Annotated in this window: 52 protein-coding genes and 9 pseudogenes (1 of these 61 running past the window's edge); 21 read left to right on the top strand and 40 right to left on the bottom strand. The window is 56.2% G+C overall.

Annotated features, from left to right (window positions below; genetic code table 11):
• Positions 1 to 369: 369 nt before the first annotated feature.
• From P3S72_RS13525 to P3S72_RS13510, 4 genes and pseudogenes are all read left to right on the top strand, one after another.
• The gene (locus P3S72_RS13525) at positions 370 to 834 is read left to right on the top strand and encodes a DUF393 domain-containing protein (protein ID WP_276197720.1); all 465 of its coding nucleotides are present in this window, start codon (positions 370 to 372) and stop codon (positions 832 to 834) included.
• Positions 835 to 989: 155 nt separating this feature from the next.
• The gene (gene folE / locus P3S72_RS13520) at positions 990 to 1,550 is read left to right on the top strand and encodes a GTP cyclohydrolase I FolE (RefSeq protein WP_247397583.1); all 561 of its coding nucleotides are present in this window, start codon (positions 990 to 992) and stop codon (positions 1,548 to 1,550) included.
• A 36-nt stretch (positions 1,551 to 1,586) separates the two neighbouring features.
• Positions 1,587 to 2,297 (top strand): SDR family oxidoreductase, encoded by a 711-nt coding sequence (locus P3S72_RS13515; protein ID WP_276197719.1) that lies wholly within the window; start codon positions 1,587 to 1,589, stop codon positions 2,295 to 2,297.
• Positions 2,298 to 2,325: 28 nt separating this feature from the next.
• Positions 2,326 to 2,439 (top strand): annotated as a pseudogene (locus tag P3S72_RS13510) (metal ABC transporter ATPase); the annotation flags it as partial.
• 103 nt (positions 2,440 to 2,542) lie between these two features.
• Here the strand turns inward: P3S72_RS13510 and P3S72_RS13505 are convergent.
• Positions 2,543 to 2,735, bottom strand: a pseudogene (locus tag P3S72_RS13505) (hypothetical protein).
• A 264-nt stretch (positions 2,736 to 2,999) separates the two neighbouring features.
• On the opposite strand from P3S72_RS13505, the gene P3S72_RS13500 reads away from it, so the two are divergent.
• The 4 genes and pseudogenes from P3S72_RS13500 (at position 3,000) to P3S72_RS13485 (ending at position 6,296) form a co-directional block, all read left to right on the top strand.
• On the top strand, positions 3,000 to 4,703 hold the full coding sequence (locus P3S72_RS13500; RefSeq protein WP_276197718.1) for a methyl-accepting chemotaxis protein: 1,704 nt from the start codon (positions 3,000 to 3,002) through the stop codon (positions 4,701 to 4,703).
• Between the two features lies 1 nt (position 4,704).
• Positions 4,705 to 4,838: pseudogene (locus P3S72_RS13495) on the top strand (short-chain dehydrogenase); the annotation flags it as partial.
• A gap of 209 nt (positions 4,839 to 5,047) precedes the next feature.
• Positions 5,048 to 5,287, top strand: a complete 240-nt coding sequence (locus P3S72_RS13490; RefSeq protein WP_247397580.1) for a hypothetical protein — start codon at positions 5,048 to 5,050, stop codon at positions 5,285 to 5,287.
• Between the two features lie 226 nt (positions 5,288 to 5,513).
• Positions 5,514 to 6,296 carry a hypothetical protein gene (locus P3S72_RS13485; RefSeq protein WP_276197717.1) on the top strand — a complete coding sequence of 261 codons (783 nt, stop codon included), beginning with the start codon at positions 5,514 to 5,516 and terminating at the stop codon, positions 6,294 to 6,296.
• A gap of 285 nt (positions 6,297 to 6,581) precedes the next feature.
• Here P3S72_RS13485 and P3S72_RS13480 read toward each other — a convergent pair whose 3' ends face one another.
• On the bottom strand, positions 6,582 to 7,259 hold the full coding sequence (locus tag P3S72_RS13480) for a glutathione S-transferase N-terminal domain-containing protein (RefSeq protein ID WP_247397576.1): 678 nt from the start codon (positions 7,257 to 7,259) through the stop codon (positions 6,582 to 6,584).
• Positions 7,256 to 7,891 (bottom strand): TetR/AcrR family transcriptional regulator, encoded by a 636-nt coding sequence (locus P3S72_RS13475; RefSeq protein ID WP_276197716.1) that lies wholly within the window; start codon positions 7,889 to 7,891, stop codon positions 7,256 to 7,258. Before P3S72_RS13475 ends, P3S72_RS13480 begins: the two co-directional genes overlap by 4 nt.
• Before the next feature lie 181 nt (positions 7,892 to 8,072).
• On the opposite strand from P3S72_RS13475, the pseudogene P3S72_RS13470 reads away from it, so the two are divergent.
• Positions 8,073 to 8,276, top strand: a pseudogene (locus P3S72_RS13470) (molybdopterin-dependent oxidoreductase); the annotation flags it as partial.
• 70 nt (positions 8,277 to 8,346) lie between these two features.
• The gene (locus P3S72_RS13465; RefSeq protein ID WP_247397571.1) at positions 8,347 to 8,508 is read left to right on the top strand and encodes a hypothetical protein; all 162 of its coding nucleotides are present in this window, start codon (positions 8,347 to 8,349) and stop codon (positions 8,506 to 8,508) included.
• Positions 8,509 to 8,802: 294 nt separating this feature from the next.
• On the opposite strand, the gene P3S72_RS13460 is transcribed toward P3S72_RS13465, so the two are convergent.
• Together P3S72_RS13460 and P3S72_RS13455 are read right to left on the bottom strand one after the other, a co-directional pair.
• Positions 8,803 to 10,116, bottom strand: coding sequence for a PAS domain-containing methyl-accepting chemotaxis protein (locus P3S72_RS13460; RefSeq protein ID WP_276197715.1), 1,314 nt, complete (start codon positions 10,114 to 10,116; stop codon positions 8,803 to 8,805).
• A 236-nt stretch (positions 10,117 to 10,352) separates the two neighbouring features.
• A complete protein-coding gene (locus P3S72_RS13455) occupies positions 10,353 to 11,993 on the bottom strand; it encodes a methyl-accepting chemotaxis protein (protein WP_276197714.1) in 1,641 nt (546 codons plus the stop codon).
• A 336-nt stretch (positions 11,994 to 12,329) separates the two neighbouring features.
• Between P3S72_RS13455 and P3S72_RS13450 the strand changes: the two are divergent.
• The 3 genes and pseudogenes from P3S72_RS13450 to P3S72_RS29575 all read left to right on the top strand — a co-directional run.
• Positions 12,330 to 12,514 (top strand): annotated as a pseudogene (locus P3S72_RS13450) (DUF393 domain-containing protein); the annotation flags it as partial.
• Between the two features lie 281 nt (positions 12,515 to 12,795).
• A complete protein-coding gene (locus P3S72_RS13445) occupies positions 12,796 to 14,334 on the top strand; it encodes a cryptochrome/photolyase family protein (protein WP_276197713.1) in 1,539 nt (512 codons plus the stop codon).
• Positions 14,331 to 14,486, top strand: a pseudogene (locus P3S72_RS29575) (DUF2256 domain-containing protein). The gene P3S72_RS13445 and the pseudogene P3S72_RS29575 overlap by 4 nt, the downstream one beginning before the upstream one ends.
• A gap of 584 nt (positions 14,487 to 15,070) precedes the next feature.
• On the opposite strand, the pseudogene P3S72_RS13440 reads toward P3S72_RS29575, so the two are convergent.
• Positions 15,071 to 15,717 (bottom strand): annotated as a pseudogene (locus P3S72_RS13440) (nicotinamidase).
• A gap of 144 nt (positions 15,718 to 15,861) precedes the next feature.
• Here P3S72_RS13440 and P3S72_RS13435 point away from each other — a divergent pair.
• Positions 15,862 to 16,554 (top strand): NUDIX hydrolase, encoded by a 693-nt coding sequence (locus P3S72_RS13435; protein WP_276197712.1) that lies wholly within the window; start codon positions 15,862 to 15,864, stop codon positions 16,552 to 16,554.
• Positions 16,555 to 16,629: 75 nt separating this feature from the next.
• On the opposite strand, the gene P3S72_RS13430 is transcribed toward P3S72_RS13435, so the two are convergent.
• On the bottom strand, positions 16,630 to 17,403 hold the full coding sequence (locus P3S72_RS13430) for an L-iditol 2-dehydrogenase (RefSeq protein ID WP_276197711.1): 774 nt from the start codon (positions 17,401 to 17,403) through the stop codon (positions 16,630 to 16,632).
• A 291-nt stretch (positions 17,404 to 17,694) separates the two neighbouring features.
• Between P3S72_RS13430 and P3S72_RS13425 the strand changes: the two genes are divergently transcribed.
• From P3S72_RS13425 to P3S72_RS13415, 3 genes are all read left to right on the top strand, one after another.
• Positions 17,695 to 18,615, top strand: a complete 921-nt coding sequence (locus P3S72_RS13425; RefSeq protein WP_276197710.1) for an AraC family transcriptional regulator — start codon at positions 17,695 to 17,697, stop codon at positions 18,613 to 18,615.
• Between the two features lie 172 nt (positions 18,616 to 18,787).
• The gene (locus P3S72_RS13420) at positions 18,788 to 19,735 is read left to right on the top strand and encodes a nucleoside-specific channel-forming protein Tsx (protein WP_247408040.1); all 948 of its coding nucleotides are present in this window, start codon (positions 18,788 to 18,790) and stop codon (positions 19,733 to 19,735) included.
• A gap of 14 nt (positions 19,736 to 19,749) precedes the next feature.
• Positions 19,750 to 20,778, top strand: coding sequence for a purine nucleoside permease (locus P3S72_RS13415; protein ID WP_247408038.1), 1,029 nt, complete (start codon positions 19,750 to 19,752; stop codon positions 20,776 to 20,778).
• A 48-nt stretch (positions 20,779 to 20,826) separates the two neighbouring features.
• Here the strand turns inward: P3S72_RS13415 and P3S72_RS13410 are convergent, their stop codons facing one another.
• The 6 genes from P3S72_RS13410 to P3S72_RS13385 all read right to left on the bottom strand — a co-directional run bounded on the left by P3S72_RS13410 (position 20,827) and on the right by P3S72_RS13385 (position 24,127).
• Positions 20,827 to 21,786 (bottom strand): zinc-binding alcohol dehydrogenase family protein, encoded by a 960-nt coding sequence (locus tag P3S72_RS13410; protein WP_276197709.1) that lies wholly within the window; start codon positions 21,784 to 21,786, stop codon positions 20,827 to 20,829.
• 30 nt (positions 21,787 to 21,816) lie between these two features.
• Positions 21,817 to 21,990, bottom strand: a complete 174-nt coding sequence (locus P3S72_RS13405; RefSeq protein WP_276197708.1) for a DUF1427 family protein — start codon at positions 21,988 to 21,990, stop codon at positions 21,817 to 21,819.
• A 91-nt stretch (positions 21,991 to 22,081) separates the two neighbouring features.
• Complete coding sequence (locus P3S72_RS13400) at positions 22,082 to 22,846, bottom strand: helix-turn-helix transcriptional regulator (protein ID WP_276197707.1); 765 nt, start codon at positions 22,844 to 22,846, stop codon at positions 22,082 to 22,084.
• 75 nt (positions 22,847 to 22,921) lie between these two features.
• Positions 22,922 to 23,092, bottom strand: a complete 171-nt coding sequence (locus P3S72_RS13395; RefSeq protein ID WP_276197706.1) for a metallothionein — start codon at positions 23,090 to 23,092, stop codon at positions 22,922 to 22,924.
• Positions 23,093 to 23,181: 89 nt separating this feature from the next.
• Positions 23,182 to 23,634, bottom strand: a complete 453-nt coding sequence (locus P3S72_RS13390; RefSeq protein ID WP_276197705.1) for a DMT family transporter — start codon at positions 23,632 to 23,634, stop codon at positions 23,182 to 23,184.
• Positions 23,635 to 23,638: 4 nt separating this feature from the next.
• Positions 23,639 to 24,127, bottom strand: a complete 489-nt coding sequence (locus P3S72_RS13385; RefSeq protein ID WP_276197704.1) for a DMT family transporter — start codon at positions 24,125 to 24,127, stop codon at positions 23,639 to 23,641.
• A gap of 117 nt (positions 24,128 to 24,244) precedes the next feature.
• Between P3S72_RS13385 and P3S72_RS13380 the strand changes: the two genes are divergently transcribed.
• From P3S72_RS13380 to P3S72_RS13370, 3 genes are all read left to right on the top strand, one after another.
• Positions 24,245 to 25,177, top strand: a complete 933-nt coding sequence (locus tag P3S72_RS13380; protein WP_276197703.1) for a LysR family transcriptional regulator — start codon at positions 24,245 to 24,247, stop codon at positions 25,175 to 25,177.
• Between the two features lie 143 nt (positions 25,178 to 25,320).
• Positions 25,321 to 25,680 (top strand): type II toxin-antitoxin system Phd/YefM family antitoxin, encoded by a 360-nt coding sequence (locus tag P3S72_RS13375; protein WP_276197702.1) that lies wholly within the window; start codon positions 25,321 to 25,323, stop codon positions 25,678 to 25,680.
• Positions 25,677 to 26,054, top strand: a complete 378-nt coding sequence (locus tag P3S72_RS13370; protein ID WP_247401736.1) for a type II toxin-antitoxin system VapC family toxin — start codon at positions 25,677 to 25,679, stop codon at positions 26,052 to 26,054. The genes P3S72_RS13375 and P3S72_RS13370 overlap by 4 nt, the downstream gene beginning before the upstream one ends.
• A gap of 26 nt (positions 26,055 to 26,080) precedes the next feature.
• Here the strand turns inward: P3S72_RS13370 and P3S72_RS13365 are convergent, their stop codons facing one another.
• The 5 genes and pseudogenes from P3S72_RS13365 to P3S72_RS13345 all read right to left on the bottom strand — a co-directional run bounded on the left by P3S72_RS13365 (position 26,081) and on the right by P3S72_RS13345 (position 30,064).
• Positions 26,081 to 27,400, bottom strand: coding sequence for an Nramp family divalent metal transporter (locus P3S72_RS13365; RefSeq protein WP_276197701.1), 1,320 nt, complete (start codon positions 27,398 to 27,400; stop codon positions 26,081 to 26,083).
• Between the two features lie 41 nt (positions 27,401 to 27,441).
• Positions 27,442 to 28,995 carry a DUF726 domain-containing protein gene (locus tag P3S72_RS13360; RefSeq protein ID WP_276197700.1) on the bottom strand — a complete coding sequence of 518 codons (1,554 nt, stop codon included), beginning with the start codon at positions 28,993 to 28,995 and terminating at the stop codon, positions 27,442 to 27,444.
• 95 nt (positions 28,996 to 29,090) lie between these two features.
• A pseudogene (locus P3S72_RS29570) lies at positions 29,091 to 29,402 on the bottom strand (AraC family transcriptional regulator); the annotation flags it as partial.
• A gap of 57 nt (positions 29,403 to 29,459) precedes the next feature.
• On the bottom strand, positions 29,460 to 29,765 hold the full coding sequence (locus P3S72_RS13350) for an XRE family transcriptional regulator (RefSeq protein WP_247401743.1): 306 nt from the start codon (positions 29,763 to 29,765) through the stop codon (positions 29,460 to 29,462).
• A pseudogene (locus P3S72_RS13345) lies at positions 29,758 to 30,064 on the bottom strand (addiction module toxin RelE). Before P3S72_RS13345 ends, P3S72_RS13350 begins: the two are co-directional and overlap by 8 nt.
• Positions 30,065 to 30,310: 246 nt before the next feature.
• Between P3S72_RS13345 and P3S72_RS13340 the strand changes: the two are divergent.
• On the top strand, positions 30,311 to 32,119 hold the full coding sequence (locus P3S72_RS13340; RefSeq protein WP_276197698.1) for a monovalent cation:proton antiporter-2 (CPA2) family protein: 1,809 nt from the start codon (positions 30,311 to 30,313) through the stop codon (positions 32,117 to 32,119).
• Positions 32,120 to 32,415: 296 nt separating this feature from the next.
• Here P3S72_RS13340 and P3S72_RS13335 read toward each other — a convergent pair whose 3' ends face one another.
• The 22 genes from P3S72_RS13335 to P3S72_RS13230 form a co-directional block, all read right to left on the bottom strand.
• Complete coding sequence (locus P3S72_RS13335; RefSeq protein WP_276197697.1) at positions 32,416 to 32,937, bottom strand: hypothetical protein; 522 nt, start codon at positions 32,935 to 32,937, stop codon at positions 32,416 to 32,418.
• A 427-nt stretch (positions 32,938 to 33,364) separates the two neighbouring features.
• Positions 33,365 to 35,074 carry a phage terminase large subunit gene (terL, locus tag P3S72_RS13330; protein ID WP_276197696.1) on the bottom strand — a complete coding sequence of 570 codons (1,710 nt, stop codon included), beginning with the start codon at positions 35,072 to 35,074 and terminating at the stop codon, positions 33,365 to 33,367.
• A gap of 38 nt (positions 35,075 to 35,112) precedes the next feature.
• The gene (locus tag P3S72_RS13325) at positions 35,113 to 35,241 is read right to left on the bottom strand and encodes a hypothetical protein (RefSeq protein ID WP_276197695.1); all 129 of its coding nucleotides are present in this window, start codon (positions 35,239 to 35,241) and stop codon (positions 35,113 to 35,115) included.
• Complete coding sequence (locus P3S72_RS13320) at positions 35,242 to 35,694, bottom strand: hypothetical protein (protein ID WP_276197694.1); 453 nt, start codon at positions 35,692 to 35,694, stop codon at positions 35,242 to 35,244.
• Positions 35,695 to 35,706: 12 nt separating this feature from the next.
• Positions 35,707 to 35,964 carry a hypothetical protein gene (locus P3S72_RS13315; RefSeq protein ID WP_276197693.1) on the bottom strand — a complete coding sequence of 86 codons (258 nt, stop codon included), beginning with the start codon at positions 35,962 to 35,964 and terminating at the stop codon, positions 35,707 to 35,709.
• Positions 35,964 to 36,167 (bottom strand): type II holin, encoded by a 204-nt coding sequence (locus tag P3S72_RS13310; RefSeq protein WP_236238539.1) that lies wholly within the window; start codon positions 36,165 to 36,167, stop codon positions 35,964 to 35,966. The genes P3S72_RS13315 and P3S72_RS13310 overlap by 1 nt, the downstream gene beginning before the upstream one ends.
• Positions 36,168 to 36,178: 11 nt before the next feature.
• Entirely contained in the window at positions 36,179 to 37,948 is a 1,770-nt protein-coding gene (locus tag P3S72_RS13305) for a phage tail fiber protein (protein WP_276197692.1), read from the bottom strand.
• An 83-nt stretch (positions 37,949 to 38,031) separates the two neighbouring features.
• On the bottom strand, positions 38,032 to 42,081 hold the full coding sequence (locus P3S72_RS13300; RefSeq protein WP_276197691.1) for a transglycosylase SLT domain-containing protein: 4,050 nt from the start codon (positions 42,079 to 42,081) through the stop codon (positions 38,032 to 38,034).
• 20 nt (positions 42,082 to 42,101) lie between these two features.
• Positions 42,102 to 44,306 carry a hypothetical protein gene (locus P3S72_RS13295; protein ID WP_276197690.1) on the bottom strand — a complete coding sequence of 735 codons (2,205 nt, stop codon included), beginning with the start codon at positions 44,304 to 44,306 and terminating at the stop codon, positions 42,102 to 42,104.
• Positions 44,306 to 44,872, bottom strand: coding sequence for a hypothetical protein (locus P3S72_RS13290; protein ID WP_236238535.1), 567 nt, complete (start codon positions 44,870 to 44,872; stop codon positions 44,306 to 44,308). Before P3S72_RS13290 ends, P3S72_RS13295 begins: the two co-directional genes overlap by 1 nt.
• A 12-nt stretch (positions 44,873 to 44,884) precedes the next feature.
• A complete protein-coding gene (locus tag P3S72_RS13285; protein WP_276197689.1) occupies positions 44,885 to 45,322 on the bottom strand; it encodes a phage protein Gp13 family protein in 438 nt (145 codons plus the stop codon).
• A gap of 27 nt (positions 45,323 to 45,349) precedes the next feature.
• Entirely contained in the window at positions 45,350 to 47,734 is a 2,385-nt protein-coding gene (locus P3S72_RS13280) for a hypothetical protein (RefSeq protein WP_276197688.1), read from the bottom strand.
• Between the two features lie 24 nt (positions 47,735 to 47,758).
• Positions 47,759 to 48,337 (bottom strand): hypothetical protein, encoded by a 579-nt coding sequence (locus P3S72_RS13275; protein ID WP_276197687.1) that lies wholly within the window; start codon positions 48,335 to 48,337, stop codon positions 47,759 to 47,761.
• A 342-nt stretch (positions 48,338 to 48,679) separates the two neighbouring features.
• On the bottom strand, positions 48,680 to 49,705 hold the full coding sequence (locus tag P3S72_RS13270) for a hypothetical protein (protein ID WP_273911877.1): 1,026 nt from the start codon (positions 49,703 to 49,705) through the stop codon (positions 48,680 to 48,682).
• A 102-nt stretch (positions 49,706 to 49,807) separates the two neighbouring features.
• Complete coding sequence (locus P3S72_RS13265; RefSeq protein WP_276197686.1) at positions 49,808 to 50,728, bottom strand: hypothetical protein; 921 nt, start codon at positions 50,726 to 50,728, stop codon at positions 49,808 to 49,810.
• A 34-nt stretch (positions 50,729 to 50,762) separates the two neighbouring features.
• Positions 50,763 to 52,388, bottom strand: a complete 1,626-nt coding sequence (locus tag P3S72_RS13260; RefSeq protein WP_276197685.1) for a portal protein — start codon at positions 52,386 to 52,388, stop codon at positions 50,763 to 50,765.
• 10 nt (positions 52,389 to 52,398) lie between these two features.
• Positions 52,399 to 52,668: a hypothetical protein gene (locus tag P3S72_RS13255; RefSeq protein ID WP_276197684.1), complete on the bottom strand. Its 270-nt coding sequence runs from the start codon at positions 52,666 to 52,668 to the stop codon at positions 52,399 to 52,401.
• Positions 52,669 to 52,687: 19 nt separating this feature from the next.
• Entirely contained in the window at positions 52,688 to 52,960 is a 273-nt protein-coding gene (locus P3S72_RS13250) for a DUF5476 domain-containing protein (RefSeq protein WP_276197683.1), read from the bottom strand.
• Between the two features lie 11 nt (positions 52,961 to 52,971).
• Positions 52,972 to 53,220: a phage protein gene (locus P3S72_RS13245; protein WP_276197682.1), complete on the bottom strand. Its 249-nt coding sequence runs from the start codon at positions 53,218 to 53,220 to the stop codon at positions 52,972 to 52,974.
• Between the two features lie 146 nt (positions 53,221 to 53,366).
• Positions 53,367 to 54,245, bottom strand: coding sequence for a hypothetical protein (locus P3S72_RS13240; RefSeq protein ID WP_276197681.1), 879 nt, complete (start codon positions 54,243 to 54,245; stop codon positions 53,367 to 53,369).
• A 402-nt stretch (positions 54,246 to 54,647) separates the two neighbouring features.
• Positions 54,648 to 54,914: a hypothetical protein gene (locus P3S72_RS13235; protein ID WP_276197680.1), complete on the bottom strand. Its 267-nt coding sequence runs from the start codon at positions 54,912 to 54,914 to the stop codon at positions 54,648 to 54,650.
• Between the two features lie 21 nt (positions 54,915 to 54,935).
• Positions 54,936 to 55,652 carry the 3' portion of a DNA polymerase gene (locus P3S72_RS13230; RefSeq protein WP_276197679.1) on the bottom strand. The gene runs 1,431 nt beyond the window's last position, so the window shows 717 of its 2,148 coding nt (coding positions 1,432-2,148); its start codon lies beyond the right edge, outside the window; its stop codon occupies positions 54,936 to 54,938.

The raw sequence follows: 55,652 nt of genomic DNA, 5'->3' as shown, positions 1-55,652 counted from the left end.
ACTTTTTGCAAGGTGTTCTCAAAAAACGGACTGGGCTATTTGCAAGGTGTCTAGAGAATCCTGGGCGATTCAAGCTGCATCACACCTTTGGACTCGCTCACGTCTTAGTGATGAATTCAGTCCTGCGCCGCAAGCATTAACGTGCCTGACCAATTCTATAACGCCCCGCTTTTCCAAGAATAATGGGGGTGCCCACGATAACGGGAACGCCTTCGAGCACCTTGCCGTCACGAACCTGGATATGAACAGACAGGCGATGCGTTCACGAAACCGGGTGTCAGAGCGCATAGCACGGCAAAAGAACATTGCTCATTGTCAGTCCGTTTCTTTCAGCATATCTTGTACACAACCTATACAAGAGCATGCTCAATGTACAACAAAATGAAGTGGCCACTGACGCTGTACTTTGACGGTGAATGCCCTCTGTGTGCGCGCGAAATCAAGCTCCTGCGCGGACATGCCGTAAAGGATCGACTGTTTTTTGTGGACATCAGCAGCGGTGTATTCGACGCCAATGCACTCGGGTTCACGTTCGAGCAGATGCAGTCCTCGCTGCACGCCCGTTTCGCTGATGGACGCTGGGTAACGGGCCTGGATGCCACACTGTGGAGCTGGCGAGCCGCCGGCTTGGGCTTTTGGGCAACGCCACTGACGTGGAGTTTATTCCGCCCGCTGCTTGAATTCGGTTATCGCCTTTTCTGCCACTTACGCCCCCATTTGGCGTGGTTACCTCACCCAGATAGTGGCCGTCGCTGTCTCGATAACCGTTGCGAGGTGCCGGCGTCCAAACCCGCATCGGACGACCAGTCCACGTTGAAAACAAAGCAGACCTAGAAAGCTCCAATTTGTAATGGGCCCGGCGAAGAGCCTGGGTCATAGCTGATCTGGCGAACCCTGTGTCATCTGCGTCAGATCGTGCGCAGCAGATAGTCTCCTACTGCCAAGGATTGGCCGACACATAAAGCGCAGCAAGGCTTCGAGGAATCAAGATGAACCCATCATTAGCAGAGCATTACCGTGAAATTCTCGTCGGCGTAGGCGAAAACCCTGAGCGTGAAGGACTGCTGGATACACCCAAGCGCGCAGCCAAAGCAATGCAGTACCTGTGCAACGGCTACGCAATGAGTCTCGATGATGTGATCAATGGCGCATTGTTCGAATCACAAAACGATGAAATGGTCATAGTGCGCGACATCGAACTGTATTCATTGTGTGAGCATCACATGCTGCCTTTCATCGGTAAGGCTCATGTCGCGTACATCCCCACAGGAAGGGTACTGGGCCTGTCGAAGGTCGCCCGAGTGGTGGATATGTTCGCCCGTCGCTTACAGATCCAGGAAAATCTTACAAAGCAAATTGCCGACGCCATACAGAAAATTACCCATGCGGCTGGCGTGGCAGTCGTCATTGAAGCTAAGCACATGTGCATGATGATGCGAGGCGTGGAGAAGCAAAACTCGGTGATGACCTCTTCGGTGATGCTGGGAGCTTTTCGCGAGTCGTCCGCTTCGCGTCACGAATTTCTGCAACTGATAGGGCGAATGGGTTAATACCGAAAAATCGCGCCAGACTGTGGGTGAGGCTAAATGAACAGTTCCTTCAAGATGAACTCCCTTGGCGAGGGCTACCGTGCCTTGGTGATTGGCGCCAGTGGCGCGCTTGGCTCGGCTTTTTGTGAGTTACTCAATCAGGATCCACAGTGTGCGTATGTTCGTCAGTTGGGGCGCAACAGTGTTCCACACCTCGATCTGGAGGATGCCGACAGTATCGCCAGGGCGGCCTCCGAATTAGCTCAAGAAGCCCCGTACCAGTTAATTTTGCATGCTGCCGGTCTGCTACATCGCGACGAAATCAAACCTGAAAAAAGTTACTCCGCTATTGAGGCGGATACGCTCCAGGCGATATTCCAAGTCAACACAATCGGGCCTGCGCTGGTTTTGCGTCACTTTCTGCCCTTGCTTGATCCTCGTGGCGCGATGGCGATGCTCTCTGCCAAGGTGGGTAGTATCGGCGATAACCGCTTGGGCGGTTGGTATGCCTATCGCGCCTCCAAGGCAGCACTAAATATGCTGATTAAAACGGCGGCCATCGAACTGGCAAGAACGCGACCTCAGAGCCGCCTGCTGAGCCTTCACCCAGGTACAGTTGTTTCAGCACTGTCGCAACCCTTTCGTGGCGCCTCTGCCGCCAGGCCGGCAAACGTGGCCGCCTGTGAATTACTATCACTGATCGACCAATTAGAGCCTGCCGACAGCGGCAATTTCTTTGCCTATAACGGAGAACGCCTTCCTTGGTAGGCAGCGAGTTAACCTTGAATCGTAGGCGTTGACTGAAAGGGTATCGAATGGGGAAGTACGCGAGTTGGAGCAGCTGTCGCTAGAGGGCGATTTTTATCTGGCACGAGTCAGTCTCTATCACGACCTGTTCACTTTGCTGGACGTTGTAGCCTATCCACCTTCGCACCATCAATCATGGTATCGCAGATGCCCGGTGCCAGAGGTAAAGATTAGTCCCTGAAAGCTCCTGATGTTTACGACTAAACCTAGTGTACGTCGAAGTTCTTTTTGAACCCGCGAAGGTTCATCATGAAAAGGCAAACCTGCCCACAATATATTGCTCAGGCTAAAGCATTCAAATCCTGTCATCCGCCTTGCTGGTCGTTGAGACCCGATAAGCCAGGCAGCGAGCACCATCACCAACATCGCAGGCCATTGAATCCATTCTAGATAAGCCAAGCTTTTCACCCCATTCAAAATGGCGATTTACGCAGTTTCAATGACGGTTCGCGTTTCGGCCTGAAAATGAGTAAGATCGCACAATATTTGCTCAACCAAAAGGGAGCCATTTTATTTAATTATGTAAGATATGTTGGACGGACGCTTATACCGCTGGCACGGTATCTTTCTTTGGTAAACTCATAATTACCAAGCCGTTTTTTGTTGATGCTCTTAGAGAGGAGTCGGCAACAGTTAGATACGCTGCATATCCAGCGCGACGTCTTGACCAAGTCATACGCCGATTACAGTGCAGGCAATTTCTTGAACGTGCGCTTCAGACGCAAACGCGTGAGCCACGCTATTATTTCCTTTACAATATTGGAGAACTCGGTGACGTTAAGTATTTCTCGTTTGATGGCTTTCTGTGCAGCAGGCTTGGTCGCAACTGCCGTTGGTTTGACCCTATTAATGCACACCCAAATTAATGAACTCGATGGCATGGAGCTCAATAGCGAACGGTTAGGGATCGCTCTTGAATCGACCCAAAAATTGCGCTACGACAGCGCACAAATCCAACAGTTTTACACTGACGCTAGCCTAACCCAAGACCAAGAACCCATAGGCGATGCACAGAAATATTACAACGCATCGCTTCAGTTGCTCGATGAACTAACACCTATGGTTCCGAGCCTCTCCAGCAATATTCAGGCTTTGCGCACTCCACTTGAGCAGCTTAACAGCACCGGAAAGCTCATGGTGCAGGCCTATGCCCGTGATAAAGTTGATGGTGATAAAGTCATGGAAGACTTTGACCTGCGTTCAGCGAAAGTTATTTCCGACTTTGCTGCTTTTAGTGAGCCGCTGGATAAGCTATATCGTCAGCAGCTAATTGACAGCAAGGCTGAGCGCACAATGATTCGAACCACCAACCTCATCGCCTGGGGCACGGTCTTGGTCATTATGCTGGGGGCGTTGTGGTTAATTGCCAATCGAGTACTACCCCCCATGTACTCTTTGAGTAAGGCTCTGAGCGCGTTGAATGATGGCAGTGGCGACCTGAGCCGCACTATCAAATCGAATCGAGATGACGAAATTGGTCAGGTTATCGAACTGTTCAATGCATTCCTTGGAAGCCTACGCCTCAAAATCACCACAGTTGCAGATGTTTCAATGGGGCTGGAGCGCTCCGCCGAACAATTGCTGAGTGATGCTGACGCGTCTCAGCGCAGTGCTACGGATCTTCAAGTCGAGGTGGAACAAGTTGCGGCGGCGGCTAATCAGATGGCTACCAACGTGCAGGGCGTTGCTACAAACGCCCAAGCCAGCGCGGCTCAAACTCAAGATGCCGACAAGCAGGCACAAGCGGCGATTACCGTCGTCAATAAAACCATCATCGATATTCGCGCCCTTGCAGATGAGGTGGGTCGTGCTGCGATTGTGATTTGCGATCTAGAAGGCCATTCACGCGAGATAGGTGGGGTACTGGAGGTGATTCGTACTATTGCCGAACAAACCAATTTATTGGCTCTCAATGCAGCCATTGAAGCCGCTCGTGCAGGCGAGCAAGGTCGTGGTTTTGCCGTAGTGGCTGACGAAGTGCGTACGCTCGCTAGCCGAACACAAAAGTCTACGCAAGAGATAAATGGCATGATCGACCGCCTCCAAAACGCTTCGAAGCAAGCCGTAGAAGTAATGGACGATAGCCGTGTCTTCGCAGAGCGAGGCGTGCAGCAGGCGATTAGCGCTGGCGAGGCGCTGCAACGCATCAGCGGACTAGTGTCTTCTGTATCAGACATGAGCCTACAGATAGCTCAAGCTGCAAATGAGCAGGCCATGGTTACCGATGAAATTAATCGACGAATCAGCAGTGTCTCGGTCGTCGCGAACACCACTGTAGCGCTAGCCGAAAGCACTCTTAAGCGCGGACGCGAAAGCGGCGGAGACGCCGAGCGCTTATTGGAAATCGTGCATCAGTTCAAATTCTAACCTTAAAACGGCTGCCTTCGAACTGGCACGAACGCGGCCTCAGATCCGCTTGTTGAGTCTTCATCCCGGCACCGCTATTTCGTGCCTGCCGCCCCCCCCTTTCGCGGTGCCTCTGAAGCCAGACCGGCAAGCATTGGTAAGTATTGTCCTCAGATTCGACTATTTGCATCTGTCGGGAATAAACGCCGGTATCGTCGAGAAGTACTCTGAGAGCCTCCCTCTTGCTGGCTTCCCGATCAGCCACACAGTTATCGTACTCCACGCTTTTAGCCGGCCCCGCATCCAGGCATGGGTCGCGCTCGACCGGCGGGGGCGAATTGGATTTGGAGCTGGAGCAGCCAGCGATGAGTACGCTTGATAGCGCCAACAACCAGAGCTGGTTATGGACGCCCATCTGGCTGCGCCCCAAGCCCAAAGGCTTTGGGCCGGAGAATTCGCAGTCTTGGTGTTGTCTGCAAAGCTTTGCTGTGACGTACCGCACGCCATGGCCAGACTCCATCAAAGGGCGCTCGGATTTTTCAGCGACCATCGGTGTTTTTCCTTCAACTCGCGACCTCGTCCTGAAGACCGGTCTTGCCAACTAAATGCTAAGTGCCCGCGCAAGGCGCAATGGCTCATTCGTGGCGCCAATTCTGCCAGAGGGCTTCAGTGGTCGCGATGAATAGACACACCGCCAGATTCCGGGTTTTCGTAGAACTTAACTTAGCGAGCCTTCCGAGTATCAGTACCGGCTATTGCCATGTTCTAGATCTTTCTGGGAATGTATGCGCAGCCATATCCACCCAAACGCGACGCCCACAAGGAATATCTATGAATCAGGTTGCTGAAAGGTACTTTGGCGTATGGAAGCGGAGTCTGATCCAGTACCGCTCAGGGCGTTCGGACAGCGAAACAGCCGTGTACTGGCTACAAACACCGCGACTGTTTGCAGACCTAAGAATCCCCTCGATTTCACTTCCAAGTCTGGCGCTCGAAGACCTCAGCCACTCTCAACAACTGGCATTGTGTGAACAGCAAGGTTTCGCCGGGGTGACCCAAGTAGACGAAGACATTTGCCAATGGCATCGCAAATTGGACTACCAGCCGGTCAATGACGAGGAAGACATTGGACGCATGCACTTTGAAACCAGTGAGCGCCTAGTAGAGACGGCTCTGGATGAGAGTTACTACGAAATATGGGAACGTTTACCCGACTCACTCGGCTCTTGTCGAGGTCAATGGTTGAAAGCGGTGAACGAGCCGTCGCACCAGGGCTGCCTGCTATTGGCCGGAGACTATTTTATTTTCGCCGCCAGTCGTCCCACACCGATAACACCGGGGACTCATTTGCGCGAACAATTCGGCGAACCCGAAAACTCATTTAACCCAGCCTCCCTTTTAGCCTGCGAACTGTCTTTTGGTAGGCATAACGCGGGAGAAACTCCATGGAAAATAGAGTGTTCGACGCTCCCCGCCAAAACAGGCCAATTCCTACTGCCGTCGTCAGTGGATCCGTTTGCTCCGGCTATTTTTGCTAACGAAACCGTCATGTCTTCACTCGGCACATACAGTCCAGCTGGAGGTTGGCGCTGTGCGCCTGATCCACAATGGTGACCGCCTAATGCTGACATCACACTTGAGGTTGGCTTGCCAGACTGGTTTGTAGGTAGCACTTAGGAGCACCACTTGAGCGGCTGTTAAAGGCGCTGTGCATAGGAAAAAGCCGCCCGGTGCGGGCCCCTTATAGGGGCCCGCAGCCTTGAACCGAGCAAATTGCTCCACTTTTACCAATGCTCACTGGAGCAATGACGTGCGGAAGCCCGGATACGTAAAAGAACATTAAATCTCGACCCAATAGCGGGGAGTCCATTCATGCAAGTCGATCATGATCTGGCGCGCCTACTGACTAATCTGAGGAAACATTGCCTTACGCGCGTCAGCATCCATCTCGGTCTTGTAACTGTGGCGGGTCTTCAGTTCTTCGGTTCGCTGTGCTGCCGGTCGAGCATTGATGCCATCAAGGAGCCGTTTTACGTTTGGAAGTTTTACCCAAGCGTCATCACCTAGGATGAAAGGTACCGCGCGCGCCCAACCCCATACGGCCATATCCACCAGCGTGTACTCACTTCCGAGCATGTAAGGCTGTTTGGCCAGGTGCTCGTTGATGATCGTCCAGTGACGCCAGGCTTCGAAGGTGTAGCGGGTAACGGCGTAGTCTTTTGGCTCGGGTGCGAAGTGCTTAAAGTGAACAGCCTGTCCAGAGTAAGGGCCGATACCGGTCGCGACGAACATGAGCCAGGAATACATCTCACCTCGAGCCTTGAGATTGTCAGCAGGCAGGAACATACCTGTTTTTTCGGCTAGATAGAGCAGTATGGCGTTGCTGTCGAATACCACGTTGTCACCATCAACCAGAGCCGGTGTTTTGGCATTCGGATTGATCTTAAGAAACGCCGGATCGTGCTGTTCACCCTTGCGCGTATCAACAGGGATGAGTTCGTACTCAAGGCCTGACTCCTCCAAGAAAAGCGCAACCTTGGCGGGGTTAGGAGACGGGTGATAGTAGAGCTTGATCATATTGACTCCGTGCAGTGGTTTTCAGTGAACATCGCTAACGCCAAGGGAGGAAGCCCAAGGCTTTTGATTGCAATACTAATGGCGTCTGTTACCCACGCGGGATCGGGATTAACCCGTGCCAAAACTCGAATGCCCAGCAACACACTGAGCAAATGATGCGCACCCTGCTTCACATCAATCTCGACGGAATCGACAGATTGCATGCGGAAGGTTTGCAGGCGGCCTTCAAAAAAACTGCGAATGGACTCGAACTCTTCTGCGACGGCCTGTCGCAAATCCGTGTCTTCTGCATTTGCTTCGAGGGCAGAATTCACCAGCAGACACCCACGATGAAAAGGATCGTTCAGTGTGCGATTCAACACCTCTGCGAAGAACCCAGTTATGGCCATTCCAGCGTTTGGCAGAGCTTCAAGGCGCCGAATTCGATCACGCACACTGCACTCTAGATAGTGCACGAGGGCGCGACGGTAAAGACTACGTTTGTCGCCAAACGCGTTGTAAAGGCTTGGCTGATTGAGCCCGGTGCGATTGACGAGGTCTCGGGTCGAGGTGGCCTCGTAGCCTTGCGTCCAGAACGCTTCAGCGACGGCTGTTAAAACAGTCGACTCATCGAATGTACGGGGACGGGCCATGGTTTTCGCACGCATTAGAGAACTGTTGTTGACCATAGCACATGTTTTGTATCGCTCACCACAAAACAAATTTCACATCCCAGAACCTCACTGACCAGTGATGCGCACGGAAGAACTATCGAATGGAAGAGCAACAACTGGTCAATTTTTGATATCGACTCGCTCCCTTGCACATCCAGTCACGGCAGTGCATGCGCAAACGCTACTGACGCTGACCTACGACGGTGCCGTACTGCCCCGTGAATATGGCTTCCCAATGAAACTGCGCATGACCACCAAGCTTGGTTATAAGAACCCAAAGCACATTCAAGCGATTTTCGTCACCAATACCTATCCGGGTGATTACTGGGAAGACCTGGGCTACAACTGGTTCGGTGGTAGCTGACGCACATGGCAACCCCATTGCGCAGCCCGGGCTGCGCTTTTTCGCAACCTGAGTCTCAAGGAGCTTCACTATGAAAAAGTTAACGACTGCAATCCTAGGTATTTACCTGGCAGTGGGCGTCGCGGTTGTACATGCCGACGATACGATGAAGAAGAACACGAGGAAAAAAGATTCCATGTCCAATGACGGCATGAAAAAAGACGACATGAAAAAGAATGACATTTCTCAGTAAAGCAGGGCATTGCAGGAAAATTATACTGCGTCTGGAAAACCCGCCTCAGCGGGTTTTCTCGATGGCGCTTATAGGTGTATGGGATCAGGATGTAACTGCAATGCCTCACCCTATTTGGTAAGGTATTTGAAGTTACGAAGTTCAGGTTCGCTGCATTGCCCCCTCAATCCTTCTTGGATTTGAGTATTTGATGCGGGTGGACTCTTTGATATTGCCTGATATGAGACTGGCCTGGATGGAGGCCTTACTCATCTGACACCTAGGGCGATTCGCACTCCAGAGCCACATCATTTCCTAAGCAACCTGATTCGCAAATTTGCCGACCGCGTCGACTACCCTTTTAGCGCCATCCTGGATTTCCAGTATTACCTCTCCTGCCTGAGTAGCAAGTACAAGGCCCTGTTCAGCTTGGGACTTGCTGTTCGCCATTTCAGCTACGGTCTCTTCGACCAGCTTCTCGTTCTGCAAGACGACAGAGGCAATTTCTTCAGTAGCGCTGCTGGTGCGTCCAGCCAATTGTCGAACCTCATCCGCTACTACCGCGAAGCCTCGGCCCTGTTCGCCTGCACGGGCGGCTTCAATCGCGGCATTCAATGCCAACAGGTTGGTTTGTTGGGCAATACTACTGATCGTTTGAATGATCGAGCTGATCAACAATGACTGCTTACCAAGCGCTTCGACCCCGCCAGAGGCAGCCTGCATATCAACGGCAATTTTACGCATAGTATGCATAGTGTCATTGACTACCACGGCTCCTCGCTGAGCACTGACATCAGTCTGCTGGGAAATTTCAAACGCAGTTTGGGCAGCCTCACTGACCGCTTGTTCACGGATAACCTGGTCGGTGACAACGGTCGCAAATTTAACCACCTTGCAGAGTGTTCCTTCGGTGTCATAAACCGGGTTGTACGTCGCCTCCAGCCATACCGTCTGACCGCGACTGTCAATACGCTCAAATCGGCCGGCAACAAACTCACCCTTGTTCAACATTGCCCAAAAATCCTTGTATTTCTGGGACGAGGTTTCTTCTGGTGTGCAGAAAATACGGTGATGACTGCCTTTAACTTGGCCCAGGCTGTAGCCCATTGCTTTTAAAAACTGATCATTCGCCGTAAGTACATGCCCGGAGAGATCAAACTCAATCACCGCCGTCGAACGAAGTAATGCGTCAATGAACGAGACGCTTTCCGATGCTTTTTCCAATCGAGAGGTAATGTTCGTCGCATAGCAGGTGATATGACTCAACCTGCCAGTCATATCCGTTATGGGCTGCCAATGCGCATGAAGCCACACCAATGAACCGTCAGTATGCAGGTACCTGTATTCGTCAGAGATAGACTTACCTGCGGCTACGGCTGCCCGAAAGTTGTGAAAGCACGGTAGCTTGGACACATACTGCGGAACGAGATCGGCCATGGCGCGACCTATAAGCTGACTCTGGGTGTAGCCCAAAGCCTGCGCAAAACTTTCATTGCATGCGGTAATTTTAAAAGTTGAATCAATACTCAACGTTAGCATTTCACGGTTTAGGCCATCGCGTAATTGGCGCAGCTCCGACAGCTCTGCTGCCTGAGATTGAAGCTGGTTCTTGATTTTGGTATTGAACATGGGAAACCGCCTGTTGGGTCATAATAAGTCTATCGGCATGGTCAGCAGGATGTTGAGGCGACCAGACGAGTGAAACGTCATATAGAAAAATCTTCCTACATCGTCGCTGAGCTGCCATGACATACCGTATTTACTCGCGTCCGGGTTAGACGTTCAATCTTTCGGCGGGCAGATCACTGGTAGCGTAGCAGGCACCCATGCGCCATAGAGGGACTTCCTAGCTCACCCCGAATATCCTAAGCGGCGCTGAAGAACGCCACTTTCGCGGTAAGGCGATCCGCCAACTGCGAGAGCTCCATGCTAGCCGTTGCCACTTGAAGCGAGCCGGTGGCCGACTGCACCGTGGATCCGTGGATGCGGTTTATATTTTGAGCGACATCATCGGCAACGCTACTCTGCTGCACGGAGGCACTTGCGATCTGGGCGTTCATATGACTGATGGCGCCAACCTGCTCGCTGATCCTGGTTAATGCATTCTGCGCACTGCGGGTTTGTGTGACCGTTTGGCTCACCAGCTCGCAACTATTGCGCATTGTTTGCGATGCGGTTTCAGTACCCACTTGCAGCGTGCTGATCATCTCCCGAATTTCCTCGGTCGACTGCTGTGTACGATTGGCCAGCGAGCGCACCTCATCAGCTACCACCGCAAACCCGCGCCCATGCTCTCCTGCCCTAGCAGCCTCAATAGCAGCGTTTAGGGCCAACAAATTGGTTTGCGAGGCGATGGAGTTGATTACGTCGATCACTGACTCGATATTTTCACTGTGTTTGGATACCTGATTCACGGTGTCCGTGGTTTGCTCCAGGGTTATTGCAAGCCGTTCGATGGCAAGAGTGGTGCTTGCAACTAATTGATTGCCACTTTCCACTTCTATATCGGCCAACCGGGAAGCATTAGCCGCCTGCGCGGCATACCCGGATACTTCATTAACAGTCGCAGCCATTTGCGTGATTGCTGCGGCCACCTGCTCGGCTTCGCGGGTTTGCAGGCTGATCTGCTCATTGTTAGCCGATGAGGTGGCAGACAATTGGGCAGACGAGTGATTGACCTCACGGGCCGCTATCCGCACCTGCTGGATAGTCTCTGCCAGGTGGCTAAGCGCGTCTTTCAATACCCCCATCACGCTGTCCGGATAATCTGTAGAAATAGTCTGATTCAGGTCACCTGAAGCCAGCCGCTGGATAGCTAATGCAACCTCGGCGGGCTCCGCGCCCAGTGTGGACTTAACGAAACGAATAATCACAGCTGACAGCATGATGCTCAGCAGCAGGGCAATAACGGTTGCGATCAGCATCAGCGTACTGAACTGGCTAGCGGTTGCCTGAATCGCGCCAAGCTTCACCTTGATTGACGCCTCCTCGTAGTCGATCAACGCATTCACGCGTTTCAACCACTCACTGTAATCCAAAGACGTTTGACGCATCAGCAGTGCCTGGGCTCCTGAAACATCGCCAGTCCGGCGCAGGGACAGTACCGCCTGGGTAGATTTCAGGGTTTGTTGTTCGATGTCCTTAATAGCGCTGAGCAATCGAACCTCTTCGGCAGTCACGCTTACGCCCTTGAACAGCTGATCCATAGGCGCCGCCGAGTCGGAGTAAGCCTTTTCCAAGGTTGTAACCTCCGACAAGTGTTTTTCCAGATCCAGATCGGTCGTCACCAGCACTGCATCCCGGATAGCAATGGCGCGGTTGTGCACGCTCCCACGGAAATTGATGGCATAGCGCTGCACCTTTGCCGCGTTTTCGCTAACGTCGACCAAGGTCGAATCAATGAACGCAACGCGCTGAATACCGATGGCTGTTATCACTATAAGTAGCGCCAGGATGGCTGTGAAACTGAGGCCTATACGTGTGGCCAACGAAAGCGTTTTCTTCATGGCTAGCTCAATAATATGCCCTGTCCGGGACAGGCTTAATGCGATCGCTTCTAATCTGTAATCGCGTTAAATCCGCCGACGATAAATCGATGCTGGATGCGTCATCTGAACTGCAATGGGCATAGCGGGCTATCCATGGGATTTCAGGGTGACTTTTGCAGTCGTATCTGATGAGTGAGGCTGTCGAAAGCCAACGTTCTTGAGATCACCAAAGGGGCACCAATAAACCCATTTCATCGCTTAGCTGAGCTCCCATTGTCAGTTCAGCTCTTTGAGAATATCCTTTAAATAAACTTATACAAAATGTTTGTTTATGTACAATAAAAATAGTGGCCACTGACGCTCTATTTGATGGCGCGCGCCCACCATGCGCTCGAGAAATCAAGACACTACGCACACAGGCTATGCCGGATCGCCTCCTGCTTGTTGACATCCGCGATGATGCGTTCGACGCAAAATCCCTGGGATCTCCTCTTGAGCCTACGGAGTCGTCGCTGCACGCCAGGTTCGTCGATGGAACATGTGGGAACGTAGCCACGTTGATAGTCGCAGAGCGACGATGTCACTACGTAAGGTGAACTGACCGGTAGTAGCAAAATCGATTAGGCGGTACAGGTTTGCTGACAGCAAAAAAACACTCACGTCACCCACCAAACCGGCCAAAAAACACCTATACACTCACATCTCCCTGTATAGGTTTTCTCGCTCGATATCGAAAGTTCGATGGAAGGATCGGTACTGCGCATAATCGCTGCGGCGCCTTATTGCTTCTGCGCGCATTTATTCCACTGGATTCTGTTTGATGCATACGACTCGCCGGCTACTCCTCGTCCTAGGTGACCAGCTATCTTTCAATCTCGCCTCCTTGCATGGGCTGGATACCAAAAGCGATACAGTGCTGTTGGCCGAGGTGATGGAGGAAGCACGCCATGTCCCTCACCATCCGCAAAAAATCGCGCTGATCTTTAGCGCCATGCGGCATTTCGCAGAGGCTCTGCAGCAGCGAGGAATTCGAGTGCAGTACGTTGCGCTCGATGATCCAGAAAATACTGGGTCGGTGCCGAGCGAATTACGGCGGTGGCAGGCACTCATGCAACCAGATGAAGTACACATCACAGAGTGCGGCGACTGGCGCCTGGAGCAATCACTCAAGGACTGTGGCTTAGCGATCCAATGGCACCTCGATAGTCGCTTTCTCTGCACACGCACAGAGTTCTCTAACTGGGCCAAAGGCAAAAAGCAGCTGCGCCTGGAGTTTTTCTACCGCGAGATGCGTCGCAAGAGCGGGTTATTACTAAATGGCGACGGCACCCCGGTCGGAGGCGCCTGGAACTTTGACGCGGACAACCGCAAGGCATTGCCCAAGGGTATTAGACCCCCTTCGCCAGCCCGCTTCAGCCCGGATGCAATCACTCAGGATGTGCTTGCGTTGGTAGCCAAACACTTCTCCAGCCACTATGGCGCCCTCGACACGTTCTCCTACCCAGTAACCCACGCCGAAGCTCAGGCCCTATGGGTTTACTTCCTTGACTGGGGCTTGGCAGCCTTCGGCGACTATCAAGACGCCATGGCTAGCGACGAGCCTTTCCTGTTTCATGCCCGTATAAGCGCTGCACTAAATATTGGCCTACTGGATCTTCGTCAGCTTTGCAGCGATGTGGAGTCAGCCTATTTGGCGGGCAGTATTGCGCTCAATGCTGCGGAAGGCTTTATTCGCCAGTTGATCGGCTGGCGGGAATACGTCCGGGGCGTCTACTGGCTGAAGATGCCTGACTATGCCGAGGGCAATGCATTCGGTAATACCCGGTCGCTGCCTGAGTTCTACTGGACAGGCGAAACACGCATGAACTGCATGCGCCAAGCCATCGGCCAAAGCCTCGAGTATGCCTACGCACACCATATCCAGAGACTGATGGTCACCGGTAATTTCGCTCTGCTCGCGGGCATCGTACCCAGTCAAATTTGTGCGTGGTACTTGGCAATTTACATGGACGCGTTCGACTGGGTGGAGCTACCCAATACACTCGGCATGGTCATGCATGCCGATGGCGGGTATCTGGGCTCCAAGCCCTACTGCGCAAGTGGCCAGTACATCAAGCGCATGTCTGACTATTGTCATGGCTGCACGTACAAGGTGAGCGAAAGCATCACGGACGACGCCTGCCCTTTCAACTCACTCTACTGGCACTTCCTGATGCGTCACGGTGACCGTCTGCGCGGTAATAACCGCATGGGCATGACCTATAAAAACCTCGACCGCATGGATGAATCCAAACAGCAGGCGCTGTGGCGACGCGGCGAGTGGTTGCTCGCTAAATTAGATGAAGGGGGGGCATTTTGAAACAGCGTGAGTGCCCCATCAACACCTGCATGATCTGCGGTGTTCCCTTCACATAGAGAAAGAAATGGGCGCGCTGCAGGGAGAAAGTTCGTTACTGCTTAGAGCTCCGCCGGCGTAGCATTCTTTCTTCCGGGTCGAAAGTGGTGATTTGATTGGAAGCATTTCCGACCCACGCAAAGCTACGGTGTTTGATAACGGTAGGTTTTTATCAAACGTTGGATAGACCGGTGGAAATATTTAAACCTCTGCGTACCAAGATTAAAGCACCGTCACTGCGTTCAACGCCCAGTGTGGGATGACCTGAAACTCAAACTGCGGCCTTCAATTCCTACGCTACCAAACCAAGTTTTTACGAGGAAGGATCGAGCTCATGCCATCGCAATATTCGCTAGCTGATGTCCTAGAGAGGACGTACCAAAACCAGCTAGCCCTTGAGGCAGCCCTGATGGAATTGACCCGCCATGTGGAAGCCCCGATATCTGCACGTATCAACTCATCTGGATCTTCTTGAACCTTTTCAATAAATCCCCATCCTTTATCCGCCTCTGAGCTAGCGCCTCAGTCGTGTCCATTTCTGGCCGAAAACATGGACAAAATCCTGACTCTGTAACTCTTTGAATTTATTGGATTTAGGCGGTAAATCTTTAGACATGCTCACGGGTATACCTGTCGGTGTCGAGCAAACCCAGGATCACCGGGGCTTCGTAGTCGTAGGCACTTTCCATGGTGTGTCCCCTTAGCGCGTGGCCATCGCAGCCAGTTCTTCGCGGGTGCGGCTGATGCCGGCACCGGCCTTGAGCAACTCGTTGACAGCCTGTACACCGCCCTCCTGCGTAATACCCCGGCACGCCGGCAGGTGCAGCACCACTTCCAGGCCGGCCTTGAGCAGTTGCAACGCGGTGGTCTTGACGCAGTAGTCGAGGGCCAGGCCGCCGACGATCACGCGGCTTACGCCCTGGGCTTTGAGGTACTCGATGACGCCCGTGGACAGCTTGTCGTGCAGATCGTGGTAGCAGGCGCCGTAGGGGTGCAGGTCGGGTTCGACGCCTTTCCAGATGAAGTAATCGTAGTCATAGGGCGTGGGCAGTTCATCGAGCAGGCTGAAGCCCTCGGTGCCCGGCACGCAGTGGCTGACCCAGGTGACATCGGCGTGGGCCAGGCCGGTGGGTTGCAGCATCTCGCTGTGTTGCTTGACCACCCACGGCGCATGTGGAGTGTGGGCGTCCTTGCTGCCGACACGGTAGCCCGCGAGGCTAGCCATGTAGTTGAGTTCGGCACCGATGAGGTCCCCCCGGCCACTGGCAATTCGTTGGGGCACAGCGGCGTAAAGCTCTTCTGGGCGTCGACGTCGAATGAAGCGATGGCATGTTTCGAGAGGGTCATGGCGGGTCTCCTGCGGCCTGAAAAAAAGTACACGTCACGTACTTTCATTGCAAGAAAGATTTATTTATATAGGCTTTAGTCAGTACATGACATATTTGTTCGATCCGTTAGACTGTGCGCCACCGCTGTTTAGAAGGACTGCACATGCCACTTAGCGCCTACCTCCACACCGTCGACCTGTGCGTGCTGTTCTACTGCCGCGCGGCAGGAGAACTGAAGCTGCTGCTGAACAAGCGCGACACCGAACCCTTCGCCGGGCATTGGGCACTGCCGGGTGTGGTGGTGAATGGCGACGTGCAGGACCTGAGCCTCACGGATGCCGTGGAGCGCCTGCGCGCGAGCGACAAAGTCGGCCTCGACCTGGTGTGGAGCGAGCAAGTGGGTACGGTGGGCGACGCGTTCCGCGATCCGCGTTGCTGGTCGTCGTCCACTTTCTACCTGGCGATCATCGCGGATGAGGTGACGCTGGGCGAGCATCAAGCCTGGTTTTCGCTGGATGCGCTAGCCGACGGCCACATCAAGTTGCCGTTCGATCACAACACCATCGTGGCCGCCGTGCAGGCGCGGTTACTGTCCAAGTCGCTGTACAGCAGCTTGCCGCTGATGTTCCTGGGCGAGGAATTCAGCGCCCCGCAAGCGACGGCGATCTTCTCGCTGGTGCTCGCGCGGCCGGTGTTGAAGACCAGTGTTCGCCAGCGTTTGCTGAAGCTGACTGAGGTGGGGTATTTGCGGGAAACGGGGCGCAAGAAACCAGGCGAAGGCGGCAGGCCCCAGGCGACGATGGAGAACTTGAAGCCGGGGAAGATTTATTTCTTCGATCGCAGTTTTGCCGACTAGCGCGGTATTCAAGAACAACCACGATCCAATGTGGGACGGGGCTTGCTCGCTCCCACATGTTGATCGGTGTATGGCCTAACTCATCCAGTTACCGCCATCGACGTTGTAGGTCTGGGCGACGACATAGTCGGCGTCCTGCGACGCGAGGAAGATCGCCATACCGGTGAGGTCTTCAGCGGTGCCCATCCGCCCGAACGGCACCTCGTCGCCTACCCGCTTCTTTTTCTCGCCCGGCGCTAGGCCTTCGTGCTTGGCGAACAGCGCGTCCACCCCGTCCCAATGCTCGCCGTCGACCACACCCGGGGCGATGGCATTGACGTTGATGCCCTGCTTGATCAGGTTCAGCCCCGCCGATTGCGTGAGGCTGATCACCGCCGCCTTGCTCGCGCAGTACACCGCGACCAGCGGCTCGCCACGCCGCCCGGCCTGGCTGGCCATGTTGATGATCTTGCCGCCGTGGCCCTGGCGGATCATCTGCCGGGCTGCGGCCTGCAGGGTGAACAGCGTGCCGGCGACGTTGATCGAGAACAGCCGCTCGAAGCGCTCGCGGGTGATGTCGACAATCGGCGCCAGGTCGAACAGCGCGGCGTTGTTGATCAGGATATCCAGCCGGCCCGCATGGGCCACCACGGCGGCAATCGCGGCGTCGATGGAGGCCTGGTCGGTGACGTCCATCGCCACCGCGTAGGCCTGCGGGCCCAGTTCGGCCGCCGTGGCCTGGGCCCGTTGCAGGTCGATATCGGCGATGGCAACCGTCGCGCCTTCACCGATATAGGCCTGGGCAAAGGCGCGGCCGATGCCACGCGCCGATCCGGTGATCAGCGCGCTCTTACCTTCCAGTCGTTTCATGGGGTGCGTGTCCCTTGGGCATTTATTTGGGATAACCGACGCGTTTTATCTCGCGTTCGGTGGTGGGCTGAGCCTGGAACCGGCAGTTTCCACCTGTTGTTTTTATCGGTGAGGGCCGATTACAGCAGCTTGGCCAGGCCCTCACAAACCCATGGCGAATGCTCGGCTGATACTTTTTTGACCCTAGACCCCAGCGCAAAAAAGTATCAGTACCGGGCAAAACCTTGGGTAGCGCCGCTGTCGCCAACCCGCGTATTTTGGGGCACTCCCCCAAGTACAAGAGGCATCACCATGCCCGTCAGTCGCGCCGAGCTGTTCGAGCACCGCCCCGCCGAACTCGAAGTGATCCTGCCCGAACCGGAGCACTGCTTTCGCTGGTTAGAACATGACTATCCCTACGAGCTGGCTCGCTGGAATCACCACCCCGAATTCGAGATCCACCTGATTCGCCAAGGCAGCGGCAAGTTGGTGGCGGGCGACTACATCGGCGCATTCAGTGCAGGGCATGTCGCGCTGATCGGCCCGGACCTGCCCCACGACTGGATCGGCGACCTGGCCCCCGGTGAGTACCTGAGCGGCCGCGATGTGGTGCTGCAATTCGATGGCGCCGCCCTCCTCGCCCTGCGCGAGACCCTGCCGGAACTCGGCGATTTGCAGGCGTTGTTCGAACAGGCCCGGCGCGGCCTGGCGTTCAGCGGCGAGACCGCTGTGCAGGCGGCCCAACTGATGGAAGACATCGGCAGCGCCCACGGCCTGCAACGCCTGATCCTGTTCCTGCAACTGCTCGACACCCTCAACAACGCCCCGCCGCCGCAGGTCCAGGCCCTGGCCAGCCCGTGCTACGCGCCGACCCTGGACGCGCGCAGCGCCGAGCGCATCAACAAAGCGTTCGACTACCTGATGCGTGAACTGACCGGCGATTTGCGCCTGTCGGTGATCGCCCGGCAACTGGAGATGAGCGAGCCGGGCTTCTCACGCTTCTTCAAGCGCAACACCGGCCATGGCTTTATCGACCTGATGCGCAAGTTCCGTATACAGCGGGCGTGCCGGCTGTTGCTGCAAAGCGAGCTGTCAGTGGCGGCTATCTGCTTTGAAGTGGGCTACGCCAACCTGTCCAATTTCAACCGGCACTTTCGCATCGAGATGCACCAGACGCCCAGCGAGTATCGGCGCGAAACCGCCATGCACCTGTTCAATCGCAGCGAAAAATGACACCGCGTCAATGCTGACCAAAAGGTCGATTAATTCCACTTTTTTCAAAGCGATTCAAGCCATTGAGTAAAGTTGGTACAGCCTGTGCAAACGTTTGCGTAACGAACTTGATCGCCAGGTTCACTCCAACCCGAAGAATCGGGTCTAAACCGCGAACGAATAGGGATTTTCAATGCACTCCACCTCAAGGCGTTCCGCTTCCTTTGGTGTCTCCTTGCTACTGAGCGCCGTTACGGGAGTACTCAGCCCGTCCATTCTGGCGCAGGAACAACCCGTCGATGACTCAGCACAGGGCGAAACCCTGAGCCCTGAAGCCAGTCCGACGAAAAAAGGCGCATACCTGTCGGACTGGTTCAACCAGGACCTGACATTGATCGGCAGCAAAGACATCAGCTTCGGCCCCAAGCCGGCCGATGACGTTTACCTGGAGTACGAGTACTTCGGCCGCAAGGGCCCGTTCGAACTGTACGGTTACATCGACGTGCCGAAGATCCTCGGCATCGGTAACAGCAATGACAAAGGTGCGTGGGATCATGGCTCGCCGCTGTTCATGGAGCACGAACCGCGGATCTCCATCGATTACCTGGCCGGGCGCAGCCTGGCGATCGGCCCGTTCAAGGAATGGTATGTGGCCTTTGACTGGATCTACGACCACGGCAGCAACACCGCCAACCGCGCCAACACCTTGTACAGCGGCCTCGGCACCGACATCGATACGCACTCGCGGGTCAACCTGTCCGCGAACTTCTATGGGCGTTACCAGTGGGAAAACTATGGCGCAAGCAATGAATACTCCTGGGACGGTTACCGTGCGCAGATGAAGTACATCGTGCCCATCGACACGTTCGACAACGGCGCCTCGCTGACCTACATCGGCTTCACCAACTACGATTTCGGCTCGGACCTGCACAAGGACAACCCGGCGCGCACCGCCAACGCGCTGGTAGCAACCAATGTGCTGCTGTATTCGTTCACCCACCTGCGCTTCACCCTGGTCGGTCGTTACTTTCATAACGGCGGTAACTGGGAAGATGGCAGCGAGTTGAATTTCGGCGACGGCAACTTCCGCGCCCGCTCCAACGGCTGGGGTTATTACGCCGGCGTGGGCTACCAATTCTAATCAAGGAGTCTTAGATGAAAGCGTTTAACCGTCTCTCGCTGGCCGTCGGCCTGGCCCTGCTGCCCCTCGTGGTGCTGGCGCAAGCGCCTGCGCCGATCAAACCGAAAGTGATGCTGATCACCATGTTCGCCCCCGAGGCGCAAACCTGGATCGATCGCCTGGCGCTCAAGCAGGAAGTCCGCGTGCCGGGCTTGTCCGCCGAATACCCGGTGATTCGTTGCAACACCGAAGAGGTGTGCCTGCTGGTGACCGGCATGGGCCAGACCAACGCCGCCGCGTCCACCCTGGCCCTGGCGTTATCGCCCAAGTTCGACCTGCGCCAGAGCTACTTTCTGATCGCCGGGATCGCCGGCATCAGCCCCAAACACGGCACCATCGGCACGGCGGCCTGGGCCCATTACCTGGTGGAGTTCGGCACCCAATGGGAGCTGGATTCGCGGGATGCGCCCAAGGATTGGCCGACCGGCTACATCGGCATCAATACCAAGGGCCCCAACGAAAAACCGCCGCTGGACTACAAGACCGAAGTGTTCGAACTGAACCCGAAACTGCAGGCCAAGGCGTTTGCCCTGTCGCAGAAGGTGGAGCTGACGGAAAGCCAGGAATCCGCCGCCTGGCGTAAGCACTACCCTGCCGCACCGGCCAATCAGCCGCCGCAAGTCACCCGCTGCGACACACTGGCGGGCAACACCTGGTTCTCCGGCACGCGCCTGAGCGAGCGCGCCGAAGTCTGGACCCGCTTGCTCACAGACAACAAAGGCGAATACTGCACCACCCAGCAGGAAGACAACTCCACCTATGAAGCCCTGCTGCGCGCCAGTCGCGAGGGTCTGGTGGACATCCAGCGCCTGGCGGTGGTACGCGCCGGGTCGGATTTCGACCGGCCTTATCCGGGCTACAGCGAGGTGGATAACCTGCTGAAATATGCCGACCAGGGCGGGTTCGTCCCGGCGCTGGAGAACCTGTACCGCACGGGTAACCCGTTGGTCCAGGCGATCCTGAAGAACTGGTCGGCGTGGGAAAAAGGCGTGCCCGAAGCCTAATAAAAACCCCGATGTGGGAGCGGGTTTGCTCCCACATTTTTAACCGCGTCAGGGCAGGAAAACGATCTTATCGGCACTGCCTGCATTCACTTCTTCGTAGCATTTCTCCCCTTCAGCCAACGCTACTTCACGCAGGCCGGTCGGCAGCGGCAGCAGCCCTTGATCAAAGAAGCGCCCGAACTGCTCCAGCATCACCGCACACTGTTCGCAGGTGTAGAGCAACGAATTGATCCCCACCACCGAGCCGCCCTTGCGGTACAGGGCCAGGGCCGGCAGTTGCACATGGCCGTCGACTGGCGCTGCGATGATTGCGATGCGCCCGAACGGTGCCAGCCCGGCCACGGCGGCGGGTAACCAGAAACCGGTGGTATCGAAGATCACATCCGCGCCGCCCTTGAAGAGCGCATTGACCTGCGCGCCCAAGTCCTCCGGCTGGCCCAGCGCAATCGCCTCGAAACCCTGCGCCTGCAACACCCCGACCTGCTCAGGGCGCCGCACCGCCGCCAGGATCTGTGCCCCGCGAATTTTCGCCAAGGCCAACGCCGCACTGCCGACAGCACCGTTCGCACCGATAACCAACACCCGCGTCCCCTCGCCGACACCGCTGCGCTCCAGGGCGTCCCAGGCGGTGGTGTACGGCACGCCGAGGCTGGCGGCCTGGGCAAAACTCAAGTGCGTGGGTTTGTGGGCCACGCCCTTGGCGGACACGGTGAGGTACTGGGCGTGGGAACCGTCGGCGAAGAAACCAAGGTCACGCCCGGTGCCCCAGACCGCCTGCCCCACCCATTCCTGTGGGCCTTCGACCACCACGCCGGCAAAGTCGCGACCGGGAATGCGCGGCAGCGTGGTGTAGGGAAAGCGCCCGAGCACATTCTTCGCGTCGCTGGGGTTAAGACCGGCGGCCTTGATCTGTACCAGCACTTCACCGGCGGCGGGTACCGGGGTGACCACATCGACGAAACGCAGGGTGGAGAGGTCGCCGGTGGCGGTAAATTGCAGCGCTTTCATGAGCGGCATCCATCAAAGGGGAAAGGACATTCAGGACAACCAACCACTGACCAACTGGCGCCCCATGGGCCACAGTTTTTCGCCGACCAGCATGCCCATCAGGCCTACCAGTGCGATAGCCGGCGGCGCGGGCGAGCGGAAGTCCAGCGCGCCGTAGATCACGCCGACAAACAGGCCAATGGCAAGGAAGATCAGGTAATTCATGGGGAGCCGCGCCTGGTGGTTGGATGGCGCTTAGTGTAGGAAGCCGCCGCCCACCTCGTCGGCCAAGTGCTTCAGAATTTCGGCCAAACCCTCAACCGCTGTACTGCGACGGCGCCACCCCGAGTTCCCGACGGAACATGTCGCTGAAACTGCTGGGCGAGTAACCCAGGGATCGCGCAATAGCGCTGACTGGCTGGCCCTGGGTCAACTCGGCCACCGCCGTGGCCAGTTGCACCTGGCGGCGCCATTGCGCAAAGCCCATCCCCAGGTGGTTCTGGAACAGCCGCGCCAAGGTACGCACGCTGGCACCGGCGGCCTCGGCATGATGTTCGAAGGGAATCGCCAGGGACGGCGCAGCCATGACCGCCTGGCAGACATTGATCAGGCGGCGGTCGGCCTCCAGCGGCATGGCGATGCGGATTGACGCGCGGCGTGCGCGCTGCAGCTCCAGCAAGGCCAGGCCGACCACCGCGTCGTAATAGACGGCATCGCCACTGTCGGCCTGCTCCACCAGCGTGACGATCAACTCGCGCAGCAGCCCGCCGACTTCAAGCACCTGCACCTGGCTGTCCAGCGTCGCCGCCAATGCCGGGCGCAGGTAGATATTGCGCATCTGCAAATCCGAAACCACACGTATCCCGTGTTCCACACCCGGCGGCAGCCAGACGGCTCGTTGGGGCGGCACCACCAGCGCTTCGCGTGGCGTCTCGACCCACATCACGCCGCTCATGGCATAGAGCAACTGGCCCCAATCATGGCGATGGGGTTCCACATACAAACCGCGCGGGTAAGTACGCGCCAGCCGCTGCACGGGGAAGGCGTGATCACTGAGGTCGGGGGGCGCGGCCAGGGCCATGGGTACACATCCGGCAAAGGTGAGCGGCCATGGTAATGACCAGCGCCCGACAAGCCGAGTGAATTTTTACCGCGTTCAGCCGCCAGCCGACTTGGCGCATTCGCAGCCTGTCGCCGCCGCACACGGCTCACCATGCGCATGGTGTTCGGCGCAGCCCTGGCAGCAATAGCCCTTACCGTCTTTCATCACCGCATCCTTTCCTAGCACACACTTGCAGTGTGGGCAGGCACAGGTTGTATCTGGCATGGTCAAACTCCTTCGTCATGGTCGTCCCGGTGCGGCGAGCGCCGACACCTTTAGCAGTGACTGCCGCCCGACGCGGAGGGTTCCAACCATCAGTCGGTGCGGGTATTGCTGCGGTACATGAACACCAGCGCCAGTGCCAGGCAGGCCATCGCCACGATCCGGCTGCCCGACAGCTCGATGGCCGGGTTGCCCAGCCAGCCGAAGTTATCGATCAGCATGCCCATGCCCAATTGCCCGACGATCACCGCCACGGTGGCGACTGCCGCACCGACCACCGGCACCGCGCCGACCATCACCATCATGTACACCACCCCGAACAGGGCGCCGGTCAGTTGCCACTTCGGCACGTCCAGCAGGCTCACGGCCTGGGGCGGTTCGAAGAAGAAAATCAACAGCGCGGTCGTCAGCGCGCCCACCGTAAAGGTCAGCAAGCTGCTGCGCAACACGCCCACCGTCTGGCCCAAACGGCCATTGATCGCCGCCTGCACACTCAACACCGCACCTGCGGCGATCACCAGTACCAACAACAGAGTCAAATTCATCGCCTTAGCCTCGTGCAATCAAAACAAGCGCCGCCACAATCAACGCCAACGCAATCCAGCGCTCGCCGTTGACCCGCTTGCGCGCGGTGCCGAACCAGCCGAAATGGTCGATCAGCACGCTCTTGCCGACCTGCCCCGAGAGAATCGCGATCATCGTCATCGCGATGCCGATATGCGGCGTGGCCAGGGTCAGCACCACCACGTACATCGGCCCCAGGAACCCGCCGATCAACTGCCAGCGCGGCAGATCGGTCAACGCCGGGCCCTTTTGCGGGCCGCTGAACAACAACAGCACATACAAAATCGCCGAGCCGACGCCAAAAATGCTCAAGGTCGCCCACAAATGCCCGACCTGCACACCCAGCGGGCCGAGCAAACCGGCCTCCACTGACAAGCCCATGCCGGCGAAGATCACCAGGGGCAACAACAGCAACCGCAGAAGGTTTTTTTTCGGCCCGGCCTGCGCCGCACCCTCGATAGAACTGGCTTGCATACATCACCTGCGTGTCAAAAAAGGAAACCTGGCGCGCATTATCCGGTGGCCGTGCTGTGCGATAAATGGGAGCATACGTACAACACCTTTGTGCAAAACGCACAGCCTGGAGGCATGATGCAGGGCTTGAATGAATTGAGTTTCAAGGCGCTGCGCCTGTTCGTCGCGGTGCTGGACCACGGCAGTTTTTCCGAAGTGGCGCGCCGTGAGGGCCTGGCGCCCTCTTCCATTTCCCGGCAGATCCAACTGATGGAACAGGCGCTCGGGCAACAGTTGCTCTATCGCCACACGCGTGCGGTCAGCCCCACCGAAGCCGGGCGCCTGCTCGGGCGGCACGCACGCTTGATGCTGGAACAACTGGAGGCCGCCGGCCAGGCCCTGCAAGAACAGGAAAGCGAGCCCAGCGGCCTGGTGCGGATCAACGCGCCGATGGTGTTCGGTCAACGCCACCTTTCACCGTGGCTGGGGGAGTTGTGCCGGCGCTATCCGAAGCTGCAGTTGGATATCCAGCAAACCGACACCTACGTCGACCCGCTGCAAGACGGCACCGACCTGCTATTTCGCATCGGCGTACTCAACGACTCGGGCATGCAGGCGCGCATCTTCGCCCCCCAGCGCTTTCGCATCGCCGCCAGCCCGGCGTACCTGGCAGAACATGGCACCCCCGGCCACCCCGACGAACTGGTTAACCACCAGTGCCTGGCCTACAAAGGCATCACCGGCCAGCAGCGCTGGTTCTTCCGCCGCGACCAGGGCGACTGGACGCCCTACAGCGTCAAAGGCCCCATCACCGGCAACCACGCCGACACCCTGACCCACGCCGCCGAACAGGGCCTGGGGCTGGTGGTGTTTCCCTCGTGGCTGATCGGTGAAAGCCTGCGCGCCGGCACCTTGCAGGCGGTGCTGACGGAATACGACGTGGCAACCACCCTGGAGCCGCAGCAGATTGCAGCGTTGTGGCCCGGGAGTCGGCGGTTGTCGTTGAAGGTACGCACGGTGATTGATTATTTTGTGGAGTGTTTTGGAGCGGTGCCGTATTGGGATCGATAAGCGAGCGAGATCCGCCACAACCACGCTCATGAGGAAAACGCCTCGCGGCTAAATGTAGGTCCGTTCCGTTTTTTCGGGCCACTATTCCTAAGCCCCCCAACGCTGCGACAGACTTTGGCGAATTCCTTGTTCGGAGAAATGCCATGGATGTCATGAACCGCTACCCGTCGCACTCAAAACGGTTGGCGTCAACCAGCGGTCAGGCCGTCTTTGATAGCGCCAGCAGTTTTGGCTATATTTGGCCAAAATATGCGGAGAGCCACATGATGACCGTCCCGCTGGGTGAAGCAAAAAACACGTTGTCAAAACTGGTTGATGAGGCGGCGGCTGGCAACATCATCACCATCTCCAAGCATGGACGGGCGATGGCACAGCTTGTCCCTGTCGGAAAATCCAAAGGCCGGCGGATTGGCGCCATGAAAGGCAAGCTGGTGATCCCGAATGACTTTGACGCGCCTTTGTCTGACGACCTCCTCGATGCGTTCCAGGGCACTCATTCATGAGAGTGCTGCTGGATACCCACATCCTGCTGTGGGCGTTGAATGATGACCCCAAGCTATCCAGCAAAGCCCGAAAGCTGATTGAACATGCGGCAGAGATCTACATCAGTGCCGCCACATTCTGGGAACTGGCGATCAAGGTAGGCCTGGGGAAACTCACTGTCGATCTGGATGAAATCCGTGAGTACTGCCTGCAAAGCGGTTTCGTCGAACTCCCCATCACGTCAGAACACGCCATTGCCGTAAAGGATCTTGAGCCTCATCACAAAGACCCTTTCGATCGGCTCATCGTTGCAACCGCCATGAGCGAACCGATGAAGCTATTGACCGCCGATCCGCAGGTTACCCAATACACATCGCTGGCGATCCTGGTGTAGATCGCCCGAGCGCCGCAAGCCTTGGATCAAAACAACCACTGCCCGATCAACCACGCGTTCGCCCCACTGATCAGCGCAAACAGAAACCACGCCAGCAACCGCGTCGGCAGGCGGTTGACGAACGGGCCCATCAGTTGCGCGTCGCCGGTCATGCGGATCAGCGGATACAGCGCAAACGGCAACTGCAGGCTGAGCACCACCTGGCTGAGAATCAGCAGTTTGCCAATGGCATCGTCGCCCATCAGCCACACCCCCACAAACGCCGGGATCAGCGCCAGCCCACGGGTGATCAGGCGGCGCTGCCAGCAGGGAATGCGCAGGTTAAGGTAGCCCTCCATGATCACTTGCCCGGCGATGGTGCCGGTGAAGGTGGAACTCTGCCCGGAGGCCAGCAAGGCGACGCCGAACAGAATGCTGGCGAAGGCGCCGCCGACCAGCGGATCGAGCAAATGGTAGGCGTCCTGGATCTCGACCACATCCGCATGCCCGGTTTTATGGAACGCGGCGGCGGCCAGTACCAGGATCGCGGCATTGACCAGCAACGCCAGGGCCAGGGAGCCGATGGTGTCGATACGCGCCAGCTTGACCGCGTCCTGCTTGCTGGCGAGGTCTTTGCCGATCAGCCGGGTTTGCACGATCGAGCTGTGCAAGTAGAGGTTATGCGGCATTACCGTGGCGCCGAGGATACCAATCGCCAGGTACAACGGCGCGGCATCGCTGATGGCCGACAGCGACGGCGCGAAACCGCTGAACACGTCCGGCCAGTAAGGTTTGATCAGCATCAGTTCGATGAAGAAGCACACGCCGATGGTCGCGACCAACGCCAGCATGATCGCTTCCAGGCGGCGGAAACCGCGATTTTGCAGGGCCAGGACCAAGAGCGTGTCAAACGCCGTGATGACAATACCGGTGGTCAACGAAACACCCAGCAGCAAGTGAAACGCCAGGGCGCAGCCGAGCACTTCGGCGAGGTCGGTGGCGATGATGGAAATTTCCGCCAACACCCACTGGGTGCGGGCCGAGCGCTGGCTGTAGCGTTCGCGGCACAGTTGCGCCAGGTCCTTGCCGGTGGCGATGCCCAGGCGCGAGCACAGGCACTGCACCACCATGCCCGCCAGGCTGGCCAGCAGCACCACAAACAGCAGGTTATAGCCGTAGCGCGAACCGGCCTCGATGGCCGTGGCCCAGTTGCCCGGGTCCATGTAGCCGATGGAAATCAGCAAGCCGGGGCCGGCAAACATCAGCATCCGTTTGAAAAACGACGCCTTGGGATCGACGATGACAGAGCCGGCCACTTCCGGCGGGCAGAACGGAGCGGTGGCGATTTTCGGCAGGCTGAATTTCACGCAGTATTCCAGGCAAACACATTAGGCAAGCCCGCAGCTTATCAGTCGGACGTAACCGTGCGCATCACCGTGTCCCGCGGCAGGTCAAACGCTTCCACCACTTGCACCACCAGGTCCATCTCCTGGTTCAACGCTTCGCGCTCCATGCGCTGGCGGATTACCCCGATCACCAGCACCGCCAAGGTTGTGATCGAATACGCCGGGCCGGAAAACGCGCGTACCCCACTTACCAGCAACATCGCCGCCGCCAGCGCCTGGCCCACCAGCGGAATCGCCGTGGCCGCGCCGCGCCGCAGGATGAACCCGGTCAGCCCCGCCAACGCCGTACCGCTCAAGGCCGTGGCGGCCGAACGGCCGACATCGATGCGATGGAACAAGCCCTGCTCCTTTTGCGCCGCCGCCTGAAGCTCGGCATCGAACGCCTGGCGGTCGGCATGGCTGAGTTTGTCCTTGTATTGCTCGATCAGTTTTTCCGCGACCTGCGCTTCGATGTCCGCCAGCGCGACGGTCTCCATCGGCTCATCGAACTTGATCCCCAGCCGCTGCGCCACATCCTCGGCGATCTGGCGATAACCCACGCCGTGCCCCCGGGCGAGGTTCATGAAGCTGTCACCGCCCATGCGCTGCAACTCGATGGCCAACTTCAGTGGCTCACGCACCGCCGCATCAATCGAGGCGCTGCGCTTTTGCGCGATCAATTCGGCGAGGAATTTCAGCTCGTCCGGGCGCGCCTGCAGCAACGCCGGGAACAGCTCGCCATCTTCTTCGGCAAAGCGCACTTCGGTACTGCGCTGGTCGGCGCGGATCATGCCGCGTCGCTCCTGCAGCAGGTCGGTGTACTGCACCACCGTCTGCAACTGTGGCCAATAGGCCGCATGATCGAAGCTGGCCAGGTGAACGTTGGTCACCTTGGCCTTGAGCGCAGGCGTGATCGGGATGGCATAGCGGCCGATGCAACGCTCGGTATCCGGTTTCATCGCCAGGGCCCAGTCCTTGCTGGAATGACAGTTGATCACCCGCCCCGAGAACGGTGCAGACACTTCATCCCAAGGGCTCGACGTGCAGATCGCCCCACCCATCAACAGCAAATTGTTCAACGGCAGTTCGCGGGCGGTGTCGGGGTTGGCCAACACGCTCTTGACCAGGATGCGCGCGCCGAGGGAATGGCCGATCAAGTTGATGCGCCGCACCTGCAGCGACTCGCCGTGGAGGAACTCGGCCAATTCCGGCAACAGGCTGCGGGCCACTTCATCCACCCGGGCCTCGACACTTTTGTAATGGTCGAGAAAATACCCAATCGCCTTGCCCACCCCCACCGTCGCAGCGCCCAGGCCACCACCGCCGAGCATCGCGGTGATCACGTCCTTGAACGGTGCAAACAGGTTTTCCAGAAAATGCCCGGCAGGCCAGAACAGCATCAGGTTGGTCGAACCCTCGATACGTGCCAGTTGCGCCGTGAAGTTGCCCAGTTGCTGCCGGTCAAAGAACGCCGAGTAACCGTGAACATAGAGATTGAGCACGTCCCCCTGAGGCTCGCCGCACAGTACGAACGTGGGCTTGCGGGTACGGTGCATTTCATCCCACTGGTGCTGCATGGGCCGGTGACTCCTGGTGACGAGAGACGGCGATAGTAACAAAGGGCGGTGCCACAGGAAGATGAATCCTGACGGGCGTGGACGGCACAAGGGGCTCAGAACAACGCCGCCGCCTTTGATTTAGCCAGATAACGCGCCGGGGTATCGCCCAGGTTGCGCCGGAACAGCGCAGTGAACGCGCTGGCACTGCTGAAGCCCAACTCAAACGCCACGTCGGTGATGGACACGCCGTGGCTGAGCCGGGCGGTGGCTTCCAGCAGGCAGACTTGCTGGCGCCAGGAGACGAACGTCATGCCCGTGTTCTCAAGGAAATGCCGGGGAAAGGTGCGTCGACTCATGCTCGACCAAGCGGCCATTTCGTCAATGGAGACACTTTGCGTAGGCGCCTCAAGAAATCGTTGGCAGGCTCACGGGACTGGCCGTAGGGTTGTACCGCAAGCCCGCAAGTGCGCATGGCAAAACACTCAGCCAGCGAAATTGTCGATCTTCACCTGACCATCGGGAAACGTCGCGATAATTTCCAGCTCGCCGCCCATCGCGCGGAGGTAGTCGCGCAGCGTGCTGATGTACATGTCGGTGCGCCGCTCCATCTTGGAGACCGCAGCCTGGTTGATATTCAGTGCTTTGGCCAGGCTGGCCTGGCTCAACTGTTGAGCCTTGCGCAGTTCATGCAGGGGCATCTCTTTCAAGTGCTGCTGGAATAGCTGCTCTGCATCGGCGCGCGACTCGGGCGTCATGCGCGCTTGCAGTTCAGCGAATTTTTTAGCCATGGTTGCGGCCCTCTTTACCCAGTGTTTTCAAATGTTCGTCATACAGCTTTTCTGCCGCGGGGACGTGCTCGTCGTACCATCGGTGTTGCCCGCGCTTATCGCCACCGATCAGCAATACCGCGCAGTTCACGCAGGTGCCCGTATCGAGAGCCTTTGATATCGCTGCTGTGAGGAAAGCCCAGCCCTGGCCCGAAAAGCCCCAGCAGATCAACGCTGGCAGATACCGACACCTGCGCCTTTGCATCCAGACCATTCCACCAGTTGCCGAATTCATCCGTGTATTCAATGTCCCAATCCATGCAAATATTCCACCCAAGGAATATAAAATCAAGAACATAACGCTAGAAGACCAATGGGACAGACCGCCACCCGATCCCCCGGGAAAATTGTTTGCACATCCTTCCGACACGCCCGCGAGAACGCGGTCGCCCAGCAGAAAATCCCGCGCCTTGCACGATCACGCACTGCAAAAACACAATTATCGACAGGTAAAAAGCGCTCTAATAGCCGCCTGTTGACTGGTTTTAAAGATTTTGGAGTTCGCAATGCCCCATGAAGGCAACCTGTTACAAGCAGCCGTGGTGTTCCTGCTCGCCGCCGTGCTGACCGTGCCCCTGGCCAAGCGCCTGCAATTGGGCGCGGTGCTGGGCTATCTGTTCGCCGGTGTCATCATCGGCCCGTCGGTGCTGGGGTTGATCGGTAACCCGCAAAGCGTCGCGCAGTTCTCGGAGCTGGGTGTGGTGTTGCTGCTGTTCATCATCGGCCTGGAGTTGTCGCCGAAACGTTTATGGGTGATGCGCAAGGCGGTGTTCGGCGTCGGCCTGGCCCAGGTGCTGCTCACCGGCCTGGTGATGGGCGGGGTGGCGCTGTGGCTGTTTGGCCAGTCGTGGAACAGCGCGATCGTGCTCGGCCTGGGCCTGGCGCTGTCGTCCACCGCTTTTGGCCTGCAAAGCCTGGCCGAGCGCAAGGAATTGAACCAGCCCCACGGGCGCCTGGCCTTTGCGATTTTGCTGTTCCAGGACATTGCGGCGATCCCGCTGATTGCCATGGTGCCGTTGCTCGCCGGGGGCGATCACCCAAGCACGCAGGCCCAGGGCGTGCAGCACGTGTTGCAGATCCTCGGCAGCATCGCCGTGGTGATCATCGGCGGGCGCTATATGTTGCGCCCGGTGTTTCGCATCGTCGCCAAGACTGGCCTGCGCGAAGTGTCCACGGCCACCGCGTTGCTGGTGGTGATCGGCACCGCCTGGCTGATGGAACTGGTGGGTGTGTCCATGGCCCTGGGCGCCTTCCTCGCCGGCCTGCTGCTGGCCGATTCGGAATACCGCCACGAGCTGGAGTCCCAGATCGAACCGTTCAAGGGCCTGCTGCTGGGCCTGTTTTTCATCAGCGTGGGCATGGGCGCCAACCTCAGCCTGCTGCTCAGCTCGCCGCTGGTGGTGATCGGCCTGACCCTGCTGTTGATCGGTTTGAAACTGCCGCTGCTGTATGCCGTCGGCCGACTGGTGGGCGATCTCAACCGCGAGAGCGCCTTGCGCCTGGGCGTGGTGCTGGCCGCAGGCGGTGAATTCGCCTTCGTGGTGTTCAAGATCGGCCGCGACCAGGGCCTGTTCGAACCGCACCTGTATGACATCCTGGTGCTGACCATCACCCTGTCGATGGCCGTGACGCCGTTGCTGTTGCTGGTCTGCCCGAAACTGTTCAAGCCCAAGGTCAAACCCTTGGAAGTCCCCGAGGAATATCGCACCATCCAAAGCGATGCACCGCGCGTGGTCATCGCCGGCATGGGCCGTATGGGTCAGATCGTCGCGCGAATCCTACGCGCGCAGAACATTTCGTTTATCGCCTTGGACACCTCGGTGGAAACCATCGAGCTGACCCGCAGTTTCGGCGGCATGCCGGTGTTCTACGGCGACCCGCAACGTCCGGAAATCCTGCACGCAGCCAAGGTCGATCGCGCGGAGTTCTTCGTCATCGCCATGGATGACCCGGAGATCAACATCAAAACCGCCGAACTGGTGCGCAGCCTCTATCCGCACATGAAGATCATCGCTCGCGCCCGTAACCGTCAGCACGTCCACCGCCTGGTGGACCTCGACGCGTCACCGGTGCGCGAAACCTTCTATTCCAGCCTGGAGATGAGCCGCCGCACCCTGGTGGGTCTCGGCCTGAGCCAGGCCCAGGCCGACGCACGCATCACCCGCTTCAAGAACCACGACCTGCAAGTCCTCGCCGCCCAGCACGCGGTGTACGACGACGCGGCCAAGGTCATGCAGACCGCCCAGGAAGCGCGTGCAGAACTGGCGCGGTTGTTTGAGATGGACCGGCTTGAGGAAGAGTCCGACAAGGTGTGATCGCGTGGATGAACGATCTTGCGAATTTTCTGACAGAATACGCAAGGCCACCAATGAGGGCTGGAAGGCCCATTCTATGGGTATCTCAGAGAGCTTGTCCAACCAGTTCTAACAGTATGTCTAACAGAGTTCTAACGATTTGTGACAGTGGAATGGGTGACTTACAGAGGCGTGCAGGCCCGTGATAAGGACCCCAGGCGCACCCATGCGATAAGGCTCAGGCGCGAGAGGGGCCACGGGGGGAACTGGCGGCATAGAACAGTTGAGGTGGTCCTTCAGATTTTTCTGTCAGATTCTCAAAGGAGCCCCCACAGCTTCGATAGGGCTGGATCAAGCCTAATCGCTGATTCGTGATTGAGGTCAGAGCCCTCTGCTTCGTATGCCCTGATGCGGGCAATCACCACGCTCTCTACGGCTTTCACAAGCTCTTCTATTTCTGGAAGGCGTGCCAATAGGCCCTCATAGCTGAACCCGTTGTAGACCAAGCTCGTAGGGCCCTCTCCATATATGACTGACTTCGGGTCGTAATAGGTAAGATCAGTATGGGCGAACTGCTCGCTTCGCAGCTTATAAAGCACATCGTGAAGGTCTCGAAGGTGCTTGGGGACAACATCATTAACACCAAGCTCATGTTTGGCCTTCCTTCCTCTGTTCTTTGAGAAGGGCCGTATGTAAGCCACGGTGACATCACGCAGCAATGCAAATTTGACGTCCGGCCTCTTGTAGCGCTTGATGAGTTTGATTGAATCAAGCGCGGCCTCAAAGTCGACCGAGTACATGTAGTGGAAAAAATAACCCTCTTCGTTAAGTCGCTTCACCACGGCTCACCCTAATAGCCCTACGAGAATCCCGCATAGATCACCCGTCACAGCCACCAAGTAGAACACATACGACATCCCCAAAGGTTTCGACAAGTGGACCACCTTGAACAACTCCGAGAGTCACTAAGAGCAGCGCAAGGAATTTGTACGTAGCCCGGTGCTTCGCCAGAGCCTTAACGACAGCCACAAAGGTCTGCCAGCGAGTAGTCATAACGATCATGCTTCAGCCTCCTTTGAGCTGGTAATAGAGAAGGTGGTAGATGGTGATAACCACCACCCACACAGGAGGTCTCAGAGGCATCTCTAAGAGAGTAACTTTAAGCCTCCCTATGGTTATAGTGGGTGCTTTTGGAGCCCTTGCAGGACGTGCCTTGTAGCCCTGATCAAACTGAAAAATAAGGGACCCGAAGGCCCCTTTACGTAGTCACCACCCCATGTAATTGGTGGTCGTTCCGTCTGTTTCGTACTGCATCATCACGTCACCAATCATCATCTGCCGGTGATCCTCGAAGCCCACAAGCGGGTCTTCCATGTGATGCATTAGGTACTCTTCCAGCATCTCCGAGGCTCCCACCTCAGAATCCTTTTCCATGGCCTCTGTGAAGAACTGAACGCCGATTGCCAGGGCATCGAGTCGGTCATCATGGGCAAGTGAGCCCCGGTCCTTGGTGATCCTTGAGAGCTGATAGAAGCCGCTGTACTTGATGTCAGTCGTACCGTCGATGTTCAGCGCAGTCTCGTAGTCCCGCGTAATGACATCCTCGGAGACCACCAGCTTGTGGCTGCCCAGTACAGGCTCCAGCACGTCACAGATGCGTAGCTCTTTCTGGCCCTTTGACTTGACCTCAGTGACTGCACAACGGTGTGTACGGGTCATCACAGGACTGAACAGCTTCACGTACATACCATCACCGAAGTTACCCTCAATGATCACTTCGTTGACCTTGAAGCGCTTGCCGATGTCTGCCAGGGCCTGCAAGGTCTTGTCATCGTAGCCACCACGGAACCCGCCCCAGTCCATCAGGAAGATGTAGCCGTTGAGCATGTAGAGGACGGCATAGCCTGTCTCATCCTTACCGCGACCACTCGGGTCGATCACAAGGATCTTCGCGGAGTAAGGTGCAGACGCTTGACCTACAGTCTCGTAGCGGTGGAAACGATCACCCTTCAGGCCAACGTTAGGCAGGCCCTTGGCTTCGTTGTTACCGTTCGGCAACCACTGCAAGGTCGTAGGGGCTGTATCGAGGCTGAAGCGCCCCACGATGAAGTCACGCAGTTTCAGCGGGTACTTCTCGGCATCGCTCAGGTTCGGGTTAAGCATGAACTGAAGAGCGAAGCCGCCCTTTCCGTATGACAGCTCACGCTCACGCAAGTCAGTGTCATCGAATCGAACAGGGTCTGTAGGTTTCCAGTAAAGGGTCCCGTCAGCTTCCAGCTCGTTCGCAATCATTGGTGCCAAACGATGGCCGTAGCTCTCACGGTCTTTCTGGTCTTTCGGGTATCTCGCAGGCCAGATGGTGGTCACATAGCCACGGTTTTCCAGCTCACGATAAAGAGTCATCTCAGTTTGGGGCGTGCCCAAGTAGATGATGGTGGATGCTTCACCCGGCTTCAGGATCGCATCGAATTCCTTCACGAGTTCGCCCAGGTGATCCCTTGCGGACTGCGTAGCGGAGTTGTTCGGAACCTCAACGTCATCCGCGATAAGGATGTCAGCACGGGAGCCCGCCAGTTGGCCGGTGATACCCACAGACTTCACAGAGGGCGAGTGGTCCGGCTTGGCCGGTCCCACATCGAAACTCAACGAGCTATCCCGTTGCCCTGGCCCCGTCTTCAGTTCTGAAAGGAACGGAAGTAGGTCGATGATTCTCTTGATGAAAATGGAGTTGGCGTCTGCCCGCTCCTTCGAGGCCGACACGATGAGAAACTTGAGCTGTGGGTTATTCCACAACTTCCAGACCACAAAGGCGCACGTAATGAAGGACTTGCCGATGCCACGGAAGGCTTGCAGGATGAACCTTCGCTGCTTTCCGTCACTTAGGGTACGTGCCATGTCGATCTGGCACTTGGTTGGCTTAGGGAGGTTTAGAGCGCGCCACAGGACAAACAAAAAGGCCACAAAGGACCTTTTCATTAACGCTATGTCCTGCTCGCCAGTGCGAACAGTTCGGGTCACTCAGGATCACCCGGCCACTTCACCTGTTTAGCGCGATCCCGAATCTTTTCCTGTGCGGCTTGTTCTGCATCATATTTAGCTTGTTCTTTTTTCTTGTCGTGGTGCTCCCTCAAATTAATGATCATTCATTTACTCCTTTGCAGTTCTTTAATTACTCCTTGCAGGCCCGTTACTTGGGCGTCACATCGTTGAGCTTGCTCGATAAGGAATCGAGAAGTGTCTTCTGATAAGTCGGCGTAACCATCAGGGACGGGTCTACCTGCACTTGTGACTGAACGCACGGTTGCATCGGCAAGTTTGACCCGCAGGCTGATACCGTCATTACGCAACCTACCAATAACCCCGTCAGCCAAAGCCGACTGGTCTTTAAGGTACGCTTGCCATTGCAAAGAAATATCCGCCAAAGCCTTTTGAGATAGTTCACGTTCTTCCTCCTGTTTCTGCCTGTAGACTAAAGCTGTCTCAGCGTCCTCTTTAAGGTGTTTCTGGTCAGAGTCGTGATAGCCTTTGAAGTAAATCCCAAGGGCTATCAGACAAGCACACAGAAGCCCCAAGAGAACCTTGGTAAGGGTTGTCATGGTTGTGGCTCCTTAGTGTTGAGTTGCTGGACCATAAAGTTCTTCGTCGGTCAACTCAGGGACTTCCGCAAGCGCAGACGCCAAGTCACCCAGTAGGGACTCATCAGGTTGCAACTTAGCGATAGTGAACTTGTGACGGTCGAGATACTTGCCGATGGCGTTGTATAGCTGAGGTGTTCGTAGCTCAGGCTTCTGTAGGTCACGCAAAAGATTCTTACCTGTCTCTGTGTCGATTGCCTCAAGTAGTTGTTCAAGAATAGATTGCGACATTAACCCTCCTGTTTTGTTTGGACCCCCTTCACAGTCTTGTAGACCAAGACGGCGCATTGAGTCAGCGAATAGATAATGGCCGCTGCATAGAACCAGTCGGACATTGTTAAACCAGCAAAACGGCTTGCTACATCAGCACCAGCCGCAGCTACAACAGGAGTGGCGCGAACCACCCCTTGTGTAAAATCAATTTCAAGACTCATTAAGCACTCCTTTAGGCAATGGTAAGTTTGAAGATGAACACACGCCGAATCCCATACTGATTATTGGGTTTGCCAGCCTTCACAGTGATGCGCCGCCCGCCTTCAGTAAGGGTAAACAGCATTGCCCCACCGCTATCAAACTGCACGTTGTGTTCTTCGGTTGCAGACTCACCAAAAGGAATACAGTTGGTTGTCGAATAAAACTTGCCGCCGCCGTAAATCTCGAACATGTAGAAGTCACCGGACTGTAAAGGCTCGCGGAGATAAAACTGAGAACCCGTCGCCCCTTGGTCACCTACACCTCCAACTGTGTCCACACCACGCTCCCATATTACCGAGGGGGTGTTACGCAGGCGCGTGCCAGGAGTGACGCGACTAAGCGCTCCATAAAGACTTCCTCCAGTCATCCATTCGGCGCGGATGTCCGCGTTAGGCGGGATGGTAGCTTGAGGCAGGCCAATAGAGCCCCCCACGATAAGATCGGTGGCAGTGTTGACCTTGCCGTTAGGCTCCACGGTCATACCCACTGTGGTTCGACCGGCGCGGAGCCGGATTACCTGATCAATGCCCGCGTAGATTACTCCGCGATTCCCGCTCGGACCGTCAAACCATAAGTGAGCGTTCCCCGAGTCAGCAGGAGACACAGAGAAGAACGAGCCAGAGTTTGCGGTGATGGTGCCGGATACAGCAAAGTTGCCGCTTGGATCAAGACTCGTGAACGGCACCCCATAACGACTTCGCTGATAAACAGCACCGTTAGGCTCGTAACTCCAGCTAACAAAGTCACTTATGTCATCTGTGCCCTGCCTCTGAATGTAGAGCGCCTGTTTTATCAGATGCGTACCCCGGAAGCGTACAGCGTAACCCTGAACATCGAAGATAGTGCCCATGAAGGCATTCGCGTTACCCAGCTTGTCAGCCTCAACTTTCGCACGGTCAGCCTCGGTCTTAGATCGATCAGCTTGAGTGGTCGAACGGTTTGCATCCTGATACGCCTGAGCCGCGCTATTGGCGGACTTGCGGGAGTAGTGCAGCGACGAGTACAGGCCGGGGGTCACCAGAACATCCTCAGCGGCGTTAGCCCATGCCTTCGAAAGGTTCGAGTTGGCGATCGAAGTGGTAGCGGATTCCTTGGACTGTGCCGCCGATGTGCTTGAGTTACCAGAATGCCGCGCCGACTCATTAGCCATGACCGTGGATGTTCCCGCCGCGTCAACCGCAGTTCGCGCCTGAGAGCCCGCAATGTTAGCTTGCTGGGTCGCAATGTTTGCCTGTTGCTCAGAGCGGTTAGCTTGATTCAACGCCGAGGCGCCCCATGCTTTGTCTTGCCGCAAGGTAACGGCGTCACCATCCAACACCGCATCTGCAAGGTTAACAAGGCGCCGACCACGGGCATCCAAATCACCATCATTGTTCACCGCAATGGTGTCCGCCGTCAGGTCACGGGCCTCTTCAGCAATGTGCAGCGATTGAACCTGTGAGGTGTTCAAATCGTAGGCCCGAAGAATCGACCCATCGGCAAAATCAACGAGGCGATCAGTTGCCGAAGTAACCCGGCGAATCTCTATACTTGTGAATTGATCCCCCGGCCCCCACGCCTTTGTGGTCGTGACATTGGTACGGGAAGTAAACCGATAGTCGGAGTTAAGCGTGAGGGTCTGCCGTGTTTTACCAATGAGGGTCACGGCGATGAACTTACGAGCCAAATACTCGAATGGAATTATAAAGTCCTTTTGCGCACCATTTAGTGGATACGTTAGGACTGTCTTGGGAGCGGCCATTAAGTCCTCCTTGAGTTATGAATGAGAAAGCAGACTCGTGGTGACATCTGCTTATAGTGGGGGCTTTTGCGGGAGGCGCTTTCTTAACGAATCTCTACGCCCTGCCCTTCCATCAGCATGAGCAAGAGCTTTTGCGATACCGGATCATTCGGCACGAGGCCGCGAAGACCGTTGAAGACACCTGTCATGTATTCCTGATCAGCTCGACGGGAGTCAGTACCAGCAGCCCCCATTGAGTTGAAACCCACCTGATACCCGCTTGCTACAGTTCCAATTGCTGGAACCTGTTCGGATACCCGGCCAAGGAACCCAGTGAACCCTTCAGACTTCGTGGGGGAGTACTTCATGGCACCTTGAGGGCGTTGTTCTTTGGGACCACGTGGGAGAATCGAAGAGCGCACAGCAGCGGCCTGATCAAATCCCAAAGGTGCCGCTACGATGTTCGCCAGCCCCAAAGGAGCCCCAATGTGGGAGCTGCGCGACAGAGCCGCATAGGCAAGCATCTTGGGGTCAAGGGACTGCTGTAGGAACTTCTCACGCTGGTCTTTTGGCATCCCCGCCGCTTGGCTGTACTTCATCGCTACGTAGCCAGAAACGGCCAGTCCCGTAGAGAGAACCGCCTGCATGGTCTGGTCGATTGCACGACCGTTCTTCGTGGCATCGTGGTAGCCACGGATGAGCCGGGAGTTGACTGAACGCATGGTGAAGTTCTTGAACTGCATCGCCATCTTGACGCCAGCACCGTATGCCTCGGTGTCTACCGAAGACAGCTTGTGTGGTCGTAGGATCGTCTCATCTGCAATCTTGTCGCCCATACGCCACAGGTCCATTGTCCGAGGGTCACGCTGAAAGGCTGCTCTATCGGTGATCTTGTAGGACCCGTCAGGCTGCTTCTTCACGTAGGTCTTAATCAGGTCTTTCATTCCCGCGAACTGCTCGGGGGTGATAGACATAGACTTCAGGCGGGTGTCCTCAAAGAGCTTCGAGGCCCGACCGTCCACCACATGATTCACGAAGTCCGAGAGGACCCCGGAACGCCCTGCATCCGCGATGTAGTTAGACGACTCTGTGAGGAACTTGGTGAACGGTGATCGAGCTGACAGCTCCTGTGTGGTGTACTTCACAGAGCCCACAACCTGGGCAAGCATAGGGTTTGTTTCTGCCTGCTCTCGGAGACGCTGGATGATGTCCTGGCGGGTTGGCCGAATGTGGTTATCCAGCTCCCGACCGAAGACCATAGAGTGCATGTCTGCAAGGTCCTTTGCCTTGATCTTGGAGCCCCAGGCGGTCATCTCCTTGAGCAGTGGGACGCCCTTCAGGAGCATCCGTGTGTGCCCTTTAGTCACCATTGCGGCAACCTCAGTTATTGACTGCACGCCCATGTAGGCGTTCTTGGCGAAGAAGCTCATGTCTGCCAAGGCACGGGAAGCGGTTGCAAGGGCGCCTTCGGGGTCTCTTCGGGCACGGCCTGTCAGAATCTTGAGCGCATCCTGCAATGCCTTCACTTCCTGCGACGTTCCCTTCCCCTTCTGGACCCCTGCAATCTGAGCCTTGAGTTCCTTCGTAGTTTTCCCCGTGGCCCCCATGATCCCAATGTCACCGTTCACACGGCGGTCATAGCTTGGGGTGATGCGCGCCAGGTCAAACTCACGCAGGTCATTCACAGAGAACTGTGAGCCATCACTAAGGGGCACCGCCATGTCCGAATCGAACAGGTGACGGCCTTCGAGGAAATTGTTGTTCTCCACGCCGACCAGACCTTCGGCACTATTGTCGATGAGCGTTGCACGGTCGAACTGGTCCGAGTGGCTAATGCCGTATGCCTTGTTGCTGGCATACAGTTCAACAGCGGCGGGAAGGTCCTTGTCTTCCAGTACGCGCCCCTCGGCAATCGCAAGCGCCTTCAGATGAGTGTCCACCCGAGTCTTTACGTGAGGCCGTGCAGCGTAGGAAGACAACCACGACTCCTTAATGGCATCGCGCAGACCATCCGCCCCACCGAAGCGTTGGATGTTCAGGTTCTTCGCGGCTGAGCTGTAGACATTCGGGATGTACGAGCCAGCGTGACGGGTGCCCGAAAGAACCGCTCGGGCGTTCCTGTTGCCGAACTGGGCAGGCGCTGCAAGGTATTCAGCCTTACGGTCGTAGTGAGCCTTAACGGTGCCCATCAGCTTCTTCTCACCGGCTGTGAGCTGCGCCGCCTTGGAACCCGAAAGGTCCTCAGTGGCCTCAGCGACACGCCTGAAAGCACGCTCAATGTGAGCTTGCCGACCGCCGTCAGTCATCGCATAGCTTGGGTCTTTGATCGCCTCAAGAACTTCATCAGACATCTTGTTGTAGGTCACATGGTCCTGGCCCCGGATACGCTCAATGATGTCCGAGGCGGTAGCCCCGAACTTCCCGTTAGAGCCGCTGATGGTCCCTGTAGGAGACCTGAACAGTTGATTACCAATCGCCAGAATCTCAGAGTTCTCCGAGCGATTCAGCGTGTAGCCAATCTCGGTAAAGCCGCCCATAGTCACCCCTCGGGCTGCACGGTCATCCGGCATAACCTCCATGGCGTCCTGAAGGGTCTTAGGGTTCAATGGATTGTCAGCAGACAGGATTGAACCGTCCTGCAAGCGCACGGCCCCAGGCTCGTTAGGATGGTCAACATAGCTCACCCCAAAGGCTTCCTTGGGTTCCTCACCGGCCAACCATGGGAACCGTGAAGGATCATCCTGACCCAACTGGCGAGCGGTCTCACGGGCCTCCAAGCGAATGCTCGGACCCGCGAAGTCGTTCAAGTCAGGCTCCATATCGGGATGCAGGTCAAAGCGCTCATTCGGCAAGGCGGACTCACCGTGTCGCGCAAGGATCGATTCAAGGTCAGCGTCTGGAACATCTACGCGGGGAGCCTCATGCGGTGCAGCCCTCAGCGCCTTATCAAACAGAGCTGTAGCCCCGGCACCGAACAATGCACCACCCACGAGAGCTGTCCCGTAGTGCCCCTCAATGCCCGTGATGTTTTCACGTAGCCCCTCAGAGGCAACAGCAGCCGCCCCCGAGTACATCGCACCTTGAGCAACCCGAGAGATGAGGCGCACACCGGTTGTCCCTGGAATAGGCGTGTAGGTCAGAGGGTCCAGACCGGCCCCCGCAAACCCACCGACAATCTGAGCGCCTGTCCCAGCGTTACCGATGCGCTGCTCATAGGCCATGTTCTCCTTTGCCATCGCAATGGCGTTCGGAAGGTTGGCCCTTTTGCCCTTGGCGTAGTCCTGCACGAAGCTGAAGTATTGAGGGTCCACACCCTCCTTGCGGATCATGTCGTAATCGTCAGCAGTCCACTGAGAGGTATCGCTTGGGTTCACCCAGTCCAGCGGGTCATGGTCTTCCTGTGTCGCGTACCGGAACAGAGAGGCCATCGGTGAGGTAGCCAGAGATGCTGCTGTGGCATCGCCTGTACCCTCGAAGGTGCCCTTTGCAGGCTTCCCAATGTGGTTCTCAAGGGTGATGAAGTCTTGTTGAGTCTGAGGGGCTGTGCCCCCTTCCAGATTCATATTGCCCAACTGAGGGAGGTCCTGACCCACACGAACCTTAGAGCCTGCCGTCACACCCCGAGTAGCATCCTCAAAGCTGACGGCTTGGGCCTTTGGGTTGATACCGGGATTGGTCACTCCTTGGGCATCGAACCATTGGCGGGAAGGCGAATCACCGGACACGTCCAGCAGCTTGCGCATGTAGTTCTGACCCTCGGGACTGATCTTGGTGAAGTCACCTTGATCCAGTGCGGCCAACTGAGGGGAGCCCAAACGGCCCTGTCCTTGGTTGTATGCCAAAGCGGCCTTCAGCAAGTCACCCTGATAGGCGCCTTTGAGGTCCTTGAGGTGGCGGGCAATCGCAGGGACTGCCTTCTGTGGGTCCATACGATCTTCAGGGGTCATCAGGCCGTAAGCCTTACCGGTCAACTCTGTGAACTGTCCGAGGCCCCTTGGGCCTGTAGGGGACTTGGCGTTGTTGTTAAAGCTCGACTCGTTGTAGATGAGCTTGTGCATGAACTCGTATGGGATTTCATTACGGTCAGCCTCTTGTCGAATCATGGCGTCGTAGGGTGTCCCCTTGGCCTTCACAGATTCATAGTCGTTACTCATAGAGGTCTCCTTTATTCAGGTCATTGTTTGCGGGCACCTCCGAGGATGTACCGGTCGTGTAGCTCTTGATCTTTCTGCGCAGACTTCACGTTCTTGTCGAAGGCCGCTTGTTTCTGCTGTGCAGCACGATCCCGCGCAAGGTTCCCGAGGGCATCCTTACTGAGTCGGAGTCGTCGCCCCGTAAGGGACTGGATGATGATGTTGCCTTGGGTTGCAGTGACGGTTAGGCCACCCGCGCCCCAGTCGGCGTCTTTACGCAGGTTCTGCATGGTCTCGTCGATGATCGACTTGCCGGTCTCCCATGAAGTGACATCGTTTACGTCCGTCATGAGGTCCCGTTTACTGACCATCCCGTGGAAGCTGTTAGAGCTGAAGGTGCCCTTGTCATCGGTGAATGACACAGCGGTTTTCTTCAGGTACTCCGAGACGGCACTTGCTGCTTCGTTGGAATCACCAGACCGCAATGTCACCGCATCGAATACCTGACGGGCTTGACTCTCGAATTGTCCAGGGATGAACTTCAGTTCCTTGTATCCGCTGTCGTTCTTGACGGAAGACCACTGCTCATCCCTAAATTTCGATTCGTCCTTGCTGAGGCCCTTTTTGGACTTCTCAGCGTCGATCAGAATCTGTGGATCGATGCCCGACTCTGCCGAATACCGAAGTTTCTCAAGGAGGCCCGCTTGATCCGGGAAGAGCTGAGCAATGGTTGAAGGGTCCTGCTGATAGGCAGCTTGCAGCTCCTTCAGGCGAGGCATGTCCGCAGTCGGCTCAGGGTTGAGCAAAGCGCCCTGCCACTCCCGAGAGGCGTCCGTTAAGAGGGTCTTGAAGTTCTCTTGAAACGGCCCCTTGTCGTAGTCAGCCCGAAGCAATGCAGCCTTCATTGCGGACTTGTTCTCTTCAGGGATGGACATGGCGTTGATCTGATTCAGCTTGTTGGCTGCATAGGTCGCCATGTCACTCTCTTTGAACTCCCCGGTACTGTCATTCACTGGGAGGAACTTAGGGGATACAGCGACGTTCTCCTGACTCATTCGCCGCGCGTAAGCGTATTCGATTACAGCCTGTCGGTTGTCCGCCTGGGCAGCTTGTTGCAACTTCAAGAGACCAGCCTGTGAGTCCTGGGCCACCTTGGCAATCATCTGCTTCTTAGCGTCGATCAGCTTTTGACGTTGAGGCGTCATCTGCTCCCCCGTCTGAATCCAATCGTTCCCCTGCTCAAGTTTATTGAGAGCCTGCCAACCTGCTGCTGGGTCCACTTGATGCACGGCATTGGCAAGGCCAAGCTCGAACTCTTCGTTTCGCTTTGAGTTGCGCGTGTAGGTGGACTTAGCGGCCTTCATCTTCAGGTTGTCCATCATCTCAGGACCCAACAAGTCCGCGACCTTCCGCTGGCCCCCGTAGACGTTGATCGTCTTGTCTCCCAAGTTATCCAGCAGCGTCACGCCGCCGTCCTTCTCTACAGCCGCTGAGGCCACTCGTTGAAGAGCCTGAACCGCGTGGCCGTCACTCGGGAACACGCCGGTCTTGAGGTTATTATTGAAGTAGCTCGCAAAGTGTTCCGCACTCGCAGGGTTCCCCAGGATCTTCGGGTCATCCAGCATAGGCTGAAGGTCAGCTTGGGTCTCAAGTACCGCTTGGGTCTCAAGGTTCTTGGAGAGGTACTGTGAGTGCAGGTCGTAGACGGCAGCGTTACGCTGAGTGATGTCCGCATTGAAACCTTGCTGGTACATGGTGTCATTAGGATCAATACCTGCCATCTCAGCGTAGTTCTTGGACTTCTGCTCCATGCGAGTTTGGCGCCACTCATCCAGCTCCTTACGGGATCGGAAAGACCCCTTCTGGATTTCCGTCTGGACCTCGTTATCCACCTCGTAGGCAGCGTTACGGCCCGACTTGAGGCGCAGTTGCTGCATAGCGTCTGGATCATCTGCATAGAGCAAAGTCCCCTCCCCGATTGCCTGTCGGCGCTGCTCAGGGGTCAGCTTTCGGATAATCTCGTTTGAGCGCTCGTCTGCCTGAGACTTTCGGTTCTGCTCGTAGGACGCAAAGGAATCCCCACCAGCTTTCACGAAGTTCCGCATGGCATCCCCAAGGGAGGTGTCCAAGACGGGCTTAGCGATTCGTGCAGCCTGATAGCCTGTACCAGACCCCGCTCGGAAGCCTTGACGGCCCGCTGTTGTTTGGGCTGATTGGCCCAGTGCTTGTGCAATATCATTAGCCATTACGCTGTCTTACCTCCCGCTGGTGTCGTTGAAGCGCCCTTACCGAACTTGCCACCAGATGCCGTATAGGCACTGCCACCAGCCGATACGATATTCAGGGCGTTGGCGATGTTGTTCACCTTGTAGTTATTGCCACCTGCACCACGTACAGCAGCCTTAGAGTTCTCAGAGCTACCCACGCGATTCGCAAAGATCGCCTGGTAGTCCCGCTCGTAGTTTTCGGTGATGTTCATCTTCTGCGCCGATGCATCGTTGGCTACAGAGTTCTTGATGCGGTCCATGGAGTTGCCCGCAAGACCCGACTCGCCTACAGCAGCGTTGATGGTCCCTTGGTTCCGTAGAGCCTGTAGGTTCACCTCAGTGAGCTGACGGCGGGCCTCATCGTGTTTATCCACGGTTGCAAGTTTCTGATCGTTCTCCGCGAAGTTCGCTTGCTTCACGATTTCGTTTTGGGACTTACGCTCGTTGTCTGTCATCTGGCCCTTAGCCTTGGCCCCTTCCGATGCACTCATTGCTGCACCAGCCACGGCGACAACCGCCAGACCGATGCTTACGGGTTCGCACATAGCGCCGCCCTCCTATAGCCAGAATTGTTTAAAGGCAAATCCGGCAGGTGACATAAAGATGCCCTCGTTGAAGGAGGCTCCCAGCTTTGTCAGCAAGCGGATGTGTGCGTGGTTGTCCACAGAAACCCAGTTGGTTTTAGGACTCGGTGAGCGCTGCTTGACCCGATCAAGGTTCGCTTTAAGCAGGCGGTAAAATTGGAAGCGTTCGGCTGGGGTCAGCATGTGGACCACATTGGTCGTCACGAACCAGATACCCAGCGCGGTATGCCCGCCTACTGCCAAGACCAGGGAGCCCACGACGATTGCCTGGGCGTGTTCATCAATTGCTTCCGGGAGAACATCGCGGGGGTCTCTACCGGCTTTCATACAGTGAAACTCTTGAAGGTCCGAGGCGCAAAGGTCAGCAGCAGCAGCCTTTAAGTGGGCCTCAGTGGCCTTGATCAGTCGCATAGATTCCTCCTTGTATTTGTTATCTCCTTACACGCCACTTGACCGGCGCATGTAGTTACCCTCCCAACCGCATCCGATGATGTTCAGAGGGACTGGTGCATAGGACGAAAGGGTTACGCTTTGAGCCTTGGCGTTGCCCGTGACTGGGAACTTGAATTGCCCTGTACCCAACGTGAGCCCGCCAAGAGTTGCTTCTGTGCCCAGGCGCCCACCTGCCATTACGTACACGAACTGTGTGGACCCATTGTTCACGTTGATTTCAAAGGCGCCCGAATTGTCGTAGTTCACCCATGCTCGCCGTAGCTGAAGACGCCCGATGTCCTCGGTATTGGTCGTACCGTCATCTGCTGTTTGCTTGATGAGGAACTTTGAGAACTCGTATTGAAAGCCGTACTCATGACCAACGATGAAAGTCGTGCCCATGCGATTCCCGACTAACTTAATCCGGTCGTCCACGTTCCAGTTGTCCGAGGTGTGGCGCTCTAAGACGCCCTGTGGGTCCAGGGTGTAGAACACTGAAAGGGGATCAGGAACACCGCCATAGATGTCACTCAGGCTCGCATAGGTCTCATTCAGGTCCTCGTCGTACCGCGTAGGTGTCATCAGCTTCTTCATGTCCATGTAGGCCCTATAAGGCTCCTGCATGTAGTCCACGGTGTCCGCTGTGAACTCGATGCGCTCCAGGCACATCCCGACACCTGCGCGCTCATTCAGCAGGTACATATACGAACCAATACAGTCAGCCGCCAGGACCCGGTTGGTAATACCGAATTCCCAATGTGACCAAGACTGCTGTACCAGCTCTTCCTTGAGGTAGAGGAACTTGTAGATGTAGACCTTGTTTTCTTCGGAATCCGAAAGGACGGAAACGAAGTTCTCAGTACCTGACCCGTGGATGTGATAGACCACGTTTTGCAGATAGCTTGGAACGTGCGAAGAGATGTCTTCTGCTGACTTAACGTCGCTCACATCCTGCACCGCGTAGTACCGCTTGAGGCTCGTATAGGCCGCTCTCGGTGCAGCGAAGTAAACACCCCGCCCAATCCCAAAAGGCCGTGCCCCATCGCTCACATCGAACTCTGTGGTTAGGTCCAACTGGGCCGTCTTGGTCGACATGATCCCCTGAGAGGACAGAACGAACTGAGCCTGATCGGACCACAGCAGCAACTGTTCGGAGAACGGTACGGCGTACTTTAGGATGCTCACCCGGTTGTGACTGATCGCTACGTCAATAGGATCGTCGTCACTGATGGAGCTGACAGAGGCCGGGAAGAAGTTGAAATACTTCGAGGTCCTGGACATCACAACGTTTTCACCCGAGAGGAAACCTAAGCGGTTCCTGAAGAAGAAAATGTCGTTAATGGTCGCCTCTACAAACGAGGGCATGGGGTTCGTTAAGTCGTCCCCACAGGTTCTGTCAGGCCACGTTAAGGCTTTCCAGTCAAACTGACCGTCAGCCGCTCGGACCAGGGCATGAGGCATAGACGTTGGCTCAAACCCGGTAATGATCCCTGGCTTAACGGTCTCCTTCCAAACCTGCCCCGCTGAGTCATACCGCACCCAATAGTTATCCCCGGTACGTGATGCCTCCCCTGTGATTTCCACGAGGTATCCGTCAATGCACTGAGCGGGCAACTTGGCGAACGTCTGGACCTGATAGATGAACGAGTTGAGCAGTTGGTTTGCGTAGCCGTCCTCGGTCTTCACGGTCTTAATGTCGTTCCCAGCGGCTGTCACAATGATCCAACCTTGGCCCGCCTGTGCGGTGATCCCGCGAGAAGCGCCGTTAGTGTTGATCTGTGCGGCCATCTGAGTAGCGATGTAACCGGCATCCGTCTGCTCCACCTGGGGCGGCGTAGTCACCACAGAGTCACCTACGGGCATCTTCAGGATTGCCATCTGGACATCGTTGATGTGTATCTTCAGGGTTCGGCCGTATTGACCGCCTCTGACGTTGATTACACAGCGCCTCGTCATAGAACCGTAGTCGGCATGGGTCAGCGTGCTTTTCATTGCTGTCAGCTTGTTGCGGTTGGTAACGAACGTGTAGTCAGCGACGGTGATTAAGCGCAGGTCATTCCGTGGATGCTCACAGTTGGCATAACCGTTGTAGCCCCGGACGGTGTAGCGGTTCCCTTTGAGGTCCGCAACTTCAACGCCCTGCCCCGTGAACACCATAAAATACTGTTCGGATGCATCACGGTTCACGAGGTGGATAAGAGGCTTCGCGCCAAACATACCCACAGCACCTAAGCGCTTCAGAAAGGTCGTTGGTGGGCGCTTCTGTAGACCTTCAGTTTCTGAAGACCATCCATTGATTTGTACCTTACCTTGGTTACTGAAGCGCAGAATGTCCGGCTGTTGCGATATACCTCCTTTAAGGTTCTTAACACTTTGGGAAACAAGACCCATGTAGTGACCTCCTTGTTATTGGGATTAACGGGAGATTCGGCCACCAGTCCATGCGTCACCATCGAGCATGTTGTAGTTACCATAATCAAGTTCGTACTCCTGGCATTCAGCCCAGGCGGTTGCCTCCTGCTCCTGTAAAGAACCCTCAATCTCACCGGCCCCAAAGAACCGAATATTGAAACGCCGGGAGGCCTTAGCGACGATGTAAGAGCGAAAACACTCAGGCATCTCTTGGTATTCCCGAAGGCGCACCAGGGACACAGTTATGGGTGCCGTAAACACATCGGTCTTCGCTGTGCGGTCGTAGAGAAACCCGCTGCGATTTGAATAGTTTCCGGTGGTGATCTTTAGATAATCGCCGAGATAGTTAATGAGCCCCGAGAAAGTATCAGGGGTTAACGTTGCATCCTCTTCGATATTGAAAGCCCAGCCTTTAGACTGGACTTCACGATTTACCTGATTGAGCAAGCGACGGCAGTTAGCCACATCAGCGTTAGGGTCCCCTTCCAGGGAACTAACAGGCGACTCGCCAATAGCTGCAAGCATGTCATTAACTGCTGACAGCTCATCGTCGGACTCAATGAATGATTCAAGGCTTGCCATTAGGCCCTCCTGAAGGTATGTGCAAGAAACAAAAAGCCCCTCTAACCCTTTAAGAAAACGGGATGAGGGGCTTTAGGTGGTTTTAGGAAGCAGCAGGCACAGTCACTGCGCAGCTCTTAGAGAAAGAGCCATCTACAGTTGTGCATGTAATCCCAGCGGTTCCTTGAGCAACGGCCGTAACGACTCCCGCAGAACTCACAGTAGCCACAGCTTCATTGCTGGACTTCCATGTGACAGAAGTATTAGTGGCCTCAGCAGGCGCAGCGGTAGCCGTCAGAGACTTAGAGTTTCCGATCTGGAGAGTCATAGTCGCTTGGCTAAGCGTTACGCCAGTTACTGAGGTCAGGCCGCTGTGAAAACCAGTGCGCCAGCAGCTTCAGGACGCAGGCCACCGTGCCCCATCGCGTAGCGACCAATGATCTGATCAGCCTGGAATTCAGGACGGCGGGCACGCTCCAGAGCCATATCTTTCAGCTTCACGGTGCCCACAGCCGAACGGTGGTTGAACAGAGCGACCACGTTATCCAGAGCTACCTGTACGTCACCGCCAGTTGTCTCAGGGAACGCGTGCTTACGGTTGGTGCCTTGACGGTCATCACCTGCACCGCCCTCAGTCAGGTGTGGTACTTCGATGATCTCGAAGCCCATCACGTTCTTGATGTTGCCGGTTTCAGGATCGGTAAGCGCCGAGAAGTTGGCAGCGTTAGGCAGCAATGCGGCCAAGATAGCGCTGTAGTATTCAGGCTTGGTGTAGACCTTACGATCTTGAGCAGGCACATAGTTGCGGGTCAGTTTCGCACGGGCAACGGTGAGCGCCTTCAGGATCGCTTTACCCAGTGCCTCGGCGTCAGCTTCCAGAGTGGCCTTAGAACCGATCTTCAGAACGGTCGCAGTGCCCAGGCCTTCAATGTTCTCGTTAGCAGCGGCTGGCAAGTTGCACAGCTTAGCCATCTCAGCCAATACAGCACCGTCCGCAGCGATAGCCAGAGCCTCACCCAGTTGAGCCGAATACTCAGCACCAACGTCATAGTGGTTCATGGCGTTTTCAATATCGAAAATCAGAACATCCGAAGCCAACAGACCGTCGATAGTAATAACTTTCTCGGCGTGTTTGATGTCACCGCGCTTGTCATCCAGGTTCTCACCGGCTGCAAGGTAGTAACCGGCAGTACGGCCCATTACCGGGAACGAAGCGGACTTACCGTTTTGAATGGTACGGACCATATGTTTGTCCATGGTTACAGCCCGACGCATGAAAGCAGTCAGAACTTCACCACCGAAAACTTTTAGAAAGTTAGCCAGTTTGTCCGCATCGGTAACGCCTTTACCTTGGTTCTTACCAATCTGTTGACCTTTAGCATTTGCCATGTATTAGCTCTCCTTATTCAGTTATCTCCGGGCGCAGAAAGGCCTTCAGACGGATGTCCGAAAGTATCTTTCTGTTATAGTGGGGGTTTTAAATCGGAGGTCTTACCAAGAGGCGGCAAGTACCTTATTTCGAACTTCCTGGGTGTACTTAGCGTCTCGACCATAGCGCGGGTCGTTCATCGCTTTAACCATATCGGTTTGAGTAGCAAAGCCCTCAGCTTGTTGAGCAGGGGCACGGCCCGCAGGTGTTGCATTACGGCGGTTCAAAGTTCGCTCAGGCTGCTTACCGAACTTCTTTGCCTGACTTGCCATGCCCAGGTTGATTACCGTTTGAACGGTGTTCAGGTCCCGGCGCTCAATGGCGTCATACAGCGAGTCCATGGACTTCGGGGAGTTGGCTTTCAGGTGGGCCACAACGCGGTCGAACTGTTCCTTGCCACCTGCATACGCCACGATCTTGGAGACGTAGGCTTCTGCTACAGCTTCCTGACCCTTCATGAACGAGTTGACGAAACCAGCCGAATAGCCAGCTTTAGCCAACTGCGCATACGAGTCGTCCGAGAGTTTCCCGTCAGCTTCATATTCGTCTTCGATGCGGGCCGCTACGTCAGCAGGTAGGCCAGCTTTGATTGCCTGGGCGCGCATCTCATCGAAGCCCGTGGAGTACTCATCAAGCTGCTGAGAGGCTTCGGTCAGTTCTTCATCAGGATCGCCAAGGGGCGTAAAGCCATCCTCCCCCTGTTCGGGCTCAGCGCCGTCCGACTCATCTTCACTTTCGGTGCCCTCTTCGTCTTCGCTGGCTTCCTCTTCCTCAGTGGACTCTTCGGTTTGCTCTTCAGAGTCATCCGCAAGGTCAATCGAGGTGTCGCCGTCACGGGTAGCCACGTCCAGGGCCAACATGTTCTGAGCGTGTTCAGCAGGATCGCTGGAAGACATCACAGCGCTATTCACGCCGAAGGACGCATAGACGTCAGCGGATTGGTAAACGTGGCCCACGGCCAGAGCCAGCATGTTGAATCGCATAGGGTCTCCTTAAATGTATTGTTGAGGTGTTCTGTCAGGCCCCGATAGGGCCCGCTTGAATGCCAGCGGTGTTCATGGCTGACTGCATGTTTTCCGGGCTTGCGGTTGCTTGCGCAGCCACACCCGCGCCGAGACCTTGAGCAGCAGCCTGACCGCCTTGGGCGACCATCTGTTCAGCTTGGCGTTTGGCCTTGTCGGCGTCCGTGAGCAGGAGCCCAGCGGTGTCCATGCCAATGGCGTTGGCGAGGCGAATCTTTAGGTTGCTCATGTTTATGTCAGGGTCTTGCATCAGCGGCGCAATCGCTTGCAGACCATTGAAGAACTGAGTCAACTTGTCGAGGTCCTGCCCACGGCCAAGTGCTTCCAGGCCGGTGCTTACAGTTGGCTCTACGGCCTCCTTGGGCATGTCGGGAATCTGAGAGGTGGCTTGAAGCTGGTTCAGCAAAATCCGCACAAGCGGCAACTGAAGCTCCTGGGAGAGGATCGAATAGACCCCGCCAAGAGTGTCCTCAAGCTCGCTTGCCACATACCGAATCTCTTCAGCAGTCACACGCTCACCCGAACGCTGCACGGCTGAGTTCAGCATGAAGACATAGGCAAGACGGGACTCAATGGCATCTGCCACGGACTTAGCGACTGAGAAGTCAGCAGTCTTTTCAAGCTGCAAAAACTCGATGTCCTGCTTCCGGCCTGCTACGAAGTCGCCCGTTTGGGCCTTGGTAAGACGCCGTACTTGGGTCATCCCGTTAGGGTTCACCAAGCCAACGATCTTCGAGGCGATCATGGAAAACTTGATCATGGATTCGTGAAGGTTCTCCAGGGACGTTAAGTCGCCCAGGTATTCCTCACAGTGGGAACGGCCATAGTTTTCACCGTCCCGCTTGGTCCATCTCACAGCGATCCATGGAACCGCATCGGGTGGGTATTGCCCATCAGTGCCGTCCACTTCCTCACCGTCCACTTCCTGATAGCTCAAGAAGTCGCCTGACTCATCGTCAAGGTAAACGTGTGTGTAGACCTCCACTTCTTCATCGGGCTTTTTGTCGCCAGAATCCGAGAGGGAGTTACGGACATCTTCAGGAAGGGCCGCGTAGGCCACCTTGTCCAACGTGACAATCTGCAAGACGTTCCCGAAGGAGTCCCGCTGAACCACATAGGAACTCAAGGGATAGAGCTTCATCGGGTTGTAGCCCGTAGAGCTTGCATCCGGTTGCGGTAGGTGAAGGCATCCATTGCCAGCAAGAGCTAACTGTCTGATCAGCTCAAAGAGCGTCACGCGGTAGCTGTTGGCTTCCATGAAAGACATCATGATCCGCTCAACCATACCCAAGCCTTGATCCACGATTGCCAGTTGCTCAGGGTCAGTGACAAGTTGCTTTGCCTGCCACTCGGACACCTTCAGCTTCATCCAGCTTTGCAGCGGGAACAGAGCGAGCATCACCTTGGCGGACAAGTTGTTAAGACCACGGGCACCCACTGCCTGCCACGGTGTGGTGTAGTCAGTCGAGGCGTTATCCGAGGTCTTTGGGAACAGCGAGGGGATTGTTACTTTCGCGCAGTTTTCAGCGCGGGTCTCGTAGGGAACACGGTCATTCTTCAAGCGGTCATAGACTGCCTTCGCCGATTCTTCTCCAAGCCCTGTGCGAGCCGTAGAGGCCATATAGACCTCCTTAGATGTTCAGACCGGTCCCCTGGCTGCGTGATACGGAAAGGGATCGTTTACCCTTCGCCTTGGCAGCTCGTTTTGCTGCTTCGCTATCGCCATCTTCGCCAGTCTGCGTGTCCTCTTTAGGAGCTTCGACTTGAGCAGCGGCTACGGGAGCTGGCGCCTCAACAGCAGCGGCTACGGGAGCTGGGTCTTTAGGCTTATCACTACCGCCACCAACCAAGCCTCCTGTTAACTTTGAAACCTTCTTGAAAGCCTTCTTGAAAAAACCCATTAGTTCCTCCTTGTAGTTATTAACCTCGTTTAAGGGCTCGTTTAACGGATGAACTTGAAGATGCCTTCTTGGCAAGTCCGGTGTCCTTTGCGACAGCAGCGGCTGGAGTACCATCACCCTGCTCTTCCTTTTTGACCTTCAAGTCTTTAATGCCATCGGTTGTTTCCGACTTATCACCATCGCTCCCATCACCAAACTCGACACCTTTAGGTGGCTCTTCCATTACGGGGGCTGGGGCAGCGATAGTTGACGGGTCGACCTTTGGCTGTTTGGCTTTTGCTGAGAAGCACATAGAACCTCCTGTCAGTCTTCTTCGGTTGGAGTGTTCCGCTGCTCCTGCATCAATTCGATAATCTCAGTGACAGCAGTCATGCCCTCAAGGAACCCGCCAATGAATGACTCGGAGTAACCCGCCTTACGGAGGTCCTCAAGTACACCAGTACGGATTAGATAAGAAGCATTGCAGCGGACGTTAAGGTATTGCGCGGAAGCATTCGGAATATCGGGGATGTTTTCAGGATCACTGATTACCGCTTGAATATCATTTAACACAAGAGTTACACCTCCTTATCGGAGACGAAAAGATGCCTTTAAGAAGACAGAAACTTTCAGTCTCCTATGGTTATAGTGGGTGCTTTAAAGTCGAATCAGAAACACGCCGAGCAACACGCCGAAAGTGAGGCCCGTAAAGAACACCTCTACGGTTTCCATAAGATCGGCTTCTTGTTCTCGTGGTCCCAGTCAGACCAGCGCAGGATTCGAGCGACCTGGGCCTGTTGCAAAAGCTCAGCCTCAGTCATGTCCTTTGATGCAGCTAACGAGACCATGCAGTCCCACAGCGTTTCCGTCTCGGTGGGGGCACGGGAAGCCCAGTAGTTAACCTCTTCACCCTTCCGTGGGCCGGACTTCATGACCTTTGAGGCCTCGTAGAAGAACAGCGGGGAATCCAAGAACTCTTCAGCGACCACAGGACCTACACCGGGAATGCCAGAGTAGCCATCTGTCACGTCGCCTATGAGGGTCTGGTACATGTGATAACGATCCGCCTGGGCTTCACTGTTGCGCATCATCTTGCCCTTAGTAAGCCACATGAACATACCGGGGACCGTGTTGAAGTCCTTGTCGCAACTTGCGGAGACCACAGCGACACAGCCAGCCAGGGCCGGGTTAGTCATCAATATCCCGCAAACGTCATCACCCTCAACGCCATCCCAGCGGAACGCGTTGTCACCGTAGTGCTGCATGCAGGCCTCGACAAACGCCGGGTAGCCCACAGGCTTACGCTTGCCTTTACGGTTCGCTTTGTAGGTCGGCAAGACCTCCTTACGGAAGTTGTCAGAGCCCGAGATGATGCACAGCGGCACCAGCTCAAAGGGCTTCTTGTTCTTCTTGCGGATGTCCGCTTCGATGTCCACCAAGATGGACTTAATGGTCCCGCCCAGGATGCCCCGAGCTTTCGCGTGGTCGCACTCAAGGGACCAAATGTCATCACCCCAATCCTGCTCGCGCTCGCTTACGGTCATTGCCTCGAAGATCAGGAAGTCCATGTCGAGAGCCACCCCGATACGAGCGGTCATTGCCAGCCACCTGTAGCAGCAGCGTGAAGTGCGGATGCCTCCCATCCAGCGTTAGAGACTTGTTCACGTAACCGCGTGTTTTCTCGGCGCAGCCTTTCGTTATCCAGCTTCAACTGAGCTATAAGTGCTTCGACCTCTGAAGCTGTACGAACTGGCTCCTTGTACATTGGAGGAAAACCAACATTAGGTAGGGTCATACAGCACCTCCGTGTTTCTTGAGGAACAGTTGACCCGCTGTCGTCAGCGACCAGACGCCCATGTTTCGTCCGTCAGTGGACACACACGAGATGTGGCCCCGCGATGCTGCCTCAGAGACGCCGTGGGCATTCTTTCGGTAGAAGTCAGATTGGAACGTGCGGGCTTCCTTTTTGATTGCGTAGAGCATCCGAATGTATTCACCCATTACTTAACCTTCTTGGTCTGAACGGGGCTCATGCGAGTTACACCCGCATCCTTCAACTCGCTCAGAATGCCTTGACGAATATCCTTAAACGCATCACTAAAAAGAGTGAACACCATATCCTCGTCGGACATTGCCAGAAGCTGCTTAGCGAACTCTTGACGATGCTTGTTGTACCGTTCCAAGTTGGCCCGAAGCGATGCAATTTCTTCAGTGCGGAAAACAACACGGGTCGAAAAGGTGTGTTGAAGATTCAGAGTTACGGCCATAGAGACCTCCTTGATTATTGGTTAGTGACATTCGCGCCAAGTCGGCCCGATCTTTCCTTCTGTATCGAGGACACAGCGGAACCCGAAGGACTCGCCTACATTGCGAATAGCTTGCTGAGCAGCGGCCACACAGACTTCCCCAATCTCTTGGGTACGTGCAGCAATCTGCAATTCGTCGTGGACCCATGCCATGAAGCAGAAGTCGCCGTCCCATCCGTGGACAAGGCCGTGTTCTTCCATAAGGAGCCTTTCGGTTTCCACGACCCACGCCTTGCAGATGAGCGCGCCGGCCGACTGAAGGAGCGTGTTTAGGGCACTGTGAGGTGAGCGGACGTGAATCTTTCGGCCATCCAGACCCTTAATCCAACGGCGCTTCCACTTGATGTCAAACTTGCGAAGGGCTTGGTTCCACTTCTGGTCTGAGATTAGGGATTCTTCAAGGGCTTCGCGGAGAGACTTGATAACGGGCGTACCTTCCAAGAAGGCTTTCTTCAGCTCTTTACCGCGTTTCGCACCGCCCCCAACGATTGATCCGATCTTGGCGTCACCCGCTCCATACAGAAACGCATAGATAAAGGTCTTCGCCATGTCCCGCCAACGGTCGTGGTCGTGATTGGACTTGTCGCGGATGGTCGCCTGACAGATGCCAGCAGCCACACCGTTAGCCCAATGCACGTCACCGTTAAGCACCTGATCGGCATACGCACCATCGTCAAACTTGGCGCCGAAGTGCCCCAG

Source organism: Pseudomonas sp. D3 (genome assembly GCF_029320995.1).
Lineage (GTDB): Bacteria > Pseudomonadota > Gammaproteobacteria > Pseudomonadales > Pseudomonadaceae > Aquipseudomonas > Aquipseudomonas paraveronii.
Note: the sequence above shows the minus strand (reverse complement) of the source record. Positions and strands in the feature narration are given on the sequence as shown.

What these genes read in the sequence shown, in the direction of transcription:
- P3S72_RS13515 (WP_276197719.1), top strand. Translation starts at nt 1,587, where the DNA reads ATGAACAGTTCCTTCAAGATGAACTCCCTTGGCGAGGGCTACCGTGCC.
- P3S72_RS13410 (WP_276197709.1), bottom strand. Translation starts at nt 21,786, where the DNA reads ATGAAAGCGCTGCAATTTACCGCCACCGGCGACCTCTCCACCCTGCGT.
- P3S72_RS13315 (WP_276197693.1), bottom strand. Translation starts at nt 35,964, where the DNA reads ATGTCGCAATCTATTCTTGAACAACTACTTGAGGCAATCGACACAGAG.
- P3S72_RS13455 (WP_276197714.1), bottom strand. Translation starts at nt 11,993, where the DNA reads ATGAAGAAAACGCTTTCGTTGGCCACACGTATAGGCCTCAGTTTCACA.
- P3S72_RS13300 (WP_276197691.1), bottom strand. Translation starts at nt 42,081, where the DNA reads ATGAGTAACGACTATGAATCTGTGAAGGCCAAGGGGACACCCTACGAC.
- P3S72_RS13375 (WP_276197702.1), top strand. Translation starts at nt 25,321, where the DNA reads ATGGATGTCATGAACCGCTACCCGTCGCACTCAAAACGGTTGGCGTCA.
- folE (WP_247397583.1), top strand. Translation starts at nt 990, where the DNA reads ATGAACCCATCATTAGCAGAGCATTACCGTGAAATTCTCGTCGGCGTA.
- P3S72_RS13475 (WP_276197716.1), bottom strand. Translation starts at nt 7,891, where the DNA reads ATGGCCCGTCCCCGTACATTCGATGAGTCGACTGTTTTAACAGCCGTC.
- P3S72_RS13420 (WP_247408040.1), top strand. Translation starts at nt 18,788, where the DNA reads ATGCACTCCACCTCAAGGCGTTCCGCTTCCTTTGGTGTCTCCTTGCTA.
- P3S72_RS13435 (WP_276197712.1), top strand. Translation starts at nt 15,862, where the DNA reads ATGCCACTTAGCGCCTACCTCCACACCGTCGACCTGTGCGTGCTGTTC.
- P3S72_RS13425 (WP_276197710.1), top strand. Translation starts at nt 17,695, where the DNA reads ATGCCCGTCAGTCGCGCCGAGCTGTTCGAGCACCGCCCCGCCGAACTC.
- P3S72_RS13490 (WP_247397580.1), top strand. Translation starts at nt 5,048, where the DNA reads ATGAGTACGCTTGATAGCGCCAACAACCAGAGCTGGTTATGGACGCCC.
- P3S72_RS13260 (WP_276197685.1), bottom strand. Translation starts at nt 52,388, where the DNA reads ATGGCCTCTACGGCTCGCACAGGGCTTGGAGAAGAATCGGCGAAGGCA.
- P3S72_RS13285 (WP_276197689.1), bottom strand. Translation starts at nt 45,322, where the DNA reads ATGCGACTGATCAAGGCCACTGAGGCCCACTTAAAGGCTGCTGCTGCT.
- P3S72_RS13395 (WP_276197706.1), bottom strand. Translation starts at nt 23,092, where the DNA reads ATGCCAGATACAACCTGTGCCTGCCCACACTGCAAGTGTGTGCTAGGA.
- P3S72_RS13320 (WP_276197694.1), bottom strand. Translation starts at nt 35,694, where the DNA reads ATGACAACCCTTACCAAGGTTCTCTTGGGGCTTCTGTGTGCTTGTCTG.
- P3S72_RS13240 (WP_276197681.1), bottom strand. Translation starts at nt 54,245, where the DNA reads ATGACCGCTCGTATCGGGGTGGCTCTCGACATGGACTTCCTGATCTTC.
- P3S72_RS13290 (WP_236238535.1), bottom strand. Translation starts at nt 44,872, where the DNA reads ATGTGCGAACCCGTAAGCATCGGTCTGGCGGTTGTCGCCGTGGCTGGT.
- P3S72_RS13295 (WP_276197690.1), bottom strand. Translation starts at nt 44,306, where the DNA reads ATGGCTAATGATATTGCACAAGCACTGGGCCAATCAGCCCAAACAACA.
- P3S72_RS13465 (WP_247397571.1), top strand. Translation starts at nt 8,347, where the DNA reads ATGAAAAAGTTAACGACTGCAATCCTAGGTATTTACCTGGCAGTGGGC.
- P3S72_RS13485 (WP_276197717.1), top strand. Translation starts at nt 5,514, where the DNA reads ATGAATCAGGTTGCTGAAAGGTACTTTGGCGTATGGAAGCGGAGTCTG.
- P3S72_RS13310 (WP_236238539.1), bottom strand. Translation starts at nt 36,167, where the DNA reads ATGAGTCTTGAAATTGATTTTACACAAGGGGTGGTTCGCGCCACTCCT.
- P3S72_RS13340 (WP_276197698.1), top strand. Translation starts at nt 30,311, where the DNA reads ATGCCCCATGAAGGCAACCTGTTACAAGCAGCCGTGGTGTTCCTGCTC.
- P3S72_RS13305 (WP_276197692.1), bottom strand. Translation starts at nt 37,948, where the DNA reads ATGGCCGCTCCCAAGACAGTCCTAACGTATCCACTAAATGGTGCGCAA.
- P3S72_RS13255 (WP_276197684.1), bottom strand. Translation starts at nt 52,668, where the DNA reads ATGGGTTTTTTCAAGAAGGCTTTCAAGAAGGTTTCAAAGTTAACAGGA.
- P3S72_RS13415 (WP_247408038.1), top strand. Translation starts at nt 19,750, where the DNA reads ATGAAAGCGTTTAACCGTCTCTCGCTGGCCGTCGGCCTGGCCCTGCTG.
- P3S72_RS13480 (WP_247397576.1), bottom strand. Translation starts at nt 7,259, where the DNA reads ATGATCAAGCTCTACTATCACCCGTCTCCTAACCCCGCCAAGGTTGCG.
- P3S72_RS13430 (WP_276197711.1), bottom strand. Translation starts at nt 17,403, where the DNA reads ATGAAACGACTGGAAGGTAAGAGCGCGCTGATCACCGGATCGGCGCGT.
- P3S72_RS13360 (WP_276197700.1), bottom strand. Translation starts at nt 28,995, where the DNA reads ATGCAGCACCAGTGGGATGAAATGCACCGTACCCGCAAGCCCACGTTC.
- P3S72_RS13265 (WP_276197686.1), bottom strand. Translation starts at nt 50,728, where the DNA reads ATGCGATTCAACATGCTGGCTCTGGCCGTGGGCCACGTTTACCAATCC.
- P3S72_RS13525 (WP_276197720.1), top strand. Translation starts at nt 370, where the DNA reads ATGTACAACAAAATGAAGTGGCCACTGACGCTGTACTTTGACGGTGAA.
- P3S72_RS13405 (WP_276197708.1), bottom strand. Translation starts at nt 21,990, where the DNA reads ATGAATTACCTGATCTTCCTTGCCATTGGCCTGTTTGTCGGCGTGATC.
- P3S72_RS13460 (WP_276197715.1), bottom strand. Translation starts at nt 10,116, where the DNA reads ATGTTCAATACCAAAATCAAGAACCAGCTTCAATCTCAGGCAGCAGAG.
- P3S72_RS13385 (WP_276197704.1), bottom strand. Translation starts at nt 24,127, where the DNA reads ATGCAAGCCAGTTCTATCGAGGGTGCGGCGCAGGCCGGGCCGAAAAAA.
- P3S72_RS13270 (WP_273911877.1), bottom strand. Translation starts at nt 49,705, where the DNA reads ATGGCAAATGCTAAAGGTCAACAGATTGGTAAGAACCAAGGTAAAGGC.
- P3S72_RS13275 (WP_276197687.1), bottom strand. Translation starts at nt 48,337, where the DNA reads ATGGCAAGCCTTGAATCATTCATTGAGTCCGACGATGAGCTGTCAGCA.
- P3S72_RS13280 (WP_276197688.1), bottom strand. Translation starts at nt 47,734, where the DNA reads ATGGGTCTTGTTTCCCAAAGTGTTAAGAACCTTAAAGGAGGTATATCG.
- P3S72_RS13235 (WP_276197680.1), bottom strand. Translation starts at nt 54,914, where the DNA reads ATGGCCGTAACTCTGAATCTTCAACACACCTTTTCGACCCGTGTTGTT.
- terL (WP_276197696.1), bottom strand. Translation starts at nt 35,074, where the DNA reads ATGAAAAGGTCCTTTGTGGCCTTTTTGTTTGTCCTGTGGCGCGCTCTA.
- P3S72_RS13370 (WP_247401736.1), top strand. Translation starts at nt 25,677, where the DNA reads ATGAGAGTGCTGCTGGATACCCACATCCTGCTGTGGGCGTTGAATGAT.
- P3S72_RS13325 (WP_276197695.1), bottom strand. Translation starts at nt 35,241, where the DNA reads ATGATCATTAATTTGAGGGAGCACCACGACAAGAAAAAAGAACAAGCT.
- P3S72_RS13390 (WP_276197705.1), bottom strand. Translation starts at nt 23,634, where the DNA reads ATGAATTTGACTCTGTTGTTGGTACTGGTGATCGCCGCAGGTGCGGTG.
- P3S72_RS13350 (WP_247401743.1), bottom strand. Translation starts at nt 29,765, where the DNA reads ATGGCTAAAAAATTCGCTGAACTGCAAGCGCGCATGACGCCCGAGTCG.
- P3S72_RS13250 (WP_276197683.1), bottom strand. Translation starts at nt 52,960, where the DNA reads ATGTGCTTCTCAGCAAAAGCCAAACAGCCAAAGGTCGACCCGTCAACT.
- P3S72_RS13400 (WP_276197707.1), bottom strand. Translation starts at nt 22,846, where the DNA reads ATGGCCCTGGCCGCGCCCCCCGACCTCAGTGATCACGCCTTCCCCGTG.
- P3S72_RS13380 (WP_276197703.1), top strand. Translation starts at nt 24,245, where the DNA reads ATGCAGGGCTTGAATGAATTGAGTTTCAAGGCGCTGCGCCTGTTCGTC.
- P3S72_RS13445 (WP_276197713.1), top strand. Translation starts at nt 12,796, where the DNA reads ATGCATACGACTCGCCGGCTACTCCTCGTCCTAGGTGACCAGCTATCT.